The organism is Streptosporangium sp. NPDC023615, assembly GCF_040640155.1.
GTDB lineage: Bacteria > Actinomycetota > Actinomycetes > Streptosporangiales > Streptosporangiaceae > Streptosporangium.
Genome location: NZ_JBFABE010000006.1, coordinates 69502 through 116837, shown reverse-complemented (window position 1 = coordinate 116837; position 47336 = coordinate 69502). Strand labels below are relative to the sequence as shown.

Below are 47336 nucleotides of genomic sequence, written 5' to 3'. Positions count from 1 at the left end.
GGCCCGGACGGCGGCCCGGACGGCGGCCCGGACGGCGGCCCGGACGGCGGCCCGGACGGCGGCCCGGCCCCGGCCGCCGGCGATCCCGCCCCGATCGCCGCCCCCGGGCACGGGCACGGGCACGGGCACCGAGCTCACGGCGGAGGGATGATGTTTTGTCCGTCTTCGGTTGATACTGATTAGATTCGCCGCATTAGTTCAGGTATAACCTACCTGTGATACATGTTTCAGCACTTCGCAAGGTGTACGGCACCGGCGTGGTGGCACTCGACGGGGTCGACCTCGAGGTACGCGAGGGCGAGATCTTCGGCGTGCTCGGGCAGAGCGGGGCCGGCAAGAGCACGCTGCTGCGCTGCGTCAACCTGCTGGAGCGGCCCACCGGCGGCACCGTGACCGTCGACGGGCAGGACCTGACCGTCCTGGGGGACGCCGAGCTCCGCGAGGCGCGCCGGCGGATCGGGATGATCCACCAGCACTTCGCGCTGCTGTCCTCCCGCACGGTCGCCGCGAACGTGGCCTTCCCGCTGGAGGTGGCCAAGGTGCCGCGCGCCGAGCGCCGGACCAGGGTGGCCGAACTGCTGGACCTGGTCGGGCTGTCGGACAAGGCCGGGGCCTACCCGGCACAGCTCTCCGGCGGGCAGAAGCAGCGGGTCGGCATCGCCCGCGCGCTCGCGGCCCGGCCGAAGGTGCTGCTGTCGGACGAGGCGACCAGCGCCCTCGACCCGGGGACCACGCAGTCGATCCTCGCCCTGCTCCGGCGCCTCAACGCCGAGCTGGGGCTGACGATCATGTTGATCACGCACGAGATGCAGGTGATCAAGAGCGTGTGCGACTCGGCGGCCACGATGCGGGACGGGAAGATCCTGGAGTCGGGGCGCGTCCACGACCTCATCGCCCGGCCCGGTTCCCTGCTGACGCGGGAGATCTTCCCGCTGCCCGAACCCGCACCGGCCGGCAGCGTCACCCTGACCTTCGCCGCCGGGCAGGCCGGGGAGCCGGTGGTGTCCAGCCTGGTGCGGAAGTTCGACGTGGACGTCAACATCCTCGGCGGCTCGCTGGAGGAGCTGCGCGGCGTGTCGGTGGGCCGGCTGCGGATCGGGCTCGACGGCAGGGAGATCGCCGCCGCGCTCGCCTACCTGCGCGAACGCGGCGTACTGGTGGAGGAGAACCCATGACGTTCGAGGAGCTGCTGCCGATCCTGGCGCAGGCCACCCTGGAGACCGGGCAGATGGTGTTCTGGTCGACGCTGCTGACGGCGGTGCTCGGCCTGCCGATCGGCGTGCTGCTGGTCACCACCGACCGCGGCGGCCTGACCCCGATGCCGGCGGTGAAGGCCGTGCTCGGGGCCGTCGTGAACGTGGGACGGTCGCTGCCGTTCATCGTGCTGATGGTGGCGATCCTGCCGTTCACCCGGTTGATCACCGGTACCACCATCGGCACCGTGGCGGCCATCGTCCCGCTGACGCTCGGGGCCGTCCCGTTCTACGCCCGGCTGGTGGAGACCGCGCTGCGCGGCGTCGGCCGCGAGGTCGTGGAGGCCGCGCAGGCGATGGGGTCGCGACGGGTCACCGTGGTCACGAAGGTCCTGCTGCCCGAGACCCTGCCGGAGCTGATCGCCGGGCTGACCGTCACCGTCGTCGCGCTGATCGGCTACTCCGCGATGGCCGGCGCGATCGGCGGCGGCGGCCTCGGGGACCTGGCCATCCGGTACGGCTACCAGCGGTTCGACACCGGCGTCATGGTCGTCACCGTCGTGCTGCTGATCGTGCTCGTCCAGCTCATCCAGATCCTCGGCGACGCCGTCGCCCGAAGGCTTTCACACAGATAGGAGATCACGGGGATGCGGAGATCGATGGGGGCCGCGGTCGCGGCCGTGCTGGCACTGGTGCTCACCGCCTGCGGGGGCTCGTCCGAGACCGCCGGCACCGCGACGTCGGGGGCGTCGGCGGCCGCGGCCGCGGACACGCCGCTGAAGGTCGGCGTGAGCCCGGTGCCGCACGCGGAGATCCTCAAGTACGTCGGCGACAACCTGGCCGCCAAGGCCGGGATCAAGGTGGAGATCGTCGAGTTCGCCGACTACGTGCAGCCGAACGTGCAGCTCCAGGAGGGCCAGCTCGACGCGAACTACTTCCAGCACCGGCCCTACCTGGCCGACTTCCTGAAGTCCAAGGGCGGCGGCGAGCTGACCTACGTCCAGGACGTGCACCTGGAGCCGCTGGGGCTGTACTCCAAGAAGATCAAGGCGGTGACCGAGCTGGCGAACGACGCCACGGTCGCGCTGCCCAACGACGCGACCAACCTGGGCCGCTCGCTCAAGCTGCTCGAGGACAACGGCGTGATCACCCTCAAGGAGGGCGCCGGGACGGCCGCCACCGAGCGCGACGTCGCGAACAACCCCAAGAACCTCCAGTTCAAGCCCTTGGAGGCGGCCCAGCTCCCGCGTTCCCTCGAGGACGTGGACGCCGCGGTGATCAACGGCAACTACGCCCTGGAGGCCGGCCTCAAGCCCGCCGGCGACTCGCTGGTGCTGGAGAAGGCCGACGGCAACCCGTACGCCAACGGGCTGGTCGTCCGTCCGGGCCAGGAGAACGACCCCCGCGTGAAGAAGCTGGCCGAGCTCCTGGCCGGCCCCGAGGTGAAGAAGTTCATCGAGACCACCTACCAGGGGTCGGTGATCTCCTCCACGGGCTGACGCCCGTGAGACCGGCGCGGGGTCCCCTTGCGGGGCCCCGCGCCGTTCACGTCGCGAGGCCGGTCACCCGGAGACGCCGAGGCGCTCCAGGATGAGCTCCCGGGCACGGCCCGCGTCGGCCTTGCCGCGGCTGGCCTTCATGACGCCGCCCACCAGGGCGCCCGCCGCGGCGACCTTGCCGCCCCGCACCTTCTCGGCCGCGTCGGCGTTCTCGGCCAGCACCCGGTCGATGATCTCCATGAGCTCGCCCTCGTCGTTGACGATCTGCAGGCCGCGGGCGGCCACCACCTCGTCCGGGGAGCCCTCGCCGTTCACCACGCCCTCCAGCACCTGGCGGGCCAGCTTGTCGTTCAGCGCCCCCCCGGCGACCATCGCGCACACCCGGGCGATCTGGTCCGGCGTGATCGGCAGCGCGCTCAGCGCGACCCCGGCCTCGTTGGCCCGGCGGGCCAGCTCGCCCATCCACCACTTGCGGGCGTCCGCGGGCGGGGCGCCGGCGGCGACCGTCGCCTCGACCAGCGCGATGGCGTCGGCGTTGTGCATGGCCGCCATGTCCAGGTCGGACACGCCCCACTCCTGCTGGAGCCGCTTGCGCCGCACGCTCGGCAGCTCGGGCAGGGCGGCCTTGAGCGTGGCGACCCACGCCGTGTCGGGGGCGATCGGCACCAGGTCGGGCTCGGGGAAGTAGCGGTAGTCCTGCGCCTCCTCCTTGGACCGTCCCGAGGTGGTGGTGCCGGTGTTCTCGTGGAAGTGGCGGGTCTCCTGGACGATCCGGCCGCCGCCGGCCAGGATCGCGGCCTGGCGCTCGATCTCGCCCCGGACCGAGCGCTCGACACTGCGCAGCGAGTTGACGTTCTTGGTCTCGGTACGCGTCCCCCACTCGGTGGAGCCGCGCGGCATGAGGGAGACGTTCACGTCGAACCGCATGGAGCCCTCCTCCATGCGCACGTCCGAGACGCCGAGGCCGCGCACCAGCTCGCGCAGCTCGGTGCCGTAGGCGCGGGCGACCTCGGGGGCCATCCGGTCGGTCCCCGGGATCGGCTTGGTGACGATCTCCACCAGCGGGATGCCCGCGCGGTTGTAGTCGACGATCGAGTAGTCCGCGCCGTGGATGCGGCCGGTCGCGCCGCCCACGTGGGTGGACTTGCCGGTGTCCTCCTCCAGGTGGACGCGCTCGATCTCGATCCTGACGGTCCTGCCGTCGACCTCGACGTCGAGGTAGCCGTCGAAGCAGAGCGGCTCGTCGTACTGGCTGATCTGGTAGTTCTTCGGCATGTCCGGGTAGAAGTAGTTCTTCCGGGCGAAGCGGCACCACTCGGCGATGGAGCAGTTGAGCGCCAGGCCGATGCGGATCGTCGACTCGATCGCGGCGGCGTTGGCCGTCGGCAGCGAGCCGGGCAGCGCCAGGCAGACCGGGCAGACGTGCGTGTTCGGCGGGGCGCCGAACGTGGTCGAGCAGCCGCAGAACATCTTCGACGCCGTGCCCAGCTCGACGTGCGTCTCCAGTCCCAGCACCGGCTCGAAGCGCTCCAGCGCCTCGTCGTACGGCATCAACGTCTCGGTGCTCATCGGTCGTTCACCATTCCTCTTCCGCTCCGCGGAGCGATCGTCCCTCGTGCGGCGGCGCGCCCGGTGCGCCGGGATCCGCCCGCGCCCACCGTGCCTGCCCGCCTCGTCATGAAACCGTGCGTCCTGGACATCTGCGTCGTGAAGTCGTGCGTTCCGAACATCTGCGTCGTGGGGGCGTGTGTCATGGACACCCGCGTCCCGATACCCGCGTCATAGATAACCGAGTCCCTTCAGCGCGTTCCTCGTCTCGGCCACCCAGTTCGCGTAGGCGGGCACCTGGGCCAGGACGGCGAGATCGATGTTGCGGCCTATGTATTCGAAGTAGTCGCGGACCGGCTTGCCGCGCCGGGGGACGGTCGCGGCGAGCACCCCGGCGGGGTCGGCGATCCTGTCGACCTCGCGGGGGCGGGACGGCAGGAGGCTGAGGTCGCTGCCCTCCAGGCCCGCCCACACGGCCCGGTCGGCCAACAGCCAGCCCTCGGTCTCGCCCAGCCCGATCACCGGCACCAGGTATTTCGAGTGGTAGCGGACGCTGTCGCGCCTGCGGCGTTCCCGCTGCTCGTCGTGCGTGAACAGCAGGTGGCAGTCGGCCGCGAGCTCCTCCAGCGCGGCGACCAGGCGCTCCCGGTCGCAGGAGACGACCTCGGTGGCCTCGACGTCGACGGCGTACGGCGACATCCAGGTGAGCTCGCGCAGTTGCCGGGAGATCACGATGCCGAGGAAGCCCTCGTCGGCCTCCCCCTCGGCGACGAGTCCCGGGACCAGCGGGCGGCTCGTGCTCACGCCGCCGCGCCCAGGTACTGGCGGACCTGCCGGGGCGAGACGAACGTGCCCGGCTCGCCGTCCGGCTGGATCGGCTTGGCCACCGTCACCCGCGACACCCGGTCGTTGTCGGGATCGACGCGGACCGCGGTGTCGAGGAACGTCAGCGCCTCGGGCTCGGTCCGGTAGACCTCGGCGACGACCACCGGGGACTGGCTGGTGAGGATCACCTGCCGCAGCGGCTCCGGCCCCCCGGGCACGGCGATCCGCCGGCGTACCCGGCGGAGCAGCTCGCCCAGGCGGACGGGGTGCACGCCGCTCTCGATCTCCTCCACCAGCAGCGTGCCCGGGTGGTCGGGGTCGTGCAGGGCCGCCAGCAGGCCGAGGACCCGCAGCGTGCCGTCGGACAGCAGCGCGGCCGGCACCGTCCCCTGCCCGTCGACGACCAGCTCGAAGGAGCACCTGTCCCGGTCGGCGCGCGGCACCAGGCCGCCGACGTCGGGCACCACCCCGGCCAGGTCCGCCGTGAGGTCGGCCATCGCCCCGGTGCCCGCCATCCGGCCCAGCACCGCGGCCAGGTTCGCGCCGTCGGCCGCGAGCGGCGCGGTGTCACCGGCCGGGCAGCGGCGGCGCATCGCCGCGGGCGAGGGCGCGTAGCGGCGCCAGGACCGGACCGTACGGCGGGGCGTGCCCTCCGGGTCCGGGTCGGCGACCATGAGTTCCAGCAGCTCCGGCGGGATCTGCTGCGCCACGTGGCTGACGGCGACCCCGCTGGACCGTGGGATCTTCAGCACCATCTCCGCTCCCGCGTCGAACCTGATCGGCACGACCGTCCTCGGCTCGGGAGCGACCATCGCCTCCACCGACACCACGAAACCGGGCACGGCCGAGCCGTGGGCGACCCGGTGGAACTGGTCCCCCGGCAGCCCGCGGGTCGCGCCGAACAGCCCGCCGGAGCCCTCGATCTCGGCGGCCACGAACCCGACCGCGTCGAAGAGGTTCGACTTGCCGCTCGCGTTCGGGCCGACCAGCGCGAGGAAGGGCGGCACATCGAGATCGAAGTTCAAGAAGGACTTGAACCCGTCGATCTCGATCCGAGTGATCATGCCGCCGTTCTCCCTCTCACCTGTCGCCCTGCCGCCCTGTCGCCTCTCGTCCGGAAGTCCCGACACCCCGACGTCCCGATGCCCGGGCGCCCCGGCCTCCCGGCGCCCCGGCCTCCCGATGTCCGGGCGGCCCGATGTCCGGGCGGCCCGGGGCCCGAGCCCTGTGGATCCCCTCGTCCCGGAGGGCCCTAAAGCTCCGGGGCCCGGGACAGCAGGTCGCCGCCCCAGCGGCCGTGCAGGGCCCGCTCGACCGCGGCGCCGACCCGGTAGCAGCGGTCGTCGCCGAGCACCGGGGCCATGATCTGCAGGCCGACCGGCAGGCCGTCCTCGTCGGCCAGGCCGCACGGCACCGAGATGGCCGCGTTGCCCGCCAGGTTCGACGGGATCGTGCACAGGTCGGCCAGGTACATGGCCATCGGGTCGTCGGCGCGCTCGCCGATCGGGAACGCCGTGGTCGGGGTGGTCGGCGAGACGAGCACGTCCACCTGCTGGAAGGCGGCCTCGAAGTCGCGCGCGATGAGCGTGCGCACCTTCTGCGCCTGACCGTAGTAGGCGTCGTAGTACCCGCTGGAGAGCGCGTACGTGCCCAGGATGATCCGGCGCTTGACCTCGGGGCCGAAGCCCTGGGCCCGGGTCAGGGCCATGACCTCCTCGGCGCTGCGCGTGCCGTCGTCGCCGACGCGCAGGCCGTAGCGCATGGCGTCGAAGCGCGCCAGGTTGGACGAGCACTCCGAGGGGGCGATCAGGTAGTAGGCCGGCAGGGCGGTGGTGAACGACGGGCAGGAGACCTCGACGACCTTGGCGCCCAGCGACTCCAGCAGCTCCACGGTCTCGTGGAAGCGGGCCAGCACGCCCGGCTGGTAGCCCTCGGCGTTCTGGCCGCCGAACTCCCTGACCACGCCGACGCGCAGGCCCGCCACGTCGCCGTTGCGCGCCGCCTCGACCACCGAGGGCACCGGGGCGTCGACGGAGGTGGAGTCCATGACGTCGTGGCCGGAGAACGCCTCGTGCAGCAGGGCGGCGTCCAGCACGGTGCGGGCGAAGGGGCCGGGGGTGTCCAGCGAGCTGGCGAAGGCGATCAGCCCGTAGCGGGACGAGCCGCCGTAGGTCGGCTTCATGCCCACGATGCCGGTGACGGCGGCGGGCTGGCGGATCGAGCCGCCGGTGTCGGTGCCGGTGGACAGCGGGGCCTCGTACGCGGCGACCGCGGCCGAGGAGCCGCCCGAGGAGCCGCCGGGGATGCGCGAGAGGTCCCACGGGTTGTGGGTGGTCCCGTAGGCGGAGTTCTCGGTGGAGGAGCCCATCGCGAACTCGTCCAGGTTGGTCTTGCCGAGGATCACCAGGCCGGCCCGGCGCAGGCGCCCGGTCACGGTCGCGTCGTACGGCGGCCGCCAGCCCTCGAGGATCCTCGACCCGGCCGTGGTCGGCATGTCGGAGGTGGCGAAGACGTCCTTGTGCGCGATCGGCACGCCGGCCAGCGGGCCGAGCTCCTCGCCGGCCGCGCGGCGGGCGTCGACGGCCCGCGCCTGCCCCAGGGTGGTCTCGGCGTCGATGTGCAGGAAGGCGTTGACCTTCGGCTCGACCGCGGCCATCCGGTCGAGGTGGGCCTGGGCGACCTCGACGGCGGAGACCTCGCCGCTCGCGATCAGCGCGCCGAGATCGGCGGCGGTCTTGCGGATGAGGCTCATGCTTCCTCCCCGAGGATGCGCGGCACGCGGAAGCGGCCGTCCTCGACGGCGGGGGCGCCGGCGAGCGCCGCCTCGGGGGTCAGGCCGGGCCGGACCTCGTCGGGACGGAAGACGTTGGTGAGCGGGAGCGCGTGCGAGGACGGCGGGATGTCGTCGGCCGCCACCTCGGCGACGCGGGCGACCGCACCGATGATCACATCGAGCTGGGCGGCGAAGTGGTCGAGCTCCTCGTCGGCCAGCGCCAGCCGGGAGAGCCGGGCGAGATGAGCGACCTCGTCGCGGGTTATGGCGGACATGAGTCGTTGAACCCGTTTCCTGAAATGTCAATTGGACACTGTCATCCTATGGCTCGCGACCTGAGGCTCCCGACTCATTGACCCCTCCGCGGTCACATCATGATCTCCTCGGGTGTCCCCGCACGGCCCTCACGGGGCCGTAGCGGACCCGGTGAGGCCGCGCCGCCCACCGGGCCGCCGCCCACAGGGCCGCCGCCCACCGGGCCGCCGCCCACAGGGCTCGTCCGGCGGGCCGTCGGGCCCACGGGCCTTTGGGTCACCCGGGCCGCCGCGTCCCACGTCCCCGGCGTCCCGGGCCCGCCGCCTCTCAGGCCCGCTGCGTGTCGAGGACCCCCCGGCGGCGCAGCAGCGTGAGGTCGTGCGTGGGGAGCGCGCGGTGCTTGCGCAGCCACACGGTCGCCTCGGCCGCCGACATGGGCTCGGCGAACAGCCAGCCCTGACCGAGGTCGCACCCCATGGCCTTCAGCCGCCTGGCCACCTCGTCCGACTCGACGCCCTCGGCGACCGAGCGCAGCCCCAGGGAGCGGACCAGGTCGACGATGGAGCGGACGATCCGCTCGTCGTCCTTGGACTCGGCGATGCGGCGGACGAACGAGGAGTCGATCTTGACTTCGGCGACCGGCAGGCGCTGCAGGCGCACCAGCGAGGAGTAGCCGGTGCCGAAGTCGTCCAGCGCGAGCGGGACCCCCAGCGAGGCAAGGGCGCCGACGGCCTCGGCGGTGTAGGCCTGGTCGGTCATCAGGATGCGTTCGGTGACCTCGAGCTGGATCGCCTTGGGCGGCAGCCGGTAGCGGGCCAGCCCCGCCCCGAGCTGGTCGGACAGGGCCGAGTCGAGCAGGTCGCGAGCCGAGACGTTGACCGAGATCTGCTCGTGCAGCCCGGTGTGCCACCAGTGCGCGGCCTGCTCCAGCGCGGCGTCGATGACGTACCCGGTGAGGTGCCGCATCAGGTACGACTGCTCGGCCATCGGCACGAACTCGTCCGGGGGGATCATGCCCCGCTCGGGGTGGCGCCAGCGCACCAGCGCCTCCACGCCCCGCACCTGCCCCCCGGCCAGGTCGAGCTTGGGCTGGTAGTGCAGCCGCAGCTCGGAGCGGTCGATGGCCCTGCGCAGGTCACCGAGGAGGGTGAGCCGCTCGGGGCTGTTGCGGTCCTTGTCGGCGGCGTAGATCTCGACCCCGGTCCGGCCCTCCTTGGCCAGGTACATCGCCACGTCCGAGCGCTGCAGCAGCATCTCGAAGTCCGGGGCGTGGTCGGGGTAGATGGCGATGCCGAACGAGGCGTCCAGGTCGAAGCTCATGCCCTCCAGCCGGACCGGCTCGGTGATCGCCACCCGCAGGCGGGCCGCCACCTCCCTGGCCGCCGCCGCGTCCCTGATCGAGGGCAGCAGGACGGCGAACTCGTCGCCGCCCAGCCGGGCCACCACGTCGCCGGGACGGACGCTGTGGGTGAGCCGGTGCGCGACCGTCTGCAGGAGCCGGTCGCCGACCGGGTGCCCGAGCGTGTCGTTGATCTCCTTGAACCGGTCGAGGTCGAGCAGGAACAGGCCGACCCGTTCGCCGTCCCGGGCCTCGGCCAGCGCCTCCTCGGTGCTGAGCACGAGCATCTTGCGGTTGGGCAGCCCGGTCAGCCCGTCGTGCATCGCCTGGTGGTCGCGGCGCACCGACATCGTCGCCGTGAAGTAGACCGCCACCATCGGGGCCAGGAACAGCGGCACCAGGGCCGGCGAGTGGTTCATCACGACCACCACCAGGGGCGCCAGGCCGAGCATCCCGGCGTACACCAGGCTCTGGTGGCCGATGGTGGTCCTGATCACCCGGTGGATCGACCGGCGCTCGTGCAGGGCCACCGCGCCGGAGACGAGCAGCGCCCGCACCGTGAAGTAGCCGAGCCCGGCCAGCCCGATCGCCAGCAGGTCCGACCCGTCGGGCACCCCCGAGCCGCCGATGACGGGCAGGTCCCCCAGGAGCCCGAGCACCAGCTCGGCCGCGCCGCAGGCCATCGTCACCTGGGCGATGTTGAACATGACCCGGTGACACGCCTTGCGGGTCACCACCCCGTTGACCACGATGGCCACCGCCTGGAGCAGCGCGGCGACCGGGAGCCCGTAGTGGAGCAGGGCGGCGAAGGTGAACATCGTCGACGGGTAGGTGCCGCCCACCGTCATCGACGACGACAGCACCACCGGGCGCAGTTCACCCAGCACGATCAGGACCGCGAGCATCCAGAACATCGGGCTGCGGACCAGCGACGCCGCCCCGGCCGCGTCCAGGCGCAGCTGGGACACGACGAGCACGGTGAACCCGATCGTGATGACGACCGCCAGATAGCCCCACAGGGGCGTTCCCGGTCGCGGTCCGGTGTCGCGGGTATCGGTTGGGTCGGCCATGAGTAACAAAACCCCCATTAGTTCACTATGGGAGAGTACGGCCTACAGGCCACTTCGCGAAACCGATTGCGCACGTTGCGTCACGGAGATTCGCACGTTTTCATCACTCGCCCCCGGAGCCCGGGGCGTCCCTCGGGCCCCGGGGGCGTCCGGCCCGCCGTGAACCGCCCTCCCGCGTCGTGGACGCCGCCCCGGTCACTCCTCGGGCTTCAGGGTCACCGCGGCCGCCGCCTCGGGCCCCTCGGCCAGGAGCACCGCGAGGCCGTCCTCGTCCAGGACGGGCACGCCGAGCCTGGTGGCCTTGTCGAGCTTGGAGCCCGCGTTCTCCCCGGCCACCACGAAGGAGGTCTTCTTCGACACCGAGGACGCGACCTTGCCCCCGCGCGAGGTCAGGGCCTCGCCGGCCTCGTCCCGGGTGTAGGCGGCGAGCGTGCCGGTCACCACGAAGGTGAGCCCGGCCAGGGTCTGCGGGAGCTGCTCGGCCGGCGGGTCGTCGACCATCCGGACCCCGGCGGCCGCCCACCGGTCGATGATCTCCCGGTGCCAGTCGACCTCGAACCAGTCGCGGATCGCCGCGGCCACCCGGGGACCGACGCCCTCGACGGCCGCGAGCTCCTCCTCGGAGGCCGCCGCGATCGCCGGGATCGAGCGGAACTCCGCGGCGATCGCCTGTGCGGTCGGGGGGCCGACGTGGCGGATGGAGAGCGCGACGAGCACCCGCCAGACCGGCCGGTCCTTGGCCCTCTCCAGCTCCTGGAGCATCTTCTCGGCGTTCCTGCTGGGCTCGCCGTTCTGGTTGGCGAAGAAGGTGACGACCTTCTGCTCGCCGGTGTCCGGGTCGGTTTTGGGCAGGCCGTTGTCGGGGTCGCGGACCACCGACCTGATCGGCAGGAGCCGCTCGATCGTCAGGTCGAACAGGTCGGCCTCGGTGCGGACCGGCGGCTGCTGCGGCGGCAGCGGCTGGGTCAGCGCGGTGGCCGCGACGTAGCCCAGCCCCTCGATGTCGAGGGCCTTGCGCCCGGCGGCGAAGAAGATGCGCTCGCGGAGCTGGGCCGGGCACGCCCTGGTGTTGGGGCAGCGCAGGTCGGCGTCGCCCTCCTTCTCGTAGGCCAGGGCGGTGCCGCACTCGGGGCAGCGTTCCGGCATCGTGAACGCCCGCTCGGTGCCGTCGCGCAGGCCGATCACCGGGCCGGTGATCTCGGGGATGACGTCGCCGGCCTTGCGCAGCACCACGGTGTCGCCGATCAGCACCCCCTTGCGCGCGACCTCCGAGCCGTTGTGCAGGGTGGCCCGCTCGACCCTGGACCCGGCCACCACGATCGGCTCCATCACCCCGTACGGCGTGATCCGGCCGGTGCGGCCCACCCCGACCTGGATGTCGAGGAGTTTCGTGTTGACCTCCTCCGGCGGGTACTTGTAGGCGATCGCCCAGCGCGGCGCCCGGCTGGTGGACCCCAGGTTGCGCTGGAGCTCGACGCGGTCGACCTTGACCACGACCCCGTCGATCTCGTAGGCCGGGTCGTGCCGGTGCTCGCGGTAGAACTCGATGAACTCCTCGATGCCGCCGAGGTCGTCGACGACCCGGTAGAGGTCGCTGACCGGCAGGCCGAACTCGGCGAGGCGCCGGTAGATCTCCGACTGGGAGCCGGGCAGGGGCGCGCCCTTCCACGTGCCGACCCCGTGAACGATCATGCGCAGCGGGCGCTGCGCGGTGATGCGCGGGTCCTTCTGCCGGAGCGAGCCGGCCGCCGAGTTGCGCGGGTTGGCGAACGGCGCCTTCCCGGCCTCGACCAGGTGCTCGTTGAGCCTCGCGAACTCCTCGACCGGCATGTAGACCTCGCCCCTGACCTCCATCAGGTCGGGCACGTCCTCGCCGGTCAGGCGCTGCGGGATGTCGGCGATCGTGCGGACGTTGGCCGTCACGTCGTCCCCGACCCTGCCGTCGCCCCTGGTCGCCCCCCTGATCAGGCGGCCCTCGCGGTAGACCAGCGCGATCGCCAGGCCGTCGATCTTCACCTCGCACAGGAACGGAGCGGGGTCGCGCTCGGCCAGCCGCTCGGCCCTGGCCCGCCAGGAGGCGAGGTCCTCGGCGTCGAAGGCGTTGTCGAGGCTCTCCATCCGCTGCAGGTGCTCGACCGGGGTGAAGTCGGTGGAGATCGGCGCGCCGACCTTCTGGGTGGGCGAGTCGGGCGTGCGCAGCGTGGGGTGCTCCTCCTCCAGGGCACGCAGCTCGCGCATCCACAGGTCGTACTGGGCGTCGCTCACGGTGGGCGCGTCGAGCACGTGGTAGCGCCAGTTGGCCTCCTCGGCCAGCTCGGCCAGCTCCGCGTGCCGCTCCAGCGCCGTCACCGGCACACCCTCGACCTCAGCGCCCATCGCCGGGCCCTCCCCTCGTCGTCGTCCAGGGCAAACGTTATCGCCGGACACCGACAACCGGCCCGGCTCACTCGCCCGGGTCGTCGCGCAGCACCCGGGCGGCCCCGCGGCAGGCGGCCAGGGCGGCCCTGGCGTAGGCGGGCGAGGCGCCGGCCAGCCCGCAGGAGGGGGTGAGCACGACCTGCGACGCCAGGGTGGCGGAGGGAAAGCCGAGACGGCGCCACAGGTCCTTCGCGGGCGCGGCCACCGCGCCGGCGCCGGCGATCGGGGAGTCCACGCCCGGCACGACGCCGAGGAACAGGGCCGTACCCGCCTCGACGGTCTCGCCGACCGCGTCCTCCTCACGCCTGCTCAGCAGGCGGGCGTCGAGCGACACGCCCTGGACGCCCGCCGCGCGCAGCACGCCGAAGGGCACGCGCGGGGCGCAGCAGTGCACCACCGTGAACACGTCCGGCGGGAACACCGCCCGCAGCCGGTCGGCGACGATCTGGCGGTCGACGGCCGCCAGCCGGCCGAAGCCCGAGGCGGTCGGGACGGTGCCCGCCAGCACGCCGGGCAGTCCCGGCTCGTCGATCTGGAGCACGATCTCCGACGCGCCGGGCACCCGGCGGCGCACCTCGGCGACGTGCGCGGCGAGCCCCTCGGCCAGGGACGCGACCAGGTCGCGCACGGCCCCGGGGTCGGCGAGGGTCTTGTCGCCGTACCGCAGCTCGATCGCGCCGGCCAGCGTCCACGGCCCGCACGCCTGGATCTTGAAGGGCCCCTCGTACCCCTGGACGACCTCCTCCAGCCCGTCGAGGTCGCGGATCAGGTGGTCGCGGGCGCGCTTGGCGTCGCGCCCCGGCCGGTCGGCGAACCGCCAGCCCGACGGCTGGACCTCCACCGGCATCTCCAGCAGGAGTGACGCGGTGCGCCCGATCATGTCGGCGCCCACGCCGCGGGCGGGCAGCTCGGGCAGGTACGGCAGCGCGGGCGACTCGCCGAAGACGACCCTGACCGCCTCGGCGTGGTCCTCTCCCGGATGCGAACCGATGCCGGTCGCGGTCGCCTCACCCCATGGGTACTGGCTCACAACTGCTCCTGGTCTCGCGTCTGGACATGGGCGGGCTCCGCCGGCGCCTGCCAGGCTCACCCGCCCACGCAGCCTATTGCCGCCGGATCACGTGCCCGGCACGGGAAATCCCGCCACGCCGCGACGGAGGGCACCGGGCTGAGTAGGGTGCTGCCCGGTATTCACCTTTTCTGGGGTCGTGCGTTCCGGGGCGTCCCGGCCGGGGCCGGATCCCGGGGTGCTCGGGGGCCGTTTCGTTCGGGGGCGTTTCGCGTGGCTCGTTCTGGGGGCGTTTCATGATCGGTCGGATGCTCGTCACGGTGCTGGTGCTGGCGGCGGTCGCGGCGCCCCCGGCCGTCGCGACGGCGGGGGCGGGCGCCACGGCGACGACCACGGCGACGACGACGACCACGGCGACGGCGACGGCGACGGCGACGGCGGGAACCGCGGCGGGCTCCGCGCCCGAGAGATGCACTCCCAGGCGCGGCACGACCAGCATCTCCGAGTCCTGGGCCCAGCGCCGTCTCAGCCTCTCCGAGGTGTGGGAGCTGACCAAGGGGGCCGGTGTCACCGTCGCGGTCGTCGACAGCGGGGTGGAGACCCGGCATCCACAGCTCACCGGGACCCGCTCGATCGACCTGACCGGCACCGGCACCCGCGACTGCCTCGGTCACGGCACGGCGGTGGCGGGCGTCATCGCGGCCGCCGAGATGAAGGGGGTGCCCTTCACCGGGGTCGCGCCACGGGCACGGCTGATCTCCGTCAAGCAGACCTCCGACGGCACCGGGGACGTGGGCAGGCTGGCCGCGGCCATCGTGCGGGCCGCGGAGCTCGGCGCCGACGTGATCAACGTGTCGGTGCAGGCGAGCGACCAGGCCGACCTGCGCGACGCGGTCGCCTACGCCCTGGCCATGGACGCCGTCGTGGTGGCCGCGGCCGGCAACGTGCAGAAGGAGGACGGCACCCCGGCACCCGCCTACCCGGCCGCCTACGAGGGGGTCATCTCGGTGGGGGCGGCCGGCCCCGACGGCGCGAGGGCGGACTCCTCGAACGCGATCACCCCGGTCTCCGTCCTGGCCCCCGGCCGGGACGTCACGAGCACCTGGGTCGGGCGGACCTATCGGGAGGACCTGGAGGGCACCAGTTTCGCCGCCCCGTACGTGGCCGGGGTGGCCGCGCTGGTCCGCGCCCGCCACCCGAAGCTGGACAACGTACGGATCCGGCGGCGCATCGAGCTGACCGCGGACGGCGGTACCGGGGCGGGCACCGGCGCGGGGATGGTCAACCCGCTGCTGGCGGTGTCGGCGATCCTGCCGTCCGAGCAGGTGGCGCTCGCGCCGCGCGAGGCGGCCCCGCTGCCGCCGGACGCGGTACGGCCCGCGCCCGCGCGGGACGCCGTCGCCGTCTCGCGCGCGCTCTGGGTCGCGCTGGGCGCGCTCGCCGCCGGCGTCCTGGTCACCGTGGCGGGCATCGCCGTGCCGATGGGCCGCCGCCGGGGGTGGCGACCCGGCATACCAGGGAATCAAACATGACAAACGTATTAAAAACCCGCTGCACCCCGCCCGGTTTGGTTGGATGGGACACGATTAGCTTTAAGCGGCCTTATTGACAGTTGTGCTGGAAGGAATGCAATGGGGTATTTGTACCCATTACTGGCCGAAGATCCTAAGCGTATCGGGGTGCACGTCCTGGTCGGCCGGCTCGACCCGGACCCGGACCACACCGTCTACCTGGGACATCTTCTCGACGACGAGACCGTCCGCGTCATCCGCCTCCTCGCTCCCCGTCCGGACGCCGACTCGCAGGCACGGGAGCGGATCACGACCGCGCTGAACGCGGCCAAGCGGGCCTCGGGGGCGCACGCCGCCAGGCTGCTGGAGGTCGGCTGGTTCGACGACTCCCCGTACGTGGTCCGCGAGCACGTCGAGGGCCCCACCCTGCGGCAGGCGGTCGCGGAGAACGGGCCGCTCACCGGAGAGGCGCTGGAGCGGTTCGCGACCGGCACGCTCACCGCGCTGACCGCCCTGCACCTGTCGGGTCTCGCCCACCGGGCGCTCACCCCCGACACCGTGATCCTCGGCCCGGACGGCCCGCGGGTCTTCGACATCGGGCTCGTCCCCGCGACCGGCGGGTGGGAGCCGGACTACCTGGCCCCCGAGCGGCCGCGCACCGACCCCCTCGGCGCCACGGCCACGGCACCGGCCACGGCACCGTCCGCCGCCGCGGAGGCGGACCGGCCCGCCGACCTGTTCGCCTGGGCGGCCACCGTCGTCCACGCGGCGACCGGGCGGCCGCCGTTCGGCGGACGGCCCGAGCACGGTGAGGCGGACCTGAGCGGCCTGCCCGCGGAGCTCCGGCCCGTCCTCGCCTCCTGCCTGGCCGAACGGCCCGGCGAGCGGCCGGACACCGGGACGGCCATGCAGCGCCTCCTCGGCGAGCGCGAGGCGGGGGCACCGGTCGCGCCGGCGCCCGTCACCGCCGACGACACCGCCGGCCACCCGAGCCCCGGACCCTTCGCGGGCACCGTCGGCACCGTCGGCACCGTCCCCGGCCCCGGCGCGGACGCCGGAGCCGGCACGACGGCGGGCACGGCGGGCACGGCGGCCCACATGGAACCGGGCACGGGGAACGGCTCCGGAGCGGGGACGGTCCCGGGCATCGGGACACCGGCCGCCCCCGGGTCCGGACGGCAGGTCGGCGCGGACCTCACGGGGACCGCGCACGGGGAGGACCTTCCGGCCGGTACGGCGACGCCCGACACGGCCGCGCAACGTCCGGCGGGACCGGCGACGTCGGTCTGGGGAGCTCCGCAGCTTCCCCAGAGCGCGTCCGCCACCCCCGACGTCCCCGCCGCCCCCGACGTCCCCGGCGTCCCGGCCGAGGCGCCCCCGCAGGCCGCCAGGACGAGGACGGGCGGCCTCTCCATGGCACTGGCCGCCTGCATCGGCGCGATCGTCCTGCTCTCCGGGCTCGGACTGTGGGCCGCCGGACGGTACACCGCCCTGGACGAGCTGGAGCGGGCCTCCGCCGACGGGGCCGTCCCGGAGGTCGCCCTCGGGCTGGCGGACGGCTCGCGGCAGGAGCCGCAGCCGGCCTCCGATCCCGGCCGGAACACCGGGGACGCCCCGGTGGGCAAGGTGACCGTGCCGTGGGGCACGACACCCGAGCCCGGTGCCGCGGAGGTCGGGCCGCTGCAACTGCCCAGTGACGCCCCCACCGTGCCTCCGGTCCCGACCATCGGCTCCTACACCGATCCTCCGGTCGCCGTGCCGACCGGGCCGATGGTCGCGCCTCCGACGGCACCCGCCGTACCGACCGTTCCCGCGGAGCCGACCGGTCCCGCGACCGGGCAGGCGACACCCACCGCCGAGGCGTCGCCCACGGCGGCGGTCCAGACGACCCCGACCCCGACGGTGCCCGTCGAGCCGGAGGGGCCGCCGACCGGTCCGCCGACACCGGTGCCGACCCCCACGCCCACCCCGGGGCAGAGCGGCCCTCCCGCGCCCACCCCGGCCCCCGCCCCGGGCACGGGTCAGGGGACCCCCACCCCGGCGCCCACCCTCCCGCCGACGGTTCCCCCGGGGGCGCGGCCGACGGCCGCCACACCGACGGTCACCAGGCCGGCGCCCGTCAGGCCGACCTTCACCCGGCCCGCTCCCCGGCCCTCGCAGTCCGCGAGGCCGTCGCAGCCCGCCAGGCCCTCGCGGCCGGCCACGCCGTCCAGGCCCGCCCCGACCTTCAAGCCGTCGCAGCCGGCCAAGCCGGTCGCCACCCCCTCGTGGACCGCGAGGCCCACGGTGGCACCGACGGCACGGCCGACCTCCCCGGCCGCCACCGGGCCGGCGGGACCTCCGGCGGCGGGGACCAACCCGTTCAGCCCGGAGAAGGTCTGCGGTCCGGGCTTCACCAGGCAGGGCTCGACGCCCCTGAACGGCGGGACGGCCTACCTGCTCGTCAGCGCCTCCAGCGGTAACGGCTGCGTGGTCACCATCAAGAGCGCGAACGTCGGCACCGCCTCGCAGGTCTGGGCCACGCTCGAGGTCCGGGGCGGCCTGAGCCGGACCGACCGGCGCGACCACCGGTACTACGCGGGCCCGGTCGTCCTTCCCGTCAAGGGCAAGTGCGCGCGTTTCAACGGAGGCGTCCTGAGCGGCGGCTTCGGCCTCGACTGGGGAAGCTGCACGTGAGGCCGGGCGAACGGGAGACCGCGCCGGCCGCCTCCGGGGAGGCGTACACCCTGACCGGGGACCCCGAGGCGGACCGGCTCCTCGCGGCCATATGGGAACAGACGAATCGGATGGAGGAGGTCGGGCAGAGCCTCGCCGAGACCAGGGGCAGGGGCGAGGCCGCCGACGGTCACGTCCAGGTGGAGGTGCTGGCCAGCGGCGAGCTGGCGGCCCTGCGCCTCGACCCGCGTGCCCTCCGCCTGGGGTCCGAGAGCCTCGCCGAGGCGATCCTGAAGGCCTCGGGCGAGGCCGCCGAGGACGCGGCCGAGCAGACCGGCGAGCTGTTGAACGCGCTTCTGGAAGAGCCCTTCCAGAGCTGACCCGAGGTTCCGCACACGTGGATCCGGCCCCGGGCGAGAGCCCGGGGCCGGATCCTCCCGCGGCCGGACCGGTTCGGCGCCGGACCCGGTCAGGGCCGGACGAGGGCCGCCGTCGCCCGGGTGTTCGATCTCCCGTTCACCTGCCCGTGTCCGGGGGCGGCGGCACGAACGCGGTCTGGATGAGGCGCACGCCGCTCCTGCGGTCGGAGAAGTAGGCGCGGCCCGGCGGCAGCGGGTGCGGGCGCACCCCGAACAGGACGCCCTCGTCCTTGTGGCCCGACATCATCACGGCCGGGGTGGCCATGTCCTTGAGCCGCTGGAGCACCGGGTCGAACATGGCCCGTCCGGCGCCGCCCATCGCGCGGGCCAGCACCAGGTGCAGGCCGATGTCGCGGGCCTGGGGCAGCAGGTCCATCAGCGGGCCGAGCGGGTTGGCGCCCGAGGAGACCACGTCGTAGTCGTCGACCACGATGTAGATGTCCGCGCCTTTCCACCAGCCGCGCGAGCGCAGCTCCTCCGGGGGGAGGTTCGCCGGGGGGAGCCGCTTGACCAGCGCCTCCCTGATCTCGGCGATGAACTCGCCGGCGGCCGTCGAGGAGGCCGCGTACCCGATGCGGTGCTCGGTGTAGGCGGCGTCCAGCAGCGAGCGCCGGTAGTCGATGACGATGAGGCGGGCCGCCGAGGGCTCGTGGCGGGCCACGACCCCCTCGGCCACCAGGCGCAGCAGGTTGGACTTGCCGCTCTCGTTGTCGCCGATGACGACCAGGTGCGGGTCGGCGTCGAAGTCGGCGAGCACCGGCGACAGGGTGCTCTCGTCGATGCCCAGGGGGATGCGCGCGCCGGTCCGGACGGGACCGGGCAGGCTCTCGGGCCCGAGCACGGCGGGCAGCAGCCGTACGCGGGGCGCGGGCGGGCCCTGCCAGGCGGCGGCGACCGACTCGACCATCGCCCGGGTGGCGGCGGGCAGGTCCTCGGCGCGGGAGCCGCCGTCGACGCGGGGCAGCGCCCCGAGGAAGTGCAGCCCGTCACGGGTCAGGCCGCGCCCGGGGGTGCCCTCGGGGACGGCCATCGCGGTCCTGCGGTTCACCTCGGACTCGTAGGCGTCGCCCAGCTTCAGCTCCACGCGGGAGCCGAACAGGTCGCGGATGGAGGGGCGGAACTCCGACCACTTGTTGGTCGCGGCGACCACGTGCACGCCGTAGCCGAGGCCGCGGGCGGCCAGCTCGGTGATGACGGGTTCCAGCGACTCGTACTCCTGGCGGACCGTGAGCCAGCCGTCGACCACGAGGAACACGTCCCCGAAGCCGCCGGTCTCGACGCCCCCTTCGGCGATCCGGCGCCGGTAGGTCGCGATCGAGTCGACGCCCTGCTCGGCGAACTCGCGCTCGCGCCGCGCGAGCAGCGCGGTGACCTCGGCGACGGTGCGGCGGACCCGGTCGGCGTCCAGCCGGTTGGCCACCCCGCCGACGTGCGGCAGGCCCTCCAGCGCGGCCAGGCCGCCGCCGCCGAAGTCCAGGCAGTAGAACTGCACCTCGGCGGGGGTGTGGGTGAGGGCCAGGCCGGCGACCAGCGTGCGCAGCACGGTGCTCTTGCCGCTCTGCGGCCCCCCGGCCACGGCCACGTGCCCGGCCGCGCCGGACAGGTCCAGCCAGTACGGGTCGCGCCGCTGCTCGAACGGGCGGTCCACCACGCCGAGCAGGGCGTGCAGCCCCCCGCGTCCCTGCCACTGCGCGGTCGTCAGCCCGTGGTGGGGGGTGACGCCCAGCGGCGGGAGCAGCTCGTCCAGCGAGGGCGCCTCGGCCAGCGGCGGCAGCCAGATCCGGTGCGCGGGCGGCCCCTGGCCCGCCAGCCTGCGGACGACGACGTCGAGCAGCGACTCGCGCCCGGAGACGGCGGCCTCGGGTTCGGGCTCGGGCTCGGCCTGCGGTGGCGGCGCGACGTAGGCGGCGCCGTAGGGGACGATCTGCCGTCCCTCGGCGCGCTCGCGCCGGACCACCCGGCGCTCGGGCGTGTAGGGGCCGGAGACGTAGGCGGCCTTGAAGCGGACCATCCCGGTGGTGTCGAACTTCAGGAACGCGTTGCCGGGCGCCGAGGGCAGCTCGTAGGCGTCGGTCACGCCGAGCACCACCCGGCTCTCCATCGCCGAGAAGGTCCGCAGGCCGATCCGGTACGACAGGTGGGTGTCCAGGCCGCGCAGCCTGCCCTCCTCCAGCCGCTGCGAGGCCAGCAGCAGGTGCACCCCCAGGGACCGGCCGAGCCGGCCGATCATCACGAAGAGCTCGATGAACTCCGGCTGGGCCGAGAGCAGCTCGCTGAACTCGTCCAGCACCACGAACAGGGTGGGCAGCGGCCGCAGGTCGGCGCCCTGCTCCCTGGCCTGCTCGTAGTCGCGCAGCGAGGCGTGGTTCCCGCTGGCGCGCAGCAGTTCCTGGCGCCGTACCACCTCGCCGTGCAGGGCGGCGTGCATGCGGTCGACCAGGGGCAGCTCGTCGGCGAGGTTGGTGATGACGGCCGAGACGTGCGGCAGGGAGTCCATGCCCAGGAAGGTCGCGCCGCCCTTGAAGTCGACGAGTACGAAGTTCAGGACCTCCGAGGAGTGCGCGACGGCCAGCCCGAGCACCAGCGTGCGCAGCAGCTCGCTCTTGCCGGAGCCGGTGGCGCCGATGACCAGGCCGTGCGGGCCCATGCCGCCCTGCGCCGACTCCTTGATGTCCAGCTCGACCGGGCGCCCGTCGGTGCCGACGCCGATCGGCACGCGCAGCCGGTTGCGCGGCGCCCGGGGGCGCCACAGCAGCGCCGGCTCCAGCGCGGCCGGGTCGCCGAGCCCCAGCAGCTCGGCCAGCGTGGTGTCGGCGGCGAGCGCGTCGCCGCCCCCGGTCCCGGCCGGGGAGCCGCGCAGGGGGGCCAGCCGCCTGGCCAGCCCGTCGGCCTGGAGGTAGGAGAAGCGGTCGGGCCTGCCCAGGGGGGTGACGACCTCCTTGCCCGCCTGGTCGGTGGTGACCCGGCTGAAGGAGTCGGCGGTGACGCGCAGCCGCAGCGTCGTCTTCTCCCCGGCCGGCGTCGTGGTCCCGTCGAGGTCGACGAGCGTGACCCCCTCGATCGCGTCCGCGCCCAGCGGGGAGTCCTGCGGGACGTGGCCGCCGTCGATGATCACGACGTGGTACGGGAGCGCGTCGGCCGAGACGCCGGGCCTGAACCGGGCCCGGTTCTTGAAGTCGTCGCCCAGCAGCCGGTCCAGCTCGCCCAGGTCGTTCGTCATCAGCCGGACGGGTCCTGCGGCGTCGGTCTCGTGCGGGTGCAGGGCGTGCGGCAGCCACTTGACCCACTCCCAGTGGGCCATCCACTCCTGTGAGGCGCAGATCGCGATCCTGAGCTCGTCGGGCGAGTGGAAGACGGCGAGCTGGGCGACGAGCGCCCTGATCATGTCGCGGACCGGCGCCTCGGGGCCGGTGGGCCGGACCCGGGCGAAGGAGTGCAGGGAGACCGCGATGGGCAGGTCGGCCACGGTCGAGTGGGCGCGGACGAAGCGGCGCAGCGCCCCGGCGGACATCGCGTCCAGGTCCTCGACCGGCTTGGACTCCGGCGGGATGAGCTGGACCGCCAGGCGCTGGGTCCCGGTGCCCACCCGGACGGCGCCGAAGTCGGCGTCGGCAGGCCGGCGCTCCCACAGGCGGGCGCTCAGCGCGATCGACCACAGCGCGTCGGGGTCGGGGCCGTTCCAGTCCAGCGCCTCGCGTTGCCTGGCCGCCGCGCGCCGGACCTTGGCGCGGGTCTGGGACAGGTAGCGGAAGTAGTCGCGCCGCAGGCCGTTGAGCCGCTGCTTGCGCTCTCCCTGGGCCCGGCCCATCTGGCCGATCGACATGCCGACCATGGAGAGCGCGAACATGCCGCTGGCCACGTACATGATCGGGTTGCCGCCGCCGTTCCCGGCGAACATCAGGCCCATCGCGGCGGCGCCGGCGATCATCGGCAGGTAGGTGAGCACCTGGGTGAACCCCGCCGAGGTGGTCTCCGGGATCTCCGGCGGGGACTCCAGCAGGATCTCGCCGCGCGGTGGCAGCGGCGGCGGACGCCGTTCGGGCCGCCGGACAACCACTATGCCCACTTCGCCCCCGATGTGAGTAAAGCTAATTTTGTCCCCGGCATACCGTAGCGAACCCGATCACCTTTCTCGGTGAAATCCCCGCGAACGCCGCGGAACCACGGTCGAGCCGGGTATCGGACGATCGCCGGGATGGCTACCATGCGCCCCGTGAACCAGGTGACCGCAATCCCGCTGTGCCGCATCACCGTCGTCACCCCGCGTCGCCGGGTCGACCTGGCGGTTCCCTCCGACCTTCCCCTGTCCCACCTGCTGCCCGACCTGCTCACCGCCACCGGCGAGGCCGACGCGATCCCGCCGGCCGGCGGCTGGGGGCTCCAGCGGATCGGCGCGGCCCCCATGCCGCCGGCCGCCGGCCTGAACGAGCTGGGCATCAGGGACGGCGAGGTGCTCTACCTGCTGCCCAGGTCCTCCCAGTTGCCCGAGGCGGTCTTCGACGACGTCGCCGACACCGTGGCGACCGGCGTCAAGGAGCGCACCGGCCGCTGGCGGCCCGCGCACACCCGGGGCACCGGGCTGACCGTGGCCGCGGTCGCGATCGTCGCCGCGGTCCTCGTGCTCGCGGCGAGCGGACCCGGCTGGGGGGTGGTCGTCGCCTTCGCCGGGGTCTGCGCGGTCCTGGCCATGGTGGCCGGCGCCGCGCTCTCCAGGGCCGCGGGCGACGGCCGGGCCGGGGCGGTCATCGGCTACACCGCGCTGCCCCACGCGTTCCTCGCCGGGGCCTACGTGCCCGCCTCCCCGGCCGGTCCCGGCGCGTTCGGGGCGCCCAACCTGCTGGCCGCCTTCGCGGTGACCGCGCTGATCGCCACCGTGACCGGCTGGGTCGTCGCCGAGGGGCTGCCCAACTTCTTCGGCGTCGGCCTGGCCGCGGTGGTCGGGGCGATCTGCTCGGCGGTCGTGATGCTCACCGGCGCGCCGGCGGCCGGCGTCGCCGCGGTGGCCGCCGCGGTGATCCTGGCCTGCGCGCCGCTCATCCCGACGACGTCCTTCCGGCTGGCGCGGCTCCCGCTGCCCGCGCTGCCGGCCAACGCCGAGGAGCTGCGCGCCGACACCGAGGACATCGACGGCGCCGACGTACGGCGGCGCGCGGCCGAGGCCGAGCGGTTCGCCACCGGCCTGACCGCGGGGGTCGCGCTGGTGGCGCTGGGGGCGCTGCCGGCCGTGCTGTCCGCGAGCGGATGGACCGTCCCGGCGACCGTGGTCACGCTCTCGCTGGCCCTGCTGATGCGCGCCCGCGTCTTCCAGGGGACCGGCCAGCGGCTCTGGCTGCTCGGCTCGGGGCTGACGGGGCTGCTGACCCTGACCCTGGGGGTCGCCTTCACCGTGCCGGGCTCGGCACCGGCGGTGACGATCGGCCTGGTCTGCGCGGCGGCGCTGGCGTGCGGGATGGCGCTGTTCCTGCCGGTGCGGCGGCCCTCGCCGTTCTGGGGACGCGCCGGCGACATCGTGGAGTTCTGCCTGATCCTGGGCCTGCTCCCGCTCGCGCTCGGCGTGCTGGACGTGTACGCGACCATCAGGGGCCTGTCCGGCTGACCGGACCGCCACGGGCCGGTCCCGCGCGGGCGGTCCGGCACGGGCGGTCCGGCACGGGCGGTCCGGCACGGGCGGTTCAGTCGCGCCTCAGCTCGTCCAGGGCTCGGGCGAAGTCATCGCCGATCTCCTCGAAACGGCGGCGGGCCTCGTCCATGTCCAGCGCCACCGGCTCGCCGCCGGTGGCGGCGCGGATCAGTTCCTCGTTCGCGCGCCTGGCGTCCTGCTGGGCGGCGCGGACCGCCTCGGTCACCGCCTCGGCGACGGCCTGGCTGTCCAGCCGCATGACGCGCGGCTCAAGGGTGATCTCCCTGATCTGCCCGGCGCCGTCCACCAGCGCGCGGGCCAGGCCGCCGGCGCCGGTCCCCTCACCGGTGACGGCCCCCAGCTCGCCGACGACGTCGCCGAGGCGCCGCAGCGTCTCCTCGCTCTCCCGCACGACGGCGTCCAGGTCCCCCGGGAGGAGGTCCTCCGGGCGCGGGTCCTCCAGCCGCGGGGCACCCGGGTGCGGAGCCTTCGCGCGCGGGTCCTCCGGGCGCGGGCCGAAGGGGTCGAAACGGCTCACCTGTACGGCTCCGGCTTCTCTCTCCTCGGGGACAGCCACTCGAACGTCCCCCCCTTGGGCGGTTGCGGCACCTGGCCCGGGGCGACGGCGGGCGGGGTCCGGTACGGCAGGAGCGAGGGGTCGATCCGCGCCTTGGTGAAGTCCACCCCGGCCGAGCCGGTGGGCTCCAGGTTGAACGACTGGACCCACGCCTTGCCGGAGAAGTACATCGACATGCTCCCGGCCGCCGCCGCGACGAGCTTGCCCAGGGCGCCGGTCGAGACGGCGATGATCTGGCTGGCCATGGTGCCCAGCATCTTCAGGTTGACCGCCGCGTTCGCCGCGTAGGGGGTCGCCAGCATGGCGGCCGCGATCGTGGCGAGGGCCAGCAGGGTCGCCGCGACCTTGGCGATGGCCAGCCAGTACGCGCGGTAGGCGTCCCCCATCTCGTCCACGATCCCGGCGACGTTCTTGACGTAGGCGCGCAGGCTCTCCAGCGCCTCCTGCATCCGCTGGACGGCGTCGTCGAACGCCTCCCTGTCGTCGGCGATCCAGCCCTCCTTCTCCTTGGTGAGCAGGACGGCCACGTAGCTCTTCACCGCGGTGTCCAGGCGCGAGTGGACGGACTCCCAGTTGTTGTAGGCGTCGGCCATGCCCGGAACGTTCGCCACGGCGGTGCCCGCGATCGCCACGCCCGCCCAGGCGGTGGGCGCCAGCCTCGCGCCGCCCTTGAGGGTGGACAGCACCTTGCCCGAGTTCGTGATCACCCCCTTGGCGCTCCTGCTCGCCGTCAGCGGGCTCGGCACGCCTCCCGGTCTCACCGCCATGCCGGCTCCCCCTTCCGGACCGCCCGAGGACCACGGTTCGCCGGTACGTCACGGTTCGCCGGTACGCCGCGGCTCACCGGTAGACCACGGTGCTGTTGTCCTCCGCGGCCCGCCAGTTGGCGCGGGCGGTGGTCAGCGCGGCCGTCCACGACTCCAGCACCGCCACGGCGTCGTCGAACTTCTCTCCCACGTCGCGCTGGACCTCCCGGTAGCGGATCCCGACCGCGGCCTCGCCGACGAGCCCCCAGCCGGGAAACCCGACCGTCGTGTCGCCCAGCATCGCGCGGAGCTCCTTGAGGCGCGGGATGACGTCCTCCTCGATCTCGGTGCGAACGCTCTCGATCGCCGTCGAGGTGACGTACCTCTCCTGGGTCATGTGGCCTCCCGTGATCACGTGTTCCCGGACATCTCCTACCATCCCCATCCGTTCCGTCCGGGCGCCTCGACGGCCTGTTCACGCGTCCGCCGACGACCGGAAACGTCCGCGCCCACCGGCGTTCACCATCGGCACCCCGTGCCCCGGCCGCCACAGCCGCTTCTATGCTGTCGGCGACCGCGCATCCGGCGAGGCGGAGGTGGGATGCAGACCCGTCGTGATCTCTACCAGGCGCACAGGCTGATGACCCAGCGCCTGGGCATGGCCCTGCTCCAGGGTGAGCCCGACGTGCCCGAGTCGCCGATGCGCAGGCACAACGTGGCCACGTTCTGCGGCGTGCTGGTCGCGGTGCTGGTGACGGCGGCGTTCGGCATCTACGGGTTGCTGCGCCCGGGCGGCGCGACCGCGCTGACCGCGCCCGGGACGGTGATCGTCGAGGAGGAGTCGGGCGCCACCTTCGTCTACAGCGCGTCGCAGAACCGGATGATCCCGGTCGCCAACGTGACCTCGGCACGGCTGCTGCTCGGCGGCGCCCAGGGGGTGACGGTGCGCACCGTCACCAACGCCTCCCTGGCGCGCTTCCCCCGGGGGCTCATGGTCGGCATCCCCGGGGCCCCGGAGTCGCTGTCGCCGCGCGACCGGCTGGTCCGCGCGCCCTGGTCGGCCTGCGTGGTCGAGGGTGTGGACGCGGCCGGGGCGCGTTCCCCGTACACCTCGCTGATCGGTGGTTTCGGGGTCGGCGGCGCGCCGATCGGGCGCGACAGCGCGATGGTGGTGGAGGAGGGCTCGCAGACCTGGCTGCTCTGGGCGGACCGGCGGATGCGGGTGCCGACCGAGAGCCTGCGGGCGCTGACCGAGCAGCAGCCCCGGCAGGTCCCGGCGGCCTGGCTCAACGCGCTCCCCATCGGCCCCGACTTCCGCGCGCCCGCGCTCGCCGGCCGCGGCCGGGCGATGCGCGGCCCGGACGGCAGGCGCTCGGCGGCGGGCCGGATCTACACCGTGCCGGCGGTGTCCGGCGGGACGGCCAAGTGGTACGTCCTGCTCGCCGACGGCCTGGCCCCGCTCACCCCCGCCCAGGCCGACCTGCTGCTCCAGGACCCGGCCAGCAAACGGGCGTACGGCAGGGCCCCGGTGCGCGCCGTGGAGATCGACGCGGCGACCGCGAACGGGATGCGGCGCTCGGCCACCCGCCTCGACGCGGCGGGGCTGCCCGGCAGCATGCCGAAGGTCATCGCCCCCGATCCGGCCTCGCCGGTGTGCGCGGTCTACGCCGACACCGAGCGTGGATCGACGCTGGCCCGGCTGACCGTCGGGAGCACGGTGCGGATCCCCGCGCCGCCCGGCGGCCGGTTCGACCAGGACTCGGTGGACCAGGTCGTGCTCCCGCCGGGCAGCGCCGCGCTGGTGGGTGTGCTGCCCGGGAACGGCAGGCTGGACGCGATCGGGCCGCTCTCCCTGATCAGCGACCAGGGACGGCGGCACGCGATCACCACCGCGGAGTCGCTGCCGAGCCTCGGCTACTCGGCCGCCGACGTCGCGCCGCTGCCCGCGCACATCGTGCACCTGATCCCGCAGGGGCCCACGCTCGACCCGGCGGCGGCGAGAACCCCGGTACCGCTGGGACAACGGTGATCCCCGTTACCAACGGTACGCCTGTTCGTTATAGAGGCGAGATGCGACACCGGTCCACTTTGTAATGATCGAAATACCTATGCCCATCGAGCACCATGGAGGTGCCACGTGGTTCAGAAGACCTCCGCGTACCACTCGCGGCTCGGCGAGTCCTCGCAGAAGACGCAGGACGCCAAGAACACGATCAACCAGATCAAGACCCAGCTCGAAGGTCACCGCGGCGAGCTGCGCGCCGGCTGGGACGGCCAGTCCGCGGCCTCGTTCGACGGCGTGTTCAACGCCTGGAGCACCGAGATGACCAACATCCTGCGCGAGCTGGAGGGCCTCTCCCTCAAGCTCAAGAGCATCCAGAAGAACTACGAGACGGCCGAGGAGAACCAGGCCGCCGTCTCCACCCGGCTCTCCGCCGACATCAACAGCTGACACGGTTCAGAAACGGGGATCACCATGGCTAGCGACTTTGACCGCACTCTTGTCGACTTCGGCCAGATGGACCGCTCTGCCGCGGACTTCGCGCGGCAGTGGCAGATGCTGGAGGGGACCCTCCAGACGCTCGAAGGGGACCTCGACCGGTTGCTCGGCGACTGGGAGGGCGACGCCCGCACGGCCTACTACGCCGCACGCGCCCAGTGGGACGCCGCGTCCGGCCGGATGGCCCAGTTGCTCCAGCGCCTCGGTGGCGTCATCGAGATCGGCCGGGAGAACTTCGCGCAGACCGAGAAGGTCAACGTGTCGATGTTCGACGGGCGCTGACACCGGGTAACCGAGCGGGCCACGGCGACGTCGCGGCCCCCTCGTCACCGGGAGAACCGATCGGGTCGCGGCGGTGCCGCGTCCCCTCACCACCGGGGAGAGAGGCATGTTACCTCCCGAAGACAGAGCCGGGCCCTCCTGGCCCGGCCTCGACAAGAACCGCCCTGCCGTCGAGATCAGGCGCGACCGGATCAAGCAGCTCCTCAAGGCCCTGGAACAGGACGTCGCGCGCCTGGAGGGCTCCAACGAGGGAGCACTGCAGGACATGCGGGCCATGACCAACCTGACCGAGGCCCAGTTCGGCACCTGGGACACCGCCAAGGAGGTCGCCGCCACCACCCAGAAGGCCCACATGAAGATCGGCGCGGTCTACCAGGACACCATCGTCAGGTACCGGGCCGCGATCGAGCTGCTGCGGGCCGCCGCCTACAACTACCAGGACGCCGAGCAGGCCAGCACCACGAACAAGGCGAGCTGAGGCGATGGGCAACGACCACGCGATCCACCACATCAAGTTCGACGGTGAGAGCGCCCCGGCCGTCGGCAGCCGCGACCACTACAGCAAGTACAGCGCCGACGAGATCAAGGCGATGCTCGAGGCCACCAACCCGCGGGCCATCGAGGAGGCGGGTCACACCTACAAGACCGCGGCGAGCACGCTGGGCGAGAGCCACGCCCTGATCAGGGACGTCGCCTCTCAGCTCGCCCAGGTCTGGAGCGGTGACGCCTCGATCGAGGCGCAGAAGGCCCTCCAACTGGTCCACGGTACGGTTCACGAGCTGGCCATCCGCTGCGGCCAGCTCGGGCCACCGCTGGTCCGTTACGGCGGGGAGGTCCTTCCCACGTTCATCGAGGCCGCCGCCCAGAGGCCGTCGCTCGGGTTCCTCGACGGGGTCGACTTCCTCCCGGGGGACGACATCGCCTTCGGGAAGGTCGGCAACCAGGTCCTCTTCACCAACAAGTCGACCAACGACTTCGCCCGTGAGGATCTGGTGAACCTCAACAAGAACCTGGTCGAGCTCTACGACACCATTCCCGCGACCGTGGAGAAGAACCTGCCCTTCCTGGGGGGTCCGGCAGATCCCGCGCTCGCCGGACAGAACTACCCCGGGGGTCTCCCCGGCGGTGGCCTGCCCGGCGGCGGGGTCCCGGGCGGGGGAGCTCCCGGGGGCGGCGGGTACGGCGGAAGCCTGCCCGGCGGGGGCGGGTACGGCGGGGGCTACTCCGGCGGCGGTTACCCCGGCGGGGGCGGGGGCTACTCCAGCCCCGACCTGCCGGGCCACCCGGGCGGGGGCGGCTCCCCCGGCGGCGGGAACCCGCCCGGCTACCCCGGGGTCACCGACCCCGGCGGGAACCACCCGGCCAACCCGGGAGCCGGCAACCCGGCCGGCCCGGGGGTCGGCAACCCCGCCTACCCGGGGGTCGGCAACCCCGGCGCGGGGCAGCCGGGGACCGGCACCGTGCCGGCGCCGTACTCCCCGGGTGACCAGCAGGCGGTGCCGAACCCGAACGACCCGCGCGCCACCAAGGTGGCCGGGTTCGAGCCCACCACGCCCGCCATGCCCACGGCGCCGACGGTGCCGACGGGTCCCGGGGTCGGAACCGGCCCGGGAACCGGCCTGCCCACCTACACCGGGGGCGGCACGGGCCCGGTCGTCCCCTCGCTCGGCCCGAACGGTCCGAACGGCCTGAACACCCCCGCCGGCCCGGGCACCTGGGTCGGCAACGGCGGCACCGCCGGCGGGGCCGGCGGCCTCAACGCCGTCGGCGGTATCGGCGGCACGCGTGCCGCCGGCGCCGGAGGCATGGGCGGCATGCCGTTCATGCCGATGGGCGGCGCGCCGGGCGACGGCAACCAGGACCGTGAGCGCTCCACCTGGCTCGTCGAGGACGAGGACGTCTGGGGCGGTGACAGCGGCACGGCCCCGGCCGTGATCACCTGACCGCGTCTCGCCCGGGGGCGGCACCGTCCCCGGGCGAGACCCGTCCACGACCGTTCCGGGCCACGACCGTTCCCGGCCATGAACCGCTCCGGACCATGAACCGCTCCGGGCCACGACCGGCCCGGACCACGGCCGCTCCGGGCCGCGATCCTCCTCAGGGGGCCCGCTCGGCTCCCCTAGGCTGGGACGATGAGACTCACGAAGTTCGGGCACGCCTGCGTACGCCTGGAGAAGGACGACTCCGTCCTGGTGATCGACCCCGGCGCCTTCAGTGAGGAGTCCGCGCTCGAGGGGGCCCGCGCCGTGCTCATCACCCACGAGCACTTCGACCACGTGGACGCCGACCGGCTGCGCCGGGCGGCCGAGGCCGACCCCTCCCTGGAGATCTGGACCAACGAGACGGTGGCCGCCACGCTGGCCGGCCTCCCCGCGAAGATCCAGACGGTACGGGACGGCGACGCCTTCGAGACGGCCGGTTTCGGGGTGAGGGTCGTCGGCGAGTGGCACGCCGCCGTCCACCCGGACATGCCGATCATCGGCAATGTCGGTTTTCTCGTGGAGGAGGAGGTCTTCTACCCGGGTGACGCGTTCACCGTGCCGGAGATGGAGGTGCCCACCCTCCTGGTGCCGGCCAACGCCCCGTGGATGAAGGTCTGGGAGATGGTCGAGTACCTGCGCCGGGTCCGCCCGGCCCGCGCCTTCGCCACCCACGACGGCCTGCTCAACGACAGGGGGCACCGCATGATCGACCGGTGGCTGGAGATGGAGTCGGAGCACCAGCGGGCCGACATGCGCCGCCTGCCCCCGGGCGAGTCGGTCACCCTGCCCTGAGCGCCCGGCGACCGGGGCACCCGGCCGCGAGACCGGGACACGGTTCCCGGAGGCCGGGACACGGTTCCCGGAGGCCGGGACACGGTTCCCGGAGGCCGGGACCGCCCAGGGGCGGCACGGTCCCGGGTGGGCCGGGACGGCCTCAGGAGGCCGACGCGATGGTCGCGGAGCCGATCACGGTGTCGCCGAGGTAGAGGACGGCGGCCTGCCCCGCGGCGACCCCCGTGGCCGGGGCGTCCAGCGTCAGGTGCACCTGCCCGCCCGACAGCTGGGCACGGCAGCCGTAGACCTCGCCGTGCGCGCGGAGCTGGACCGTGCAGGCCAGCGGCTCGCGCGGCGCATCCACCGGCCCGTTCCAGACCGGCCGCTCGGCCACGACGGAGGTGACCTCCAGCGACGAGCGCGGCCCGACCGTGACCGTGTTGGAGACCGGCTCGATGGACAGCACGTAGCGCGGGCGGCCGTCCGGCGCCGGGCGGTCGATCCGCAGACCCTTGCGCTGGCCGACCGTGAAGCCGAAGGCGCCCTCGTGGCCGCCCACCACCTCGCCGGACTCGTCGACGATCGGGCCCCGCGCCGCCCCGAGGCGGTCGGCGAGGAAGCCCCGGGTGTCGCCGTCGGCGATGAAGCAGACGTCGTGGCTGTCGGGCTTGTCGGCCACCGTGAGCCCGCGCCGCGCGGCCTCCTCGCGCACCTCGGCCTTGGTGGAGTCGCCCAGCGGGAAGATCGCGTGAGCGAGCTGCTCCCTGGTCAGGACGCCCAGCACGTACGACTGGTCCTTGCCCTGGTCGGGACTGCGGCGCAGTACGCCGCCCTCGACGCGGGCGTGATGACCGGTGGCCACCGCGTCGAACCCCAGCGCCAGGGCCCGGTCCAGCACCGCCTCGAACTTGATCTTCTCGTTGCAGCGCAGGCACGGGTTGGGGGTGCGGCCGGCGGCGTACTCGCTGACGAAGTCCTCGACCACGTCCCGCTGGAACCGTTCGGCCATGTCCCACACGTAGAAGGGGATGCCGATCACGTCGGCGGCCCTGCGGGCGTCGCGCGAGTCCTCGACCGTGCAGCACCCCCGGGCGCCGGTCCGGTACGACTGGGGATTGGCGGAGAGGGCGAGGTGGACGCCGGTGACATCGTGGCCCGCATCGGCGATGCGGGCTGCGGCCACGGCGGAGTCGACGCCGCCGGACATGGCGGCAAGCACACGGAGACTCATAACCCCTTGAGCGTACCCGCGTTGGCGGGTGCGCCGCCGGGCTGGGAGAATCCGGGGTCATGCGACTGTTCGGGCGGAGGAACGAGCCCGCTCCCGATCCGGCGGGCGGCATCACCGAGTTCTGGGCGTGGTGGGCACAGGCCAGGCCGGACCTGGACGCGATGGTCGCCGCGGGCGAGGCCGAGCGGCTGGCCGAGTGGATCGGGCCCGCGGTGCTGGTCGTCCACCCCTCCCTGGTCTGGGAGATCGCCCCCGGACTGACCGCCGAGCAGGCCCTGGTGGTCACCTCGGCGGGCGACCCGGAGCTGCGCCCCGTCGCGCACCGCTGGGCCGCGGCGGCGCCGCCCGCCGACGCCTCGTGGGAGTTCCACCCGTTCCGGAGAGCCAACCCGCACGCTATGGACCTCACCCTCGACGTGGGCGGGTACGAGTTCGCGCTCGACAAGCTGGTGCTCGGGCTGCGCGTCCCGCACGGCAGGCCCCGGGTCGACGTGGTGGCCCATCACCCGATCTTCACCCTGCTGGACGACGAGACCCGCACCGAGGCGGCGCTGCTCGCCCTGGACTGGCTCCTCGGCGAGGACGACGTGGCCCGCTGGGTGGGGGACATCTCCGCCGCGGCGTACCAGCCGATCGACGCGGTGCCCGCCGTGCACCTGCCGGGCGTGGTCGCCGACCTGGCGTCGGGCTACGGGGACGAGCAGTGGGCGCTGCTGGAGGGCGAGACCGCCTCGGGCGCCCGCCTGATCGCCACCGCCCGCTACCCTCTCCGCCCGGTCGACCACCCGCTGTTCGACCAGCACATCGCGATCACGCTGCCGTACGCGAACCGTGACGCCGAGGGCCTGCCCGAGGGATCCTCGCTGGAGGCGCTGCGCGACTTCGAGGAACGCCTCGCCGGACGGATCAGCAGGATGGACGGCCGCGCCGTCCTGGCGGCGCACATGAGCGCCGAGGGACAGCGGGTGCTGCACGTCTACGCCGACCCGGTGAGCGAGGCGGCCGTCCACGCCAGGGAGCTGATCGTGAGCTGGGAGGAGGGCCGTCCCCGGGTCGACGTGGCCGCCGATCCCGGCTGGATCGCCGTCTCCCCCTTCCTCACCTAGAACGCTCTCCCGCCCGGAACGCGCTTCCTTCCGCGCTCACGCGGCTCCTTCCGCGCTCACGCGGCTCCTCCGGTGCCCAGGCCTCCCGTGCCCACGCGGCGCGGGACGCGTACGGGATCAGCTCAGCCCCGCGCGGCGGGCGCGCTCGACCGCGAGGCCGATGACCTCGACCAGCCGGTCCACGTCCTCCTCGGTCGAGGTGTGGCCCAGGGAGAAACGCAGCGAGCCGCGCGCCCGGAAGGCGTCGGCGCCCATGGCGAGCAGGACGTGCGAGGGCTGGGCCACCCCGGCCGAGCAGGCCGAGCCGGTCGAGCACTCCACGCCCTTGGCGTCCAGCAGCATGAGCAGGGCGTCGCCCTCGCAGCCGGGGAAGGAGAAGTGCGCGTTGCCGGGCAGGCGGTTCACCGGATCGCCGTTGAGGATCACGTCGGGGACCGCCTGGCGGACCCGGTGGATCAGGTCGTCGCGGAGCCCGGCCAGGCGGGCCGCGGTCTCGGCCTGCCGTGCCACCGCGATCTGCACGGCCGTGGCGAGACCGGCGGCGGCGGGCGCGTCCAGCGTGCCGGAGCGCACGTCGCGCTCCTGGCCGCCCCCGTGCAGCACCGGCACCGGGTCGACGCCCCGGGCCAGCAGCAGGGCGCCGATGCCGATCGGGCCGCCGACCTTGTGACCGGAGAGCGTCAGCGCGTCGGCCCCGGAGTCGACGAAGGAGACCGGGAGCTGGCCGACCGCCTGGACCGCGTCGGTGTGGAAGGGGATGCCGTACTCCCGGGCGATCGCGGCCAGCGCCTCGACCGGCTGGACGGTGCCGACCTCGTTGTTGGCCCACATGACGCTCACCAGGGCGACGTCGCCGGGATCGCGCTCGACGGCCTCCCTGAGGGTGTCCGGCCGCACCCGGCCGAACTCGTCGACCTCCAGCGGCTCGACGGTCGCGCCCTGGTGGTCGGCCAGCCAGTACGCGGGGTCCAGGGTGGCGTGGTGCTCGACGGCGCTGATGAGGATCCGCCCGGCGCCGGCGGCGCGCCGGGCCCAGTACAGCCCCTTGACGGCCAGGTTGTCGGCCTCGGTGCCTCCCGAGGTGAAGACGACCTCGCTGGGGCGGGCGCCGAGCGCGGCCGCGATGGTCTCCCGCGACTCCTCCACGACCTGGCGGGTACGGCGGCCCGCGGCGTGCAGCGAGGAGGCGTTCCCCACCTGGCCGAGCTGGGCCGTCATCGCCGCGATCGCCTCGGGAAGCATCGGCGTCGTCGCCGCGTGATCGAGATAGGCGGACTTCACGACCGCATTCCCCTCCCCCAAGTCGACCGTCAACCTCCCCAGGGTATCCGCGCCCACCGGAAGGCTCACCCCCGGAGTTGACCACTGAACCGTCCGGACGGTACAGTACCTGCCATGAGACGGGAAGAGCTGTTGGACGCGGCGGAGGATCTCCTCAGCGACCAGGGCTCCCAGGCTCTCACCCTGGCGACCGTGGCCGAGCGCGCCGGATGCAGCAAGGGCGGCCTGCTCTACCACTTCGGCACCAAGGAAGCCCTGATCAAGGCCATGGTGGAGCGCCTGGTCGAGGAGTTCGACGAGCTCGTCGCCGCGCAGGGCCACGACACCTACACGAAGAACTACCTCGCGGCCACGTTCGCCGCCGTGCAGAGCGGCAGGTTACGTCGCTGGGCCGTGGTGACCGGCGCGTCGGGCAACCTCTACCTGCTGGCACCGCTGCGGACGGCGATGGCCCGGTGGCATCGCGAGGGGCTCGGCGACGAACCGAATCCGGAGGCCGCGCAGATCGTGCGCCTGGCCTGCGAGGGCCTGTGGGACGTGGCGAGCCACGACCCCGGCCTCTACGACGCCGAGCACTACGAGCGTCTGAAAGGTCGCCTGCTGGCCCTGCTCTCCGGCTGACCCGGGCCCCGGACCACGGGTTCCCGATCACGGCTCCGCCGGCCCGGCCACGGCTCCGCGCCCCGATCACGGCTCCGCGGGCTTGACGTGATGCCGTCGGCCCCGCCCGGGCCACGGCTCCACCGGTCCGATCCACGGTTCCGGCCGTCCGGTCAGGCCCCGGTGATGCGATCCCGGCCCCGGCCCTCCGGACGTCCCGGCCCGGCCTGATCATGGCCCGGCCCGATCACGGATCTGTCCGTCGACGTCCGGTGATGTCCACCGGCCCGAGCCTGCGGGCAGCGGCTCCGCGTGCCGGCCTCGGCCATCATCCGGCCCCCGGCCGTCCGGCCACTGGGACGGCCCCACACGATTGGCGGTCGCTTCCGCGCGAGCGGAAGCGACCGATTCAAGTGTGCCCGCTCATCACTTTGTCAAAACGTTTATCGAAGGGATTCGTCATGACCCGCGACCTGAGGACGGCTCGAACCGGGGCGGTTCTCACATTCGTGCTCGCCGGACTGCTCTGTGGATCGATGACCGTGCGCATCCCGGCGCTCTCCGACAAACTCGGCCTGTCCGAGGCGTCGGTCGGCGTCGTCCTGCTCGTCTGGGGGCTGGGAGCGCTCGTCACCATGCAGTCCATGCGCGCGGTGATGACGCGCGTCGGCAGCCGGAGCGTCCTGCGGGTGGCGGCCCCCCTCGCCGCGATCACCCTGATCATGCTCGCCCTGGCTCCGTCGTTCCCGGCGGTCCTGGTCGCGAGCGGCCTGTTCGGCATGGCGTTCGGCGCGGTGGACGTCGCGATGAACGCCCAGGGGTCGGCCGTCGAGCGCGCCCACGGCCGCCCGCTGATGAACGGCATGCACGCCGGCTGGTGCGCCGGGGCGATCTCCGCGGGCCTGCTGGGCGCCGCGGCGATCGCGGCGGGACTCCCGGTCACGGTCCACCTGACCCTGATCGCCCTGCTCGTGCTCCCCGCCGCCGCCTTCGCCGGCCGTACCTGCCTGCCCGACGCGGCACCCTCCCCCGGCCGCGGGGGCACGGCACCGGCGACCCGTCGCCGGATGCCCCCGGTGGTCTACCTCCTCGGCGTGATCGCCTTCTGCGCGTTCATGGTGGAGGGGACGATCGCCGACTGGAACGGTCTGTACCTGCGCGACGTGCTCGGCGCCCCCGAGGCGACGGCCGCGCTGGGCTACCCGATCTTCGAGGCGGGCATGCTGGCCGGGCGGCTGGCCGGCGACCGCGTCCGGGCCCGGTCCGGCGCCCGCGGCATGATGATCGTCTCGGGCCTGGCCACCGCCGTCACCTTCGGCGTGGTCCTCATCGCCCCGACGGCACCCGTGGCGGTCTCGGCCATGCTCTTCGTGGGCGTGGCCGTGGCGACGGTCTCCCCGATGGCGATGTCGCTGGCGGGCGGCGCGACCGCCGACCCCGGCCCGTCCATCGCCCAGACCGGCGCGATGGGGTACGCCGGACTGCTGCTCGGGCCGGTGGTCGTCGGATTCCTCGCCGACGTGGCCACGCTCAGGGCGGGGCTCGGCGTCGCCGTGCTCCTGGGCGTCCTGATCGCCGCGCTCGCCTGGTTCCTGCCCCGCTCCCGCACGAGCGCCGTCCCGGTGGAGAGGGCCCCGCGCGAGCTCTCCATGGCGGCCTGACCGTCCCGGAGACCACCCCCTCCTCCCGGTCCCACCTGCCCCGCCCGGCCCCGCTCGGCGGCCTGAGCCGCCGGGGCCCGGGCCTGCCCGCGGGCGCGGGTCTCCCACGACGGCCCGAGGTCCCGCCACGGCGGCCCGGGGGCCGCACACGCGAAGGGCCGGACGGTCACGCCGTCCGGCCCTTCGCCCGCGCATCGCCCGCGCATCGCTCACGCTTGCCGGCGGATCACTTACGCTTGCCGACCTCCTGGGTCAGCTGCGGGACGATCTGGTGCAGGTCACCCACGACCCCGAAGTCGGCGAGCTCGAAGATCGGCGCCTCCGGGTCCTTGTTGATCGCGAGGATCGTCTTGGCGGTCTGCATGCCGGCCCGGTGCTGGATGGCCCCGGAGATGCCCGCCGCGATGTAGAGCTGCGGCGAGACGGTCTTGCCGGTCTGCCCGACCTGGAACTGGTGGGGGTACCAGCCGGCGTCGGTCGCGGCCCGGGAGGCGCCGACGGCCGCGCCGAGCGAGTCGGCGAGCTCCTCGATGATCGAGAAGTTCTCCGCCGAGCCCACGCCCCGGCCGCCGGAGACCACGATCGCGGCCTCGGTGAGCTCCGGGCGCGCGCCCTTGTCCTCCTTGACCCGCTCCACGATCCTGGCGCTCCTGGCGGCGTCGGAGACGGTGAAGGAGACCTGCTCCTCGGTCCCCGCGCCCGCGGCGGCCTCGACCGGCGTCGCGTTGGGGCGTACCGCGATGATCGCGATTCCCTTGGTCACCCGGGACCGGACGTTGACGCCGCCGCCGAAGATGGACTGGTCGGCGACCAGGCCGTCCTCGACGCCCACCACGTCGGTGAGCAGGCCGGAGTCGGTCTTGATGGCCAGGCGCCCGGCGATCTCCTTGGCCTCGGCCGTGGCGGCGACGAGCACCGCGACGGGGGACTTCTCGGTCACCAGGTGGGCCAGCAGCTCGGCCTTGGGGGCGACGACGTGGTCGGCGATCTCCGCGGAGTCGGCCAGGTAGATCTTCTCCGCGCCGTACTCGGCCAGCCTGGCCTGGGCCTCCGGGGAGTAGCCCGCCCCGGTCCACACCGCCGACGGCGTGCCCAGCCTGCGGGCGAGCGTCAGCAGCTCCAGGGTGACCTTCTTCACCTGGCCTTCGACATGCTCGACCAGAACGAGAACCTCGGACATTTCAGCTACCCCCGCTCTCAGACGAACTTCTTCGACGCGAGGAAGTCGGCGGCCTTCGTGCCGCCGTCACCCTCGTCCTTGACCACGGTGCCGGCCGCGCGCGCCGGAGCGGCCTCGAAGTCGGTCACCTCGCTCCAGGAGTTGACCAGGCCCACCTGGGAGGCGTCGATCTCGGCGTCGGCGACGCCGAGCTTCTCGACCGGCTTCTTCTTGGCGGCCATGATGCCCTTGAAGGACGGGTAACGCGGATCGTTGATCTTCTCCACGACCGAGACCACGGCGGGCAGCGAGGCCTCGACCCGGTCGTAGCCGTAGTCGGTGACGCGGTCGATGGTGATGACACCGTCACCGACCTCTACGCGCCTGGCGAACGTGAGCTGCGGCACGCTCAGACGCTCGGCCAGCATGGCGGCGAGAACGCCGGTGCGGGCGTCCGTCGACTCCGAGCCGAGCACGACCAGATCGAAACCGATCTTCTTGAGGGTCTGTGCCAGGGCGTGGGAGGTGCCCAGCGTGTCCGAGCCGTGCAGCGCGTCGTCCACCAGGTGGACGGCCTTGTCGGCGCCCATGGCCAGGGCCTTGCGGATGGTGTCGCTCGCCTTGTCGGGGCCCATGGTGAGGACGGTCACCTCACCACCGTGGGCCTCCTTCAGGCGCAGCGCCTCCTCGACCGCGTACTCGCACAGCTCGTTGATGACGCCGTCGGCGGCGTCGCGGTCGAGCGTCTTGTCATCGGACTTCAGCTTGCGCTCGGTCGCCGTGTCGGGGACCTGCTTCACGCAGACGACGATGTTCATGGCCGGTGGCCGACCTCCCGTGTTCGCGTACGCCACCGCGTCGCTGCGGTTGACGCCGGCTCGGTACGTGCACGCGGGGCACGTGCACGCGGTGCCAAGACTGCCAGGTGCCCGGAGGCGGTGTGGCAGCGGGTGACCCGGTCGGGGCACGCCCCACCCGGCCTCCCGAGATTATGTTACCCGTCGGTAGTTTAGGTGCAAACCGCCAGGTTGCGCGGCCCGCCCCGGACGGCTGAGATCTTCCCCGACGGTCACCTCCCTACCATACCGAACTATGTTCCGGTGATGGCGCGCGCCCCCGGTGTCGCCGGGACGGATCCCCGGCGCCCCGGACCTCTTCGGTCCGGCCGGGCGCCCAGCCCGGCCCCCCGACCGGCCCCCGACCGGCCTTTCAACCGGCGATCAGGATCGCGACCAGCACGAACACGACGGTGCCCAGCACGAGTGCCAGCGCGGGGGTGCTGAAGAACGTGCTCAGGATCGCCCAGAGCGCGACGGTCCCGGCCCCGGCGGCCAGGTCGACGCTCAGGCGCCGGCGGTCCCGCCGGGCGAACAGGGCGATCCCGGCGTCGGCGAGCAGCACCGAGCCGTACCCGGTCAGGAACAGCAGTGACACCTCCGGCAGCGGGTCGGAGGCGGTGGCCGCCGTCAGGGAGACGAGCAGGCCGGCACCGACGACCCAGCGGCGGTGCAGGACGACCCTGCGGCGCTCGGTGGCCTCCTCGGGCGAGGGCCGCCCCGCCCGCGGGCGGCGGCCCGGGCGCCACTCGCGGGTGACCAGGCCGTGCACCCCGGCCTCGCCGGGACCGCGGGACCACCGCCCGCGCGGTTCCGCGGCCACCGGCCGCGGAACCGGGGCGACGCCCAGCCGGGTCAGGAGCGCGTCCGCGGGCGGCCGCGCGGCGGGGTCGCGCAGCATGCACTCCCGGAGCAGAGGTTCCAGCCACCCGGGGACACCCTCCAGGTCCGGCGGGTGGTGGACGACCCGGTAGCCGATCGCCGAGGCCGGGCCCGTGCCGTAGGGGTGCCGCCCGGTGGACGCGTACGCCAGCGTCGCGCCGAAGGCGAAGACGTCGGCCTCCGCGCCGGACCCGGTGCCCTCCAGCACCTCGGGCGCGAGGTAGCCGGGCGTGCCGATCACGGCGCCCGAGGCGGTGACCGAGGGCGAGTCGAGCGCGCAGGCGATCCCGAAGTCGATGACGACCGGCTCGCCGTCGGCGATGATCACGTTGGCGGGCTTGAGGTCGCGGTGCACCACCCCGGCGGCGTGCACGGCGGCCAGGGCCCCGGCCAGGCCGCGGGCCAGCCTGGTCAGGTCGTCGCCGCCGACCGGCCCGTCCGCGGCGATCACCGAGCTGAGCGGGCGGCCCTGCACGTACCGGGTGACCAGGTAGGGGCGGGCGCCCCGCAGCGAGGCGTCCAGGATCTCGGCGACGTGCGGCCCCTGGACCAGCCGCATCGTCTCCACCTCGCGGGCGAGCCTGGTCAGGGCCGTGTCGTCGGCCGCCACGTGCGGATGCAGGATCTTGACCGCGACCGTGCGTCCCCCGGGGTCCAGCGCCAGGTGGACCTCCCCGAAACCTCCGGCGCCGAGCTTCGACAACAGGCGGTACGGACCGAGCTGTTCACCGTCCGGCGCGGGCATGCGACTCCTTCCGGCTCGTCCCCTCCATCGTGCCCCAGACCGGCCGATCCCGTACGGGGTGCGGGCGGGTGAACACCCGCCCGGGACGCGGAATCGGCGACGGCGGCGGTCACGACGCTCGCGGTGCCGATGCCGGTGCCGGTGCCGGGTGGCACGGTCCCGCCGGACGACGGGCGTGCCACCACCGGGGCGTCACTTCCAGAACGTCAGGAACCCGAGCCCGAGACTCTTCATCAGGTCGTCCACGAGGCCGGTGACGAGGTCGAACGCCCCCATGGCGCCCTCGTTCGCCGAGCGCCGCCACTCCCTGGTGAGCTCGTTGACGGCATCGGTCGGGTTCTGCCAGGGCTCGAAGGACGGGACCACGCTCAGCGCGGCCATCACCGCGAAGAACGCCAGCGTGCCCAGGACGATCGTGGTCACCATGCCGGCGCCGGGGCTGCGGATGACCGCGCTGAGCGAGCGGGCGACCGCCTTCCTGGGCTTGCCGCCGCCGGGGAGCACGAACAGCCCGGCCACGAAGGCGCCGGCCGCGTAGGCGGCGGCGAAGTTCCTGTCCATGTCACCGGCGTAGACCAGGAAGCCCCACACGCACATGCCGAACATCATCGACAGCCCGGCGGTGACCGTCGTCGCCATCCCCGACCTGATCAGCGCCCACGGCGTCCCCACCAGCGCGAGCAGGGGGTCGCCGGCGCTGTTGCCCCGGACGGAGCGGCGCTGGGCCAGGTCCGCGAAGAGGTACTCGCCCACCCGCAGGCAGAGCGCCGCGGCCACGGCGAACACGCTCACCACCACCGGCAGCACGCAGGCCAGCGCCACGAGGATCGTCAGCAGCAGCATCCCGGCCAGCGGGTGGGCGGCACGGTAGCGCTCCTGGGGCGGCGTGCGGGGCGCGGGCCGCACCGGGGGTGAGGTACGGGCCCCGCCGCGTTCCTGCGTGGGGACGTGCTGACTCGACCGCACCGGCGGCGGGTACGGCCTCGCCTGGCCGGTCGGCGGCGGGGCCGGATAACCGGCCACCCGCTGGTCGGGGTAGGGCGGCGGGGCCGCCGCCCTGGCCTGCGCCGAGGGCGGCGCGGGAATGTAGGGCGGGGGTGCCACCGAGCCGGACGCCTGCCCGCGCTCCTGCCGGGGACGGCGCTCACGCCGCTCCGGCTCGGCGTAGTTCACCGGCGGGAGCAGGTCGGAGTAGCCGGAGGTGTCCTGCGGCATGGAGCGGGTGCCGCCCACCGGCGGCGGGAGCGGCGGGACCTTGGCGCCGTCGCCGTCCAGGATCTTGGTGCCGTCGCCGCCCAGGACCCTGGTCCCGCCCTCCAGGACCGAGGTGGGCGGGGTCTCCTGGAAGACCGTCACCGACGGGTCCAGGTCCCGGGCCAGCCGGAGCAGCTCGCTCGCCACCGGCCGCGCCACCGGGTCGACGGCCAGGGCCCTCCTGAGCCAGCCCCGCAGCCACGCGGGGGCCAGGTCGATGTTCGCCCGGCCCTCCATGATGTTGAAGCAGACGACCTCGAAGCTGCCGGTGCCGAACGGCGGCTTGCCGGTCGCGCCGAAGAAGACCGTCGAGGCCAGCGCGTGCACGTCGGCGGCCTGGGTGATCTCGGAATCCCGGATGATCTCCGGGGCCAGGTAGCCGGGCGTGCCGACGAACATGCCGGTCTGGGTCAGCCGGGTGGCGTTCACCAGGTGCGCGATACCGAAGTCGATGACCAGCGGGTCACCGTTGACGATCATCACGTTGGACGGCTTGAAGTCGCGGTGGATCACGTCGGCGGCGTGGATGGCCACCAGGGCCGCGCACATGCCCCGCGCCAGCCGGATGACCTGGTCGTCGGGGAGCGGGCCGTCCTGCAGAACGGTCTCCTCCAGCGTGCGGCCCGGCGCGAACCGGGTCACGATGTAGGGCTGCCTGGCCGTCAGCTCGGCGTCGAGGACCTCGGCGACGTGCGGGCTGCGCACCCGCCGCATGGTCTCCACCTCGCGGGTGAGCCGGTCGCGCGCCTTGAGGTCGGCGGCCACGTGCGGGTGCAGGACCTTCACGGCCACCTCGCGCCCGTCCTCGTCGAGGCCGAGGTGGACGACGCCCATGCCGCCTTCGCCGATCTTCCTCAGCAGCCGGTACGGACCCAGCCTCTCGGGCGCTCGCGTGTCCCCCGTCATCGCGCCGCCTTCTCTCGTAGGGCGTCCAGTTCGTTTACCACCTTCGTCACCGTTTCGCCGCTGACCGGCGCCCACACCGCCTCCCGTGCCCGCTCCCCCACCATGCCGGCCGCCAGGAGGAGCATCAGCACCGCCACCGCGGCCGTCACCGACGCGGCGGCCATGGCCGCGGTGCGCGACGGCAGCAGTGATGCCAGCGTACGTCGCATCTGGCGGCTCGGGCCTTCCACGCCGGGTCCGGCGCAGACGGTCCAGAGCGCCACGGCGGCGCCGCAGCTCAGCGCGTTGACGACGAGCACCTTCCCGACCAGCATGAGCAGGAGCGTCACCGGCAGCCCGAGGACCAGCGCGTACGGCACCAGGGCGACGGTGATGCCGATCGACTTCGCCAGCTCGGCCGGCCGGCCGAGCACCCGCACGACGTCCGTCGCCGCCGCGGCGGCGCTCCTGCGCCCGTTGAACACCGGCTGGGCGATGTCGGCGGCGCGCAGCAGGATCACCACCGGGAGCGCCACGGCGGCGACGATCACCGGTGCGAGGACCGCGGCGACCGTCATGACGGCCAGCATCAGCAGGCCCGCCACGCCGTAGGCCCTGGAACGCTGCAACGCCGACCCCGGCCGCTGGCCGGGATGGAGCGGCGAGGGCGTCGCGGACACCACCGGGGACACCGGCGGGGGCACCGGCGGGGGCGCGGGGGCGTGCCGGTCCTGCTGGTAGTAGGAGTGCTGCTGCTGCGCCTGGGGGTGCGGGTAGGGATAGGGCGGCGGCACGGCCGGACGCGGCGTGTGCGGGGTCTGCTGCTCGAACGGCCGCTGGTGCGGATACGGCGTATGACCCGATGGCGGCACCGGCCCCGCCTGCGACCGGTCCTGCCCCGGCCGGTCCTGCGGGATCGGCGGCGCCTGCCGGTCGCCGTAGTGGCGCAGGTAGTCCTGAAGGTCCTGGGGACGGACGCGCTGGGTGGGGATGTCCCCGTCGGGGACGGGCGTCGTGGCGCCCTCGTCGGCGCCCGGCTCCCCGGGCCGTCCGTGTCCGGCCGTGCCACCCGCCACACCCGGGGCGCGGGTGGGGACGTCCTCCGGGGAGAGCATGCCGGTGGGAAGGTCGTGGGAGGAGCGCTGGGCCTCGGCGGCCTGGCGCAGCTCCTCCGGCGTCACCCGCCGGGTGGGCCACGGGTCGGCCTCGTCCTGCCCGAGCAGCGAGACGTACTCGTGGGGCTGGGCCGCCGGGGTCGGGGGAACTCCGGTGGGGTGGGGGAACGCCGGGCGCGAGGTCACCGGGGTCGGCACGTCTCCCGGGTCGGTGCCCGGCCCGCCGTGGCCGGGCCGCGCGCCGGACAGGCCGGCGAGACCCGCCGCGCCGGCGGCACCGGCGGCACCGAGAACGCCGGGGGCGCCGGGGGCGCCGTACGGGCCGGGGGCGCCGAACGTGCCGTGGCCGTCGTCGAACGCCGCGACCGTGCTGATCTCGTCGGGCACCGGGTGGCGGCCGGCCGAGGGCAGCAGGCGTCCCACCTGCGCGGCCAGCTCGGCGGCCGGGGGCCGCCTGGCCGGGTCGCGCTGGAGCGCGGCGCGCAGCACCGGCTGGAGCGGCTGCGGGACGGCGTCGACGTTCGCCTTGCCCGCCGTGATGTTGTAGAAGATCATTTCCAGCGTGCCCTTGCCGAAGGGCGGCCGGCCGGTGGCGGCGAAGACCAGGGTGCCCGCCCAGGCGTGCACGTCGACCTCGGGACCCGCCTCGTGCCCCTCGATGATCTCGGGGGCGAGGTAGCCGGGGGTGCCGATGAACATGCCGGTCTGGGTGAGGCGGGTGGCGTCGACCGCCTGGGCGATGCCGAAGTCGATGAGGACCGGCTCGCCGTCCAGGATGAGCACGTTGCCGGGCTTGAGGTCGCGGTGGATCACCCCGACCGAGTGGACCGCGGCCAGCGCCGAGGCCACGCCGTGCGCGACCCGCAGCAGCGCGGGCAGCTCCATCGGCCCGTCCTGCTTGATCACCTCGTCCAGCGGCCGGCCGGCGACGTAGCGCGTCACGATGTAGGGGCGGTGGCCGGTCACGTCGGCGTCGATGACCTCGGCGATGTACTCGCTGCGCACCCGCCGCATGGTCTCGACCTCGCGCGAGAGGCGGCGGCGGGCGACGTCGTCACCGGCCACCTCGGCGCGCAGGACCTTGACCGCCACCTGCCGGCCCTGGGGGTCCACCGCGAGATGGACCACGCCCATACCACCCTCGCCGAGCCGCCTCAGCAGCCGGTAAGGACCCAATCGGTCGTCCTGATTCATGGCATGAAGCACCATATCGGCTTAGACCCCGCCCACGAGATGAACCATCGGGCCACATTCTCCGACTGAACAACGTCCATCGAACCTCGACGGTTTCCCGATTACCTCTCTCACTTAATCTCATTTTCGCTTCGGTTCGCCAGACGAAGAACCGTCGCGTTCTTCAGTTCGGCGAGCAGTGAACCGGGAACGGCCAGTTTGGAACGGCGGACACCGCTGCCGATCACGACCAGCGGATGGGCCGCCACCGCCTCGTCGACCAGCACCGGCCAGTCGGCGGGCAGCCCGAGCGGGGTGATGCCGCCGTACTCCATCCCGGTCAGCGTGACCGCGTCGTCCATCGGCGCGAACGAGATCTTCCGCGCGTCCAGGTGGCGCCGGACCACGCCGTTGACGTCCGCCCGGGTGGTCGCCAGGACCAGGCAGGCCGCGTAGCGGGTCTCCCCGGCCCGCCTGGCGGCCACGACCACGCAGTTGGCCGACGCGCCCGGGTCCACGCCGTAGCGCTCGCAGAAGGCCGCCGTGTCGGCCAGTCCCGGGTCGATCTCGGCGACCTCGACCCCTCCGGCGAGCTCGGCGACCGCGCGCGCCACCGGCTCGGCCAGCAGGTCCGGCCGTTCCCGGGCACTCGTCCAGTCCAACGTTCCGGTCGCCATCGCCGTCTCGCCTCCTCGGGTCCTCCGCACCGCGGGCCCCTCCCACCTCGGGAGACGACTCCGCACCGAAGACCTTACGGCCGGGCGGCCCGCGACGCGCGGGGACGGCGGCCGGCCCGCGGCCGAGGGCGACGGACGCCCGGCGCGGGGACGGCGGACGGTCAGGAGGTCGTCCGCATGACCCTGCCGTGCAGCTCGGTGACCGTCCTGCGCGCCGACTCCATCGCGCCCGCCTGCCAGGCGACCAGGTGGGTGAGCCAGTCGCCGGCGAAGTGGACCCGGCCCGCCGGCTGCTGCAGGAGGGTGAAGGCACCCCGGTAGGAGGGCCACCTCACCCAGCCGCCCTCCACGTGCGGCCTGCGCCGCCAGGCGATCGAGACGCTGGAGCGCAGCTCGGCGCGGTACTTCTCGCCGTGGATCTTCTTGCCCTGGGTGAGCGCGCGGGCGCGGCGGGCCTCGTGCGTGAGCCCGGCGTACCGGTCGGCGTTCTCCTCGGTGTTGTAGTAGCCGACGACCAGGCCGCCGCGCGAGTGGTAGCCGTGCGAGGGGTACCAGATGTGGGTGATGTCCAGGTCGGTCTCGGTGACGCCGCCGTAGATGCGGTCGTCCGTCTCCCACCAGCGCCTGCCGTACTCCAGCCCGATCTTGCCTGCGGAGACCGCGACGGGGGTGCGGAGCGCGGCGGTGACCGGGGCGCCGAGGTTGTGCGGCAGGCGGGCCAGCAGGTGGGGCGGCAGCGTCGCGATGCAGTAGTCGGCGCGGACGGCGCCGCCGGGGTGGGTGACCTCCACCCCGTCGGGCAGGTTCCTGATGCCGGTGACCGGCGTTCCCGTCCTGATCCGGTCGCGCCCGACCGCGTCGGCGAGTGCCGTGACGATGCCGTCCATGCCGCCCACCGGCTGGAACATCGGCGTGGCCTGGTCGTAGCCGAAGTCCATGGTGACGGCCCTGCCGGTGCCCGCGGCGAGCACCTGGCGCAGCGAGGGCGCCGCCCCCAGCGGCACGCCCTCGCCCACCCCCGGCCAGGTCTCGAAGCCCCGGCGGGTCGAGCCCCGGTAGGACAGGTCGGGGCCGAGGTCGCCGAAGCGCCGCAGGAACTCCGCCAGCCGCTCGCGGTCGTCCGCGGTGAGGCGGCGGTTCAGCGCCCCGGAGTCGCTCACCTTGGCCAGCAGCTCGGCGACGTGTCCGTACAGGTCCGCGCGGGCCGCGCGCGCCCGCACCGGGGCGGTCATGCCCCGCGTGTAGACGTACGCCGACGCGTTGTTGTTGACGAACGTCTCGATGGGGACGCCCAGCTCGCGGCAGTAGTCCATGGTGACCATCCACGGCGCGATCCGCCCGGCCCCGGCGTTGAAGTAGACGCCCTCGTCGAACGCGGCCGTCTGCGCCGGCCCGCCCAGCTCGTCGAGCCGGTCGCCCGCGCGCAGCGTGAGGTTCCTGCCGCCCACCCGGTCGGACGCCTCCAGGACCGTGCAGTCGTACCCGGCCTTGCCCAGCTCGTACGCGCAGGTGAGACCGGCGACGCCCGCGCCGAGGACGACCACGCTGGCCGCCGCCCGGCCGCCGAGGGAGAAGTCGGAGGGCCGCGGGGGCGTGTAGTCCCGGTCCTGGGAGTCCGGGGCCAGGCCCAGGGCGCCCATGGCCGCGAACATGGCCCCGGCGCCCCCGGCCGCGCCCACGCCGACCAGCAGCGCCCTGCGCGTCAGGCCCCCGCCGGCGGTGGCGGGAGCGGCCGG

Annotated in this window: 37 protein-coding genes; 16 read left to right on the top strand and 21 right to left on the bottom strand. The window is 73.7% G+C overall.

Annotated elements, in window-relative coordinates:
* Nucleotides 1-215: 215 nt before the first annotated feature.
* Genes AB0G16_RS07010 through AB0G16_RS07000 form a run of 3 tightly spaced genes read left to right on the top strand, consistent with a single transcriptional unit; the run spans nucleotide 216 to nucleotide 2692 of the window.
* Complete coding sequence (locus AB0G16_RS07010; RefSeq protein ID WP_362799887.1) at nucleotides 216-1175, top strand: ATP-binding cassette domain-containing protein; 960 nt, start codon at nucleotides 216-218, stop codon at nucleotides 1173-1175.
* Nucleotides 1172-1828, top strand: coding sequence for a methionine ABC transporter permease (locus AB0G16_RS07005; RefSeq protein WP_362799884.1), 657 nt, complete (start codon nucleotides 1172-1174; stop codon nucleotides 1826-1828). Before AB0G16_RS07010 ends, AB0G16_RS07005 begins: the two co-directional genes overlap by 4 nt.
* A gap of 12 nt (nucleotides 1829-1840) precedes the next feature.
* On the top strand, nucleotides 1841-2692 hold the full coding sequence (locus AB0G16_RS07000) for a MetQ/NlpA family ABC transporter substrate-binding protein (RefSeq protein WP_362799881.1): 852 nt from the start codon (nucleotides 1841-1843) through the stop codon (nucleotides 2690-2692).
* A 63-nt stretch (nucleotides 2693-2755) separates the two neighbouring features.
* On the opposite strand, the gene gatB is transcribed toward AB0G16_RS07000, so the two are convergent.
* From gatB to AB0G16_RS06960, 8 genes are all read right to left on the bottom strand, one after another.
* Nucleotides 2756-4261, bottom strand: coding sequence for an Asp-tRNA(Asn)/Glu-tRNA(Gln) amidotransferase subunit GatB (gene gatB / locus AB0G16_RS06995; protein WP_362799878.1), 1506 nt, complete (start codon nucleotides 4259-4261; stop codon nucleotides 2756-2758).
* A 210-nt stretch (nucleotides 4262-4471) separates the two neighbouring features.
* On the bottom strand, nucleotides 4472-5044 hold the full coding sequence (locus tag AB0G16_RS06990) for a hypothetical protein (RefSeq protein ID WP_362799875.1): 573 nt from the start codon (nucleotides 5042-5044) through the stop codon (nucleotides 4472-4474).
* The gene (locus tag AB0G16_RS06985; RefSeq protein ID WP_362799872.1) at nucleotides 5041-6129 is read right to left on the bottom strand and encodes an AAA family ATPase; all 1089 of its coding nucleotides are present in this window, start codon (nucleotides 6127-6129) and stop codon (nucleotides 5041-5043) included. Before AB0G16_RS06985 ends, AB0G16_RS06990 begins: the two co-directional genes overlap by 4 nt.
* Before the next feature lie 188 nt (nucleotides 6130-6317).
* A complete protein-coding gene (gene gatA, locus AB0G16_RS06980; RefSeq protein WP_362799869.1) occupies nucleotides 6318-7817 on the bottom strand; it encodes an Asp-tRNA(Asn)/Glu-tRNA(Gln) amidotransferase subunit GatA in 1500 nt (499 codons plus the stop codon).
* Nucleotides 7814-8113 (bottom strand): Asp-tRNA(Asn)/Glu-tRNA(Gln) amidotransferase subunit GatC, encoded by a 300-nt coding sequence (gene gatC, locus AB0G16_RS06975; protein ID WP_362799866.1) that lies wholly within the window; start codon nucleotides 8111-8113, stop codon nucleotides 7814-7816. The genes gatA and gatC overlap by 4 nt, the downstream gene beginning before the upstream one ends.
* Before the next feature lie 307 nt (nucleotides 8114-8420).
* Nucleotides 8421-10502, bottom strand: a complete 2082-nt coding sequence (locus AB0G16_RS06970) for an EAL domain-containing protein (RefSeq protein WP_362799864.1) — start codon at nucleotides 10500-10502, stop codon at nucleotides 8421-8423.
* 195 nt (nucleotides 10503-10697) lie between these two features.
* Nucleotides 10698-12878, bottom strand: coding sequence for an NAD-dependent DNA ligase LigA (gene ligA, locus AB0G16_RS06965; RefSeq protein ID WP_362799861.1), 2181 nt, complete (start codon nucleotides 12876-12878; stop codon nucleotides 10698-10700).
* A 67-nt stretch (nucleotides 12879-12945) separates the two neighbouring features.
* On the bottom strand, nucleotides 12946-13950 hold the full coding sequence (locus AB0G16_RS06960) for a methionine synthase (protein ID WP_362799858.1): 1005 nt from the start codon (nucleotides 13948-13950) through the stop codon (nucleotides 12946-12948).
* Between the two features lie 287 nt (nucleotides 13951-14237).
* Here AB0G16_RS06960 and AB0G16_RS06955 point away from each other — a divergent pair, with 287 nt between their 5' ends.
* From AB0G16_RS06955 to AB0G16_RS06945, 3 genes are all read left to right on the top strand, one after another.
* Nucleotides 14238-15461: a S8 family serine peptidase gene (locus AB0G16_RS06955; RefSeq protein ID WP_362799855.1), complete on the top strand. Its 1224-nt coding sequence runs from the start codon at nucleotides 14238-14240 to the stop codon at nucleotides 15459-15461.
* 147 nt (nucleotides 15462-15608) lie between these two features.
* Nucleotides 15609-18116, top strand: a complete 2508-nt coding sequence (locus AB0G16_RS06950; protein ID WP_362799852.1) for a serine/threonine protein kinase — start codon at nucleotides 15609-15611, stop codon at nucleotides 18114-18116.
* Entirely contained in the window at nucleotides 18113-18475 is a 363-nt protein-coding gene (locus AB0G16_RS06945) for a YbaB/EbfC family nucleoid-associated protein (RefSeq protein ID WP_362799850.1), read from the top strand. Before AB0G16_RS06950 ends, AB0G16_RS06945 begins: the two co-directional genes overlap by 4 nt.
* A 136-nt stretch (nucleotides 18476-18611) precedes the next feature.
* On the opposite strand, the gene eccCa is transcribed toward AB0G16_RS06945, so the two are convergent.
* Nucleotides 18612-22580 carry a type VII secretion protein EccCa gene (eccCa, locus tag AB0G16_RS06940; RefSeq protein WP_362799847.1) on the bottom strand — a complete coding sequence of 1323 codons (3969 nt, stop codon included), beginning with the start codon at nucleotides 22578-22580 and terminating at the stop codon, nucleotides 18612-18614.
* Nucleotides 22581-22727: 147 nt separating this feature from the next.
* Between eccCa and eccD the strand changes: the two genes are divergently transcribed.
* Nucleotides 22728-24110, top strand: coding sequence for a type VII secretion integral membrane protein EccD (gene eccD, locus AB0G16_RS06935; RefSeq protein ID WP_362799844.1), 1383 nt, complete (start codon nucleotides 22728-22730; stop codon nucleotides 24108-24110).
* 76 nt (nucleotides 24111-24186) lie between these two features.
* Here the strand turns inward: eccD and AB0G16_RS06930 are convergent, their stop codons facing one another.
* From AB0G16_RS06930 to AB0G16_RS06920, 3 genes are all read right to left on the bottom strand, one after another.
* Entirely contained in the window at nucleotides 24187-24672 is a 486-nt protein-coding gene (locus AB0G16_RS06930; RefSeq protein ID WP_362799841.1) for a YbaB/EbfC family nucleoid-associated protein, read from the bottom strand.
* Nucleotides 24669-25478, bottom strand: a complete 810-nt coding sequence (locus AB0G16_RS06925) for a hypothetical protein (protein WP_362799838.1) — start codon at nucleotides 25476-25478, stop codon at nucleotides 24669-24671. The genes AB0G16_RS06930 and AB0G16_RS06925 overlap by 4 nt, the downstream gene beginning before the upstream one ends.
* A gap of 73 nt (nucleotides 25479-25551) precedes the next feature.
* On the bottom strand, nucleotides 25552-25854 hold the full coding sequence (locus AB0G16_RS06920) for a hypothetical protein (protein ID WP_362799835.1): 303 nt from the start codon (nucleotides 25852-25854) through the stop codon (nucleotides 25552-25554).
* 204 nt (nucleotides 25855-26058) lie between these two features.
* Between AB0G16_RS06920 and eccB the strand changes: the two genes are divergently transcribed.
* The 6 genes from eccB (at nucleotide 26059) to AB0G16_RS06890 (ending at nucleotide 31013) form a co-directional block, all read left to right on the top strand.
* Nucleotides 26059-27486, top strand: coding sequence for a type VII secretion protein EccB (gene eccB, locus AB0G16_RS06915; protein ID WP_362799832.1), 1428 nt, complete (start codon nucleotides 26059-26061; stop codon nucleotides 27484-27486).
* A 108-nt stretch (nucleotides 27487-27594) separates the two neighbouring features.
* Complete coding sequence (locus tag AB0G16_RS06910; RefSeq protein ID WP_362799829.1) at nucleotides 27595-27909, top strand: WXG100 family type VII secretion target; 315 nt, start codon at nucleotides 27595-27597, stop codon at nucleotides 27907-27909.
* A gap of 24 nt (nucleotides 27910-27933) precedes the next feature.
* Nucleotides 27934-28239, top strand: coding sequence for a WXG100 family type VII secretion target (locus tag AB0G16_RS06905; protein ID WP_362799826.1), 306 nt, complete (start codon nucleotides 27934-27936; stop codon nucleotides 28237-28239).
* A 106-nt stretch (nucleotides 28240-28345) separates the two neighbouring features.
* Nucleotides 28346-28717 (top strand): hypothetical protein, encoded by a 372-nt coding sequence (locus AB0G16_RS06900; protein ID WP_362799823.1) that lies wholly within the window; start codon nucleotides 28346-28348, stop codon nucleotides 28715-28717.
* A 4-nt stretch (nucleotides 28718-28721) separates the two neighbouring features.
* Nucleotides 28722-30182, top strand: a complete 1461-nt coding sequence (locus AB0G16_RS06895) for a hypothetical protein (RefSeq protein ID WP_362799820.1) — start codon at nucleotides 28722-28724, stop codon at nucleotides 30180-30182.
* Nucleotides 30183-30371: 189 nt separating this feature from the next.
* Nucleotides 30372-31013, top strand: coding sequence for an MBL fold metallo-hydrolase (locus AB0G16_RS06890; protein WP_362799817.1), 642 nt, complete (start codon nucleotides 30372-30374; stop codon nucleotides 31011-31013).
* 142 nt (nucleotides 31014-31155) lie between these two features.
* On the opposite strand, the gene mnmA is transcribed toward AB0G16_RS06890, so the two are convergent.
* A complete protein-coding gene (gene mnmA / locus AB0G16_RS06885) occupies nucleotides 31156-32226 on the bottom strand; it encodes a tRNA 2-thiouridine(34) synthase MnmA (RefSeq protein WP_362799815.1) in 1071 nt (356 codons plus the stop codon).
* Nucleotides 32227-32285: 59 nt separating this feature from the next.
* On the opposite strand from mnmA, the gene AB0G16_RS06880 reads away from it, so the two are divergent.
* Nucleotides 32286-33332, top strand: a complete 1047-nt coding sequence (locus tag AB0G16_RS06880) for a DUF695 domain-containing protein (RefSeq protein WP_362799812.1) — start codon at nucleotides 32286-32288, stop codon at nucleotides 33330-33332.
* Nucleotides 33333-33449: 117 nt separating this feature from the next.
* Here AB0G16_RS06880 and AB0G16_RS06875 read toward each other — a convergent pair whose 3' ends face one another.
* On the bottom strand, nucleotides 33450-34613 hold the full coding sequence (locus AB0G16_RS06875) for a cysteine desulfurase family protein (protein WP_362800198.1): 1164 nt from the start codon (nucleotides 34611-34613) through the stop codon (nucleotides 33450-33452).
* A 114-nt stretch (nucleotides 34614-34727) separates the two neighbouring features.
* Here AB0G16_RS06875 and AB0G16_RS06870 point away from each other — a divergent pair, with 114 nt between their 5' ends.
* Together AB0G16_RS06870 and AB0G16_RS06865 are read left to right on the top strand one after the other, a co-directional pair.
* Nucleotides 34728-35234 (top strand): TetR/AcrR family transcriptional regulator, encoded by a 507-nt coding sequence (locus tag AB0G16_RS06870; RefSeq protein ID WP_362799809.1) that lies wholly within the window; start codon nucleotides 34728-34730, stop codon nucleotides 35232-35234.
* A 440-nt stretch (nucleotides 35235-35674) separates the two neighbouring features.
* On the top strand, nucleotides 35675-36874 hold the full coding sequence (locus tag AB0G16_RS06865) for an MFS transporter (protein WP_362799806.1): 1200 nt from the start codon (nucleotides 35675-35677) through the stop codon (nucleotides 36872-36874).
* Nucleotides 36875-37100: 226 nt separating this feature from the next.
* On the opposite strand, the gene AB0G16_RS06860 is transcribed toward AB0G16_RS06865, so the two are convergent.
* From AB0G16_RS06860 to AB0G16_RS06830, 7 genes are all read right to left on the bottom strand, one after another.
* Nucleotides 37101-38054 (bottom strand): electron transfer flavoprotein subunit alpha/FixB family protein, encoded by a 954-nt coding sequence (locus tag AB0G16_RS06860; protein WP_362799803.1) that lies wholly within the window; start codon nucleotides 38052-38054, stop codon nucleotides 37101-37103.
* Between the two features lie 17 nt (nucleotides 38055-38071).
* Nucleotides 38072-38851 (bottom strand): electron transfer flavoprotein subunit beta/FixA family protein, encoded by a 780-nt coding sequence (locus tag AB0G16_RS06855; RefSeq protein WP_362799800.1) that lies wholly within the window; start codon nucleotides 38849-38851, stop codon nucleotides 38072-38074.
* A 391-nt stretch (nucleotides 38852-39242) separates the two neighbouring features.
* On the bottom strand, nucleotides 39243-40496 hold the full coding sequence (locus tag AB0G16_RS06850; protein WP_362799797.1) for a protein kinase: 1254 nt from the start codon (nucleotides 40494-40496) through the stop codon (nucleotides 39243-39245).
* 192 nt (nucleotides 40497-40688) lie between these two features.
* Nucleotides 40689-42656 carry a serine/threonine-protein kinase gene (locus AB0G16_RS06845; RefSeq protein WP_362799794.1) on the bottom strand — a complete coding sequence of 656 codons (1968 nt, stop codon included), beginning with the start codon at nucleotides 42654-42656 and terminating at the stop codon, nucleotides 40689-40691.
* Entirely contained in the window at nucleotides 42653-44944 is a 2292-nt protein-coding gene (locus AB0G16_RS06840) for a protein kinase (protein ID WP_362799791.1), read from the bottom strand. The genes AB0G16_RS06845 and AB0G16_RS06840 overlap by 4 nt, the downstream gene beginning before the upstream one ends.
* A 110-nt stretch (nucleotides 44945-45054) precedes the next feature.
* Nucleotides 45055-45600 (bottom strand): YbaK/EbsC family protein, encoded by a 546-nt coding sequence (locus AB0G16_RS06835; RefSeq protein ID WP_362799789.1) that lies wholly within the window; start codon nucleotides 45598-45600, stop codon nucleotides 45055-45057.
* A 161-nt stretch (nucleotides 45601-45761) separates the two neighbouring features.
* On the bottom strand, nucleotides 45762-47279 hold the full coding sequence (locus AB0G16_RS06830; RefSeq protein WP_362800195.1) for an FAD-dependent oxidoreductase: 1518 nt from the start codon (nucleotides 47277-47279) through the stop codon (nucleotides 45762-45764).
* Between the last annotated feature and the right edge of the window lie 57 nt (nucleotides 47280-47336).

Excerpts from the sequence above, each read along its gene's own strand:
- AB0G16_RS06900 (WP_362799823.1), top strand. The coding sequence starts at position 28,346 with ATGTTACCTCCCGAAGACAGAGCCGGGCCCTCCTGGCCCGGCCTCGAC.
- AB0G16_RS06985 (WP_362799872.1), bottom strand. The coding sequence starts at position 6,129 with ATGATCACTCGGATCGAGATCGACGGGTTCAAGTCCTTCTTGAACTTC.
- mnmA (WP_362799815.1), bottom strand. The coding sequence starts at position 32,226 with ATGAGTCTCCGTGTGCTTGCCGCCATGTCCGGCGGCGTCGACTCCGCC.
- AB0G16_RS06880 (WP_362799812.1), top strand. The coding sequence starts at position 32,286 with ATGCGACTGTTCGGGCGGAGGAACGAGCCCGCTCCCGATCCGGCGGGC.
- AB0G16_RS06855 (WP_362799800.1), bottom strand. The coding sequence starts at position 38,851 with ATGAACATCGTCGTCTGCGTGAAGCAGGTCCCCGACACGGCGACCGAG.
- AB0G16_RS06955 (WP_362799855.1), top strand. The coding sequence starts at position 14,238 with ATGCTCGTCACGGTGCTGGTGCTGGCGGCGGTCGCGGCGCCCCCGGCC.
- AB0G16_RS06890 (WP_362799817.1), top strand. The coding sequence starts at position 30,372 with ATGAGACTCACGAAGTTCGGGCACGCCTGCGTACGCCTGGAGAAGGAC.
- gatB (WP_362799878.1), bottom strand. The coding sequence starts at position 4,261 with ATGAGCACCGAGACGTTGATGCCGTACGACGAGGCGCTGGAGCGCTTC.
- gatC (WP_362799866.1), bottom strand. The coding sequence starts at position 8,113 with ATGTCCGCCATAACCCGCGACGAGGTCGCTCATCTCGCCCGGCTCTCC.
- ligA (WP_362799861.1), bottom strand. The coding sequence starts at position 12,878 with ATGGGCGCTGAGGTCGAGGGTGTGCCGGTGACGGCGCTGGAGCGGCAC.
- AB0G16_RS06840 (WP_362799791.1), bottom strand. The coding sequence starts at position 44,944 with ATGAATCAGGACGACCGATTGGGTCCTTACCGGCTGCTGAGGCGGCTC.
- gatA (WP_362799869.1), bottom strand. The coding sequence starts at position 7,817 with ATGAGCCTCATCCGCAAGACCGCCGCCGATCTCGGCGCGCTGATCGCG.
- AB0G16_RS06850 (WP_362799797.1), bottom strand. The coding sequence starts at position 40,496 with ATGCCCGCGCCGGACGGTGAACAGCTCGGTCCGTACCGCCTGTTGTCG.
- AB0G16_RS06870 (WP_362799809.1), top strand. The coding sequence starts at position 34,728 with ATGAGACGGGAAGAGCTGTTGGACGCGGCGGAGGATCTCCTCAGCGAC.
- AB0G16_RS06970 (WP_362799864.1), bottom strand. The coding sequence starts at position 10,502 with ATGGCCGACCCAACCGATACCCGCGACACCGGACCGCGACCGGGAACG.
- AB0G16_RS06845 (WP_362799794.1), bottom strand. The coding sequence starts at position 42,656 with ATGACGGGGGACACGCGAGCGCCCGAGAGGCTGGGTCCGTACCGGCTG.
- AB0G16_RS06905 (WP_362799826.1), top strand. The coding sequence starts at position 27,934 with ATGGCTAGCGACTTTGACCGCACTCTTGTCGACTTCGGCCAGATGGAC.
- AB0G16_RS07000 (WP_362799881.1), top strand. The coding sequence starts at position 1,841 with ATGCGGAGATCGATGGGGGCCGCGGTCGCGGCCGTGCTGGCACTGGTG.
- AB0G16_RS06860 (WP_362799803.1), bottom strand. The coding sequence starts at position 38,054 with ATGTCCGAGGTTCTCGTTCTGGTCGAGCATGTCGAAGGCCAGGTGAAG.
- AB0G16_RS07005 (WP_362799884.1), top strand. The coding sequence starts at position 1,172 with ATGACGTTCGAGGAGCTGCTGCCGATCCTGGCGCAGGCCACCCTGGAG.
- AB0G16_RS06835 (WP_362799789.1), bottom strand. The coding sequence starts at position 45,600 with ATGGCGACCGGAACGTTGGACTGGACGAGTGCCCGGGAACGGCCGGAC.
- AB0G16_RS06920 (WP_362799835.1), bottom strand. The coding sequence starts at position 25,854 with ATGACCCAGGAGAGGTACGTCACCTCGACGGCGATCGAGAGCGTTCGC.
- AB0G16_RS06925 (WP_362799838.1), bottom strand. The coding sequence starts at position 25,478 with ATGGCGGTGAGACCGGGAGGCGTGCCGAGCCCGCTGACGGCGAGCAGG.
- AB0G16_RS06865 (WP_362799806.1), top strand. The coding sequence starts at position 35,675 with ATGACCCGCGACCTGAGGACGGCTCGAACCGGGGCGGTTCTCACATTC.
- AB0G16_RS06895 (WP_362799820.1), top strand. The coding sequence starts at position 28,722 with ATGGGCAACGACCACGCGATCCACCACATCAAGTTCGACGGTGAGAGC.
- eccB (WP_362799832.1), top strand. The coding sequence starts at position 26,059 with ATGCAGACCCGTCGTGATCTCTACCAGGCGCACAGGCTGATGACCCAG.